The organism is Stenotrophomonas sp. YJH_SMC_79 (assembly GCF_059367995.1).
Window position 1 is genome coordinate 1 of the sequence record NZ_JCAFRK010000003.1, and the last position, 57,671, is coordinate 57,671.

Here is a 57,671-nt window from a genome sequence, read left to right on the forward strand (position 1 = left end):
GGAACCACCCGATCCCATCCCGAACTCGGAAGTGAAACGCAGCTGCGCCGATGGTAGTGTGGCTCAAGCCATGCGAGAGTAGGTCATCGCCAGGGTTTACACCCAAAACCCCGCTGCTCACGCAGCGGGGTTTTTCTTTGTACGCAGGAAACGGCGGGTAGTGCCGGCCGTCGGCCGGCAACCCGATGGTGTTACATCGCCCGGTAGATCCACGCCATCCGTGAATACCCCCTGCGAGGAACAGCGGCGCCAACCAAGGTTGGCCGCTACCAACAGCAGGCGCACACAGCGATCGTTTGCCGGCCAGCGGCCGGCACTACCAGGTAGATCCACGCCATGCGTGGATGCACTCTGCGAGGCGCTACAGCGGTAACCAAGAGGTCGGCAGCTGTATCGCGTGACCCATCACGCAGAACACGCAAAAAAAGACGGCGCCCTGCGGGCGCCGTCTTCACATGGATCGTGTTGAAGGCCGAGATCAGGCGACCAGCGCCACGTCCTGCGACTCCTGCCGACGGAACACCGAAACTGCATCGTCCAGCGTTCCCGCCTGCGACTGCAGCTCGCGTGCTGCGGCAGTCGCTTCCTCCACCAGCGCAGCATTCTGCTGCGTGGCCTGGTCCATCTGCACCACGGTCTGGTTGATCTGCTCGATACCGATCGACTGTTCCTGCGACGCCGCGGATATCTCGCGCATCAGATGGCTGACGTTCTCCACCCCGCCGACGATCCCCTGCATGCGTTGGCCGGCATCCGCCACCAGCTGGGCACCTTCGCCCACCTGCCGGCCGGCCTCGTCGATCAGCTTCTTGATCTCCTGGGCTGCCGCCGCCGAACGCTGTGCCAGCACTCGCACTTCACTGGCCACCACGGCGAAGCCACGGCCCTGCTCGCCGGCGCGCGCCGCTTCCACTGCTGCGTTGAGCGCAAGGATGTTGGTCTGGAAGGCGATGCCGTCGATGACGCCGGTGATGTCGCCGATCCGCTTCGACGCGCCCTCGATGGCCTGCATGGTGTCGACGACCCGCTGCATGGCCGTATTGCCATCACCGGCGGCATTCTGCGTGGAGGCCGCCAGCGCGCTGGCCTCACGCGCATGGGCGGCGTTCTGGCGCACGGTGGCGGTCAGCTCCTCCATTGATGCCGCGGTTTCCTGGAGGTGCGCGGCCTGGCGTTCGCTACGCTCGGACAGGGCACCGTTGCCAGCAGCAATTTCGTTGGCCGCCGTACTGATCGAAGAAGCGCACTGCTGGATGCGGCCCACCATGCGCGCCAACTGGCCTGCCGTGGCGTTTGCATCGCGCTGGATGGCCGCGAAGGCGCCGTGATACTCGCCGCGCATGCGCCGGTCCAGATCGCCGTTGGCCAGCGCCGAGAGCATCTGCCGCACTTCATCGACGGTGCTGCCCAGCGTATCGAGCAGCTGGTTGATGCCTCCCGTGAGGCCGTCGAGGAAGCTGGCGCCTTCGGTCGCCTGCAGGCGCTGCTCGAGATCACCGGCGGCGGCCGCAGCGACGATGCCGGCCACGGCGTTCTCCAGGGTGAGTTCGTGGGTCCGGTCATGCCACTCCACGGCAAAGCCCAGGCGCACGCCCTGGGCGTCGAACACCGGCGTGACCACCTGCGCGAAGTGCACCGGGCCGATCTGTACCTTGCCGTTGTGCGTGACCTGCAGGCCATTGAGGATGGCGCGGATGCGGTCCGGATTGGCGTGGAAGCGATGGATGCTGCTGCCGACCAGGCGCTCGGCGTCGAAATCGGGGAAAGCCTGTCGCAACGTTGCCTGCTGATTGCGCAGCAGGGCCACCACCGAGCGGTTTACATAGCGGATCACATGGTCGTTGTCGGCGATCATCATCGCGGTGCGCGAGGCATCCAGCGCCTGGCGGATCTGTGCGTTCTCGGCATGCGCCGCCGCCTCGCGTCCACGCTGGGCCTGCACGTGGCGTGCAGTGTCGGCCAGGGCGTGGGCCAGTGAACCCGGTGCATAGGCGCTGGTGTCGGCATGTGCACCAAGATCGGCACCGGTGGCGATATCGCGTGCCAGCGCGGCAAGGCGACGCGGGCCATGGCCAAGTGTCTCCGTCTGCTGGCGAAGCCGCAGTGCGACCTGGCCGAGGGACAGGGTCAGGCCCGCGAACATGCCGGCCTGCAGCAGTGTCGGCCACACTGTGGCACCGCTCAGCAACGGGGCCAGCAGTGCGAGTGTGCCGACCCCTCCGGCCAGCCACACCGGAAGACGATCGCGGTGACCCAGCAGCACGCCCAGCAGCAGGGCGATCGGCAACGCCGGTGACAGGCCGACGATCGCGCACAGCAGGGCCAGCTGCAGCGACAACAGGATCGCCAGACCGCCGCTGGCGATACCGCGGCCCGCCAGCGGACCTGCCAGCCACAACGCGGGCGGCACCGCCGCAGCGACCAACGCAGCGGCCACGACCTGCGGGCCACGCAGGGCCAGCACCAGGCCGGCCAGGCCCAGTGCTGCGCTGCAGATCAGCAGGCGGCGATCAGCGCGGCGGGCGAGCTGCTGCAGGTGCGGCAGGCGAGCGGTATCGGGGGGGCGGGAGAATGCAACGGACATCGGCGACTCCTGGATCAGCAGACGACAACGGCCACGCGGAGACGCACGCAGGAGTGCGTGGCCAGGGCATGGACCGGGAATTCGGGGAATGCGACGCAATCAACGTCGCGCAGACGGGGCGCCGTGACCACATCCTGTGGGTGACGGTGCAATGGAGCGGGCATGCGGACTTCCTTGCAGAACCAGACACACGCCGCAGGCCCGACCGGGCCTGCGTGCTGCAGGCGCAGAGGCCCGCAACTGATGTATCGGCCGCAACTGCGCAGAGTGAAGTGCGCGGACGCCGCGACTCAGCCGGCGTTGTCGTTGTTGAAGAAGTTCAGGATCACTTCTGCGATCTGTTCCGGATCTTCCATGTGCAGGTGATGGTTGCCGGCAAACACTGCCAATCGCCCATCGCGCAGGTGCTGCAGGCGATCGCTGCGCATCGGCTCGGGATAGTAGGACTGTGCCGGCGTGGCATAGATCACCTGCGTCGGGCAGGCGATGGCCTGCAGCAGGTTGTCGATCTGCCCTTCGCTCAGGCGGATCGCGGTGGGAAGCATCAGGCGCGGATCGCTGCACCAGCGGTAGCCACCCTCGACCGGTTCCACGCCGCGCTCGACCAGCAGCCGTGCACAGCGTTCGCTGAGCTGGTTGGTCATCATCCGCGCGCGGATCGGCGCGGAGAGGTCGGGGAACACGCGCAGCTGCTTGCGTGACAGCCCACGCGTGGCATTTACATGCTCGCGCAGGCGATGCGCGGTTTCTTCCTCCGGACCGCGCAGGCCGCCGAGCGCTTCGATCGCCACCAGCCGCTCCACGCGATCACTGACCGAGGCGGTAAGGCTGGCGATGCCGGCGCCCATCGAATGGCCGAGCAGGTTGAAGCGGTCCCAGCCCAGTGCATCAGCAACATCGAGCACGTGGCAGATCGCGGCTGCGGTCGTGTAGCTGGCACCGGCCGGCAGATGCGCACTGTGGCCATGGCCGGGCAGGTCGATGGCAACCAGCTGCAACGACGACAGATGCGACGCCAGCGGCACGAAGCTGGCCGCGTTGTCGAGCCAGCCGTGCAGGGCCAGTACGCGCGGGCCGTCGCCGTGGTTGCGCAGGCCGGCGACGCGCGCGCCACCGACCTCCAGTTCAAACGGTTGCAGACTCATGCCAGCGAGGCCACGGCCAGCCGCGCAAGCGCACGTGCGTGCTCCGGTTCGGCGTTGAGGCAGGGGATGTAGCGCATCGTCGCGCCGCGCTCGGCCAGCGTTTCGGTGAAGCCCATCGCGACCTCTTCCAGCGTCTCCAGGCAATCGGTGGCGAAGCCGGGGCAGACCACATCGATCTGCTTCACACCGGATTCGGCCAGCGCCCACAGGCTGGGCTCGGCATAGGGCTGCAGCCAGCGCTCGCGGCCGAAACGCGACTGGTAACCCATCTGCCACTCGTCCCTGCCCAGGCCCAGAGCCTTGGCGATGGCCTGCGCACTGGCCTCGCAGCGCTGCGGATACGGATCGCCTGCATCGGCCAGGCGCTGCGGGATGCCGTGGAAGGAGAACATCAGTTTCTGGCCGCGACCGTGCTGTTCCCAGTAGCGGCGGATCGAGCCGGCAACGGCGTCGACCCAGCCCGGATCGACCGAATAGTCGCGCACCAGGCTCACGGTCATGCCCGGATTGCGGCGCTGCCAGGCATCGACGCGGTCTTCGACCGAGGCGGTGGTGGTGGTGGAGTACTGCGGGTACAGCGGCAGCACCACGATGCGGCGCGCACCGTCGGCCGCCAGGCGGTCGAGCTCGCTGGCCAGCGCCGGTTCGCCATAGCGCATTGCATGGCGAACCTTCAGGGTCGGCAACAGCGCTTGCATGGCCTGCGCCAGCTGGCGCGTATGCACCATCAGTGGAGAGCCCTCCGGCAGCCAGACCTGGGCGTACTTGGCCGCTGAACGGCTGCTGCGCAGCGGCAGGATCAGTCCACGCAGCAGCGGCTGCCAGAGCAATGCCGGGATCGAGACCACGCGGGGGTCGGACAGGAATTCAGCCAGGTAACGGCGTACGGCGGGGGCCGTCGGCGTCTCGGGCGTGCCTAGGTTGACCGCCAGCACGGCGGTATCGGGTGCGTCGAGCATGAGCGGTATTGTCGCCGATCCGGTGCCGCGCCGGGATGCAGGGTTCGGATTGCAGGCATAGCGCGCATCAATGTGAGCAGGGAACGCTCATTGGGGATTCATGACAACACTACTAATTTCAGTCACTTGCTATATCTTCCTATGGACTGACTTCTGGAGCCTGCCATGCGTCGCCCGATCCAAGCCCTGCTGATCGCCGCCAGCCTGCTGTCCAGCCAGGCCATGGCCGGACCGCAGGAAGACCAGCGTGCCCGCAATGCCGTGCGCGTGCTGGCTGAAATCCAGGAAATCCCTGAACAGGGCATTCCGGACAAATTGCTCGACGAAGGCCGCGCGGTCATCGTCATTCCCGACACGATCAAGGCCGGTCTGGTCATTGGCGGTCGTCGTGGCCATGGCCTGATGTCGGTACGCATGCCCAATGGTGCCTGGTCCAATCCGGTGTTCGTGAAGCTCACTGGCGGCAGCATCGGCTTCCAGGCCGGCGTGCAGTCCTCCGATGTGGTGCTGGTGTTCCGCAACGACCGCAGCCTGGACAACCTGGTCAACGGCAAGTTCACGCTGGGCGCCGATGCCGGTGTCGCCGCCGGCCCGGTCGGCCGCAATGCCGCCGCTGCCACCGACGGCCAGCTGAAGGCCGAGATCTGGTCCTGGTCGCGCGCCCGCGGTCTGTTTGCTGGCGTTGCCCTGGATGGTGCGGTGCTGCAGATCGATGATGCCGCCAATCTGGACGCCTACGGCAGCAACACCACGCCGCGCATGATCTTCGAAGGCCGCGCCGCCGGTTCGCCGTCGATGGATGTGGTCACGTTCCGCGACCGTCTGGAAGAGGCCACCTACGCCGCGCGCAACAACCGCAGCGGTAACGGCGGCAGCGCCCCGCGCCCGGCAGCGGCCCCGGCGGTTGCTCCGGCGCCTGTTCAGGCAGCGCCGGCCGCCCCAGCCGAAGCCACCACCGCGCCGCTGCAGAACGTGCCGCAGACCCCGCCGCCGCAGCAGCAGGGCTTCCAGCCGGTCAACGACGGCGAAATCCGCACGGAAACGCTGGGCGGAAACTGACTTTCGTCACGCGCGCCGGCTAACACCCGGTGCGCTATGCTCGACAGCCTGATCACTAACGTAACGAGCGTCTTTATGGGCAGTTTCAGCATCTGGCATTGGTTGGTCGTGCTGGCCATCGTCCTGCTGGTGTTCGGCACCAAGCGCCTGACCAGCGGCGCCAAGGATCTCGGTTCGGCGGTCAAGGAATTCAAGAAGGGCATGCGCGACGAGGACAAGCCGAACGCGCAGCTGGGCGATGAGTCGCGCAGCCAGGACGCCTCGCGCACCGCGCAGGACGAGCACGACCGTAACGCTCGCTGATCCGGAGCGGTTGCGGTGTTCGATATCGGCTTCAGCGAACTGCTGGTGATTGCAGTGGTCGCCCTGGTGGTGCTCGGTCCCGAGCGCCTGCCCAAGGCGGCCCGCTTCGCCGGCCTGTGGGTGCGTCGTGCCCGCAATCAGTGGGATTCGGTGAAACAGGAACTGGAGCGCGAACTGCAGGCCGAGGACATCAAGCGGCAGATGCAGGACGTGCGCCAGGGCATGCAGGACACCGAGAACCAGCTGCGCGCCAGCGGCGAAGCGATCCGTCGCGAAGCCCAGCAGGCGCAGCAGCAGGGTGATGATCTGGTGCAGGAAGTCCGTGCACCGGCACCAGCGGATCTACCGCCGCACATGAGTGCCGCGCCCGATGCCGTTGAACCGACGCAAGAGAGCGTTGCTCCCGAGCCGACGCCGGCGACACCCCCTGAAGCCGGTGCGCCGCCGGCGCAGAGCACGGAGCGCCAGCCATGAGTGAACAGGATTTCGGCGAGAGCTCGCTGGTCGAACACCTGGTGGAACTGCGCGGCCGTCTGGTGCGCGCACTGTTGGGCCTGGGCGTGGTGCTGCTGGCGCTGCTGCCGTTCACCCAGAAGCTGTACAACGCACTGGCCGAACCACTGGTCTCGCAGCTGCCGAACGGGCAGACGATGATCGCCACCAATCCGGCAGGTGCCTTCTTCGCGCCGCTGAAGCTGACCTTCTTCGTCGCGTTGTTCGTGGCGGTGCCGTGGCTGCTGTACCAGCTGTGGGCGTTCGTCGCGCCGGGCCTGTATGCGCGTGAGAAGCGCCTGGCGGTGCCGCTGCTGGTGTCGTCGGTGCTGCTGTTCTACGCCGGCTGTGCCTTCGCCTACTTCCTGGTGCTGCCGGCGGTATTCCACTTCCTCACCACCTTCAGCCCGGACGTGATCGCGATCACCCCGGATGCGAACGCCTACCTGGACTTCGTGCTGGCGATCTTCTTCGCCTTCGGCGGCAGCTTCGAACTGCCGGTGGCGATGGTGATCCTGGTGCTGCTGGGCTGGGTGACGCCGCAGCAGTTCAAGGAAGGTCGTGGTTACGCGATCGTCGGCATCTTCGTGGTCGCGGCGGTGCTGACCCCGCCGGACGTGGTCTCGCAGCTGATGCTGGCGATCCCGATGTGCCTGCTGTACGAGCTGGGCATCCACGCCGCACGCTGGCTGGTGCCATCGTCGGTAGTGAAGAAGCCCGCTGCCTGAAAAAAGGGGACGGAGGGGATTAAGTCGTTTGTGCCACTGTGCGGCTAACGACTTAATCCCCTCCGTCCCCTTTTCTATCCACGCATGGCGTGGATCTACCTGAGTTCCGTCAGGCGTGGAACACGTCGCTCGAGGTCGGCGTGGTCGGAATCGGCGGCGCCGCGCGGCTGCCGCGGTGCACGAACATCTGCTTCCATGCGGCGTAGACCGCGCCGACATACAGCGGCATCAGCACCGTGGTCAGCACCAGCTGGGCGATGAAGGCGGCGGCCAGCGGGCCACCGATCAGCATCGCGATCTGGATCACGATCACGAACAGGATGTACATGCAGAACGCGGCGATCAGGCCGAGTGCGGCGAACACGATCATCGCGCCGATGTTCTCGATGCAGCCCTGCAGGCTCAGGCGCAGCGCGTGCATGCCGCTCTGCTTGTCGAACACCACCAGCGCGGGCTGGGTGAACATCGCCAGCGACAGCGCGACCGCACTCAGGAACACCAGCAGCATCCACAGCGCGATGCGCTTGGCCGGCAGGTTGGCGACCAGCGCGGCGGCATCGTCCGGCTTGATCTGCTGGCCACTGCGGCTGATCTCTTCCATCTTGGTCATGACCTCGCTGAAGGCGGTGAAGCCCTCGCGGCCGATCATCAGGAACAGCAGCGCGCCCAGCAGCAGCACCGCCAGCACCTGGATCGCCAGCGGCACCAGCAGGTGGCTGACGCGGTGGTCGCGGATCGGCTGCAGCAGGTGCGAGGCCAGGCCCGGGCGGCCTTCATCGATTTCGCCCACGGCATACAGCATGCCGCCGAACATGATCGGTGAGATGGCCAGCGTCATCAGCTGCACGGCCATGCCGGCGGCGCCGGGAATCAGCGTCGACAACAGCGTGACCACCCAGCTCACCAGCAGCCAGGTCAGGCCGATCCGGGCCAGCTGCAGCGGCGCACGCCGGTACAGCGAGAACGTATCCAGCAACCACTGGGCGCCCGCCGAAGCCGGCAGCTTGCGAATCTCTTTCATGGACATCCGGGAAGGACAGGAGGGGGCCGGGCGGCTGCCCGTGCCGCCGATTATCCCTGTTTTGCCGCCGGCTGGGCTGAAGACAGCCGTGCCTGGCGGACGAAGCGCCGCAACAGCTGGCGGGCCAGCGGCGCGGCACTGACCGCGCGCTCGATGCTGCGGGCGCAGCCGCCATGGCGGCCGATGCAGTCGGCGCGGGCACGCACGTAGCCACGCATATGGTGGGTGGCGAACTCCGGATGGAACTGCACGCCCCAGGCCTGGCGCCCCCAGCGGAAGGCGTGGCAGCCGTCCAGCGGCGACCGGGCCAGCACCTCGGCGCCGTCGGGCGCGCGCAGCACGGTCTGCAGGTGGGTGGCGTGGGCGGCAAAGTGCTGCGGCAGGCCCTGGAACAGCGGGTCCTGCGCGGCCTGCGGCTGCAGTTCCAGTTCGATGGTGCCGGACTCGCGGCCGGCCGGGTTGTACGCCACCTCACCCCCCAGCGCATGCGCCAGCAGCTGATGGCCGTAGCAGATGCCGAACACTGGCAGGTCGTCGTGGGCGGTCTGGCGCAGCCACGCGGCGCTGCGCTCGCTCCAGTCGGCATGGTCGGTGACGAAGGCGGCCGAGCCGGTCACCAGCACGCCGGCGAAGGCGTGCGGATCGGGCAGAGCGCCACCGTGCTCGACATCGACCACCACGGTCTCGTGTTCTTCCAGCCCGGCGGCGACGCGGATCCAGTGCGGAAAGCGCCCGTAGCGGCGCAGCGACGGTACCGGGCGGCCGGTTTCAAGGATCAGGAACGGGGCTGGGTTCATCCGGGGGCGGCAGGACTGACAGGACTTCCTCGATTGTAGTCAGCCCCTGCGCCACCTTTTCAAGCCCGGCCTGGCGCAGGGTTCGCAGCCCTTCAGCCCGTGCGGCACGGCTGAAACCGGCCAGATCCATGTCGGCGCGGATCTGCCCGCGCAGCCGCGAGCCCAATGGCAGCAACTCATACAGCCCGATGCGGCCGAGGAATCCGGTGCGCCGGCACTCCAGGCAACCGACCGGCCGACAGGGCGTGGCGGCATCTGGATATGCGGCATGGCTATCAGCCAGCACCGCCCAGTCGGCAGCACCGAGGCTGTGCGGCTGCTTGCAGTGCGGGCACAGCGTGCGGACCAGGCGCTGGGCGAGGATGCCATTGAGGGTGCTGGCCAGCAGGTAGTGCGGCACGCCCAGGTCGAGCAGTCGGGTGACCGCCGAGGGAGCGTCGTTGGTATGCAGGGTGGACAGCACCAGATGGCCGGTCAGCGAGGCCTGTACCGCCATCTGCGCGGTTTCCAGGTCGCGGATCTCGCCGATCATGATGATGTCCGGGTCCTGCCGCAGCAGGGTGCGCACGCCGCTGGCAAAGTCCAGGTCGATATTGGTCTGCACCTGCATCTGGTTGAACTCGGGCGCGATCATTTCGATCGGGTCCTCCACCGTGCACACGTTCACGTCCGGCGTGGCCAGCCGCTTCAGCGTGGAATACAGGGTGGTGGTCTTGCCCGAGCCGGTCGGGCCGGTGACCAGCACGATGCCGTGCGGGCGCTCGACCAGCGCATTCCAGCCAGCGGCCTCCTGTGGGCTGAAACCGAGCTGGTCGATGCTCTTGAACGCGGCATCCGGGTCGAAGATGCGCATCACGCACTTCTCGCCGAAGGCGGTGGGCATGGTCGACAGGCGCATTTCGACCTCGCGGCCACCCGGCGAGCGGGTCTTGATGCGGCCATCCTGCGGGCGCCGACGTTCGGCCAGGTCCATGCGGCCGAGCACCTTGATGCGGCTGACCACGGCGGTCATCACTGCCGGCGGTACCTCGAACACCTTGTGCAGCACGCCGTCGATGCGGAAGCGCATGCGCCCCATCTCGCGGCGCGGCTCCAGGTGGATGTCCGAGGCGCGCTGCTCGTAGGCGTACTGCAGCAGCCAGTCGACGATGTGCACGATGTGCTGGTCGTCGGCATTGACGTCGCCGGTGCGGCCCAGCTCCACCAGCTGCTCGAAGCTGGGCAGGGTGGTGCTGGCCTCGCCGCGCACGTCGCCACGGGCGCCGCGCACCGAACGGGTCACCCCGTAGAACTCCATGGTGTAGCGGTGCAGGTCCAGCGGATTGACCACCGCCAGCTCGATGCGGCGGCGGGTCAGGTGCTGCAGGTCACGACGCCATTCCTGCACCAGCGGCTCGCTGGTGGCTACCAGCACGCGCTCGGCATCCACCGCCAATGGCAGGAAGCGGTGGCGGCGGGCGTAGGCATGCGACACCAGCGCGGTGACCGCAGCGACGTCCACCCGGGTCGGGTCGATGCGCAGGTAGCGGCTGCCGGTACGCTGGGCCAGCCACTCGGTGAGGCGTTCCAGGGTCAGCTCGCCACCGCCGGTGGCGGCCAGCTTGAGGTTGGACAGCAGCACCAGCGGGTGCACTTCACTGGCATTGCGCGCGCCCTGTGCGGAAAACCGCATGCGCTCGCGGTCCTGCTCGGCCACCAGGTCATCGGCGACCAAGGCTGCGGCAATCTGCTCGAACTGCAGGCGGCCCCACGGCAGCGTGGTGCCGCCTCGCTCGCCGGGCGTGCCCACCGGCAGCCGATGTTCCATCTGCCTGCTCCTCCCGGGTACGGAATGCCCCGCAGGTCGGCCGTTATACTAACGCACCCCCTTGCCGGCCAAGACTCGTACGCATGTCCGCGACCCCGACCGTTCCGATCACCTTCCAGGGCCTGATCCAGACCCTGAACCAGTTCTGGGCCCAGCAGGGCTGCGTGCTCATCCAGCCGCTCGACCTGGAGGTGGGCGCCGGTACCTTCCACCCGGCCACCTTCCTGCGCGCGATCGGTCCGGAAAGCTGGAACGCGGCCTACGTGCAGCCCTCGCGCCGCCCGACCGACGGCCGCTACGGCGAGAACCCGAACCGCCTGCAGCGCTACTACCAGTACCAGGTGGCGATGAAGCCGGCGCCGGACAACATCCAGCAGCTGTACCTGGATTCGCTGAAGGCGCTGGGCATCGATCCGCTGGTGCACGACCTGCGCTTCGTCGAGGACAACTGGGAATCGCCGACCCTGGGCGCCTGGGGCCTGGGCTGGGAAGTCTGGCTCAACGGCATGGAGGTGACCCAGTTCACCTACTTCCAGCAGGCCGGTGGCCTGGAGTGCCGCCCGGTGCTGGGCGAGATCACCTATGGTCTCGAGCGCCTGTGCATGTACCTGCAGAACTGCGACAACGTCTACGACCTGGTCTGGACCTATGGCCCGGACGGCCAGCCGGTGACCTACGGTGACGTCTACCACCAGAACGAGGTGGAGCAGAGCACCTACAACTTCGAATACGCCGACGTGGAAGAAATGTTCCACCGTTTCGACGCCTGCGAGCGTGAAGCGCAGAAGCTGGTGGAAGTGAACCTGCCGCTGCCGGCCTACGAGCAGGTGATGAAGGCCAGTCACACCTTCAACCTGCTCGATGCGCGCCGCGCGATCAGCGTGACCGAGCGCCAGCGCTACATCCTGCGCGTGCGCGCGCTGGCCCAGGCGGTGGCCAAGGCCTACTACGAGCAGCGCGAGAAGCTGGGCTTCCCGGGTGCGAAGAAGGCCTGACGGCCCTCCCGCACCGACCCGCTTTTCATCAACTACCCGGGGCGCCGGACGCGTTGCGCGCTGCGCCCCCACCACAGGATCGAACCGATGAGCCAACTGTCCCCCCTGCTGATCGAACTGGGCACCGAGGAGCTGCCGGTCAAGGCGCTGCCGGGCCTGGCCCAGGCGTTCTTCGACGGTGTTGTCGAAGGCCTGCGCAAGCGCGGTGTCGCGCTGGAACTGGGCGATGCGCGCCCGTTGTCGACCCCGCGCCGGCTGGCCGTGCTGCTGCCGGGCGTCGGCCTGGAACAGCCGGAACAGCACAGCGAAGTGCTGGGCCCGTACCTGAACATCGCGCTGGACGCCGAAGGCCAGCCGACCAAGGCCCTGCAGGGCTTCGCCGCCAAGGCCGGGATCGACTGGACCGCGCTGGAGAAGACCACCGACAACAAGGGTGAGCGCTTCGTGCACCGTGCGGTGACCCCGGGCGCGAGCACCGCCAGCCTGCTGCCGGAGATCCTGCGCGAGGCGATCGCGGCGATGCCGATTCCCAAGCCGATGCGCTGGGGCGACCACGCCTGGGGCTTTGCGCGCCCGGCGCACTGGCTGGTGCTGCTGCACGGTGCCAACGTGGTCGAAGCCGAGCTGTTTGGCCTGCAGGCCGGCCGCGTCAGCCGTGGCCATCGCTTCCACCACGACCAGGCCGTGTCGGTGGCACAGCCGCAGGACTACGTTGAAGCCCTGCGCGCCGCGTTCGTGCTGGTCGACCCGAGCGAGCGCCGCGCGCGCATCGTCGCCGAGGTCGAGGCCGCTGCGGCCAAGGTCGGCGGCAGCGCCCGCATCACCGAGGACAACCTGGAGCAGGTGGTCAACCTGGTCGAGTGGCCGTCGGCGGTGCTGTGCAGCTTCGAGCGTGCGTTCCTGGCCGTGCCGCAGGAAGCGCTGATCGAGACGATGGAGATCAACCAGAAATTCTTCCCGGTGCTGGATGACAGCGGCAAGCTGACCGAGCAGTTCATCGGCATCGCCAACATCGAATCGAAGGACGTGGCCGAAGTGGCCAAGGGCTACGAGCGCGTGATCCGCCCGCGCTTCGCCGATGCCAAGTTCTTCTTCGACGAGGACCTGAAGCAGGGCCTGGTATCGATGGGCGAGGGCCTGAAGACGGTGACCTACCAGGCCAAGCTGGGCAGCGTGGCCGACAAGGTGGCACGCTTGGCCGCCCTGGCCGAAGTGATCGCACCCCAGGTCGGCGCCGACGCCGCGCAGGCCAAGCGGGCCGCGCAGCTGGCCAAGAACGACCTGCAGTCGCGCATGGTCAACGAATTCCCGGAACTGCAGGGCATCGCCGGCCGCCACTACGCCGTGACCGGTGGTGAATCGCAGGATGTGGCGCTGGCCATCGACGAGGCCTACCAGCCGCGCTTCGGCGGTGACGACATCGCGCTGTCGCCGCTGGGCAAGGTGCTGGCCATCGCCGAGCGCGTGGACACGCTGGCCGGTGGATTTGCCGCAGGCCTGAAGCCGACCGGCAACAAGGACCCGTTCGCCCTGCGGCGCAACGCGCTGGGCCTGGCCCGCACGATCATCGAAAGCGGTTTCGAGCTGGACCTGCGCGCGCTGCTGGCCAGTGCCAACGCCGGCCTGGCCGCGCGCAACGTGCAGGCCGATGTCGGTGAACTGTACGACTTCATCCTCGACCGCCTGAAGGGCTACTACGCTGACAAGGGCGTGCCGGCCACGCACTTCAACGCGGTGGCCGAGCTGAAGCCGGCTTCGCTGTACGACTTCGACCGCCGCCTGGATGCGATCGGCACCTTCGCCGCGCTGCCGGAAGCCGAGGCACTGGCAGCGGCCAACAAGCGCATCCGCAATATCCTGCGCAAGGCCGAGGGCGACATTCCGGCCCAGATCGACCCGGCACTGCTGCAGGAAGATGCCGAGCGCGCGCTGGCTGAGGCGGTCACTGCGGCCATCGACGACACCGGCGCCAGCCTGCACCAGAAGGATTACGTGGCCGTGCTGGCACGCCTGGCCCGCCTGCGCCCGCAGGTGGACGCCTTCTTCGATGGCGTGATGGTCAATGCCGAGGATCCGGCGCTGCGTGGCAACCGCCTGGCGCTGCTGACGATGCTGGGCGAGCGCCTGGGCAAGGTGGCAGCGATCGAGCATCTGTCGAGCTGACGCCGGTATCGGTAGTGTCGGGCGCTGGCCGGCATTGCCACCGCGCATCGCATCGACCTGTGGATTGCCGGCCAGCGGCCGGCACTACCGGATCACCGTCGGCGGATGTCCATCGGGGTCATCGCCGGTATCGCGCACGATGCCGGCATCCTCGGCTGCGATCACGACGATCGCCACAAAGGCGCGTATTTTGACCGCCACTTAACAACCGATCCCCAATGGCGTGATGCATTTCGCATCGTCACCTCCGGTCGGTATGCTGTGCCGCATGCAGCCAAAGAAATACGCCCTGCCGCTGATGGTCCTGTCGCTGGCCGCCACCTCCGTGGCCCACGCGCGCGGCACCATCGACAAGGTGGACATCAAGGGACTGGACAAGGGCGACGACGCCGCAATCATCGAGAACATCCAGGAATCGCTGTCGTTGTACGACACGATCGGCAAGGAACAGGGCGAATCGCGCCTGGAGTACCTGCTGTCACAGGCCGAGCGGCAGACCCGCCAGGCACTGGAACCGTTCGGGTACTACAACCCGGTGATCAAGGTCGAGGCGCCGCGCGAGGACGAGCACGTGCGCGTGCTGATCCATGTCGACAAGGGCACCCCGGTCACCGTCCGCCGCGAGCACATCGACATCACCGGGCCGGCGATGTACGACCAGTACCTGCAGGACGACCTGGCCGCGTTCAAGCCGCGCAAGGGCCAGCGTTTCGAGCACACGCAGTACGAAGCCAGCAAGATCACCGTCACCCGTCGCCTGGCCGAACGTGGCTATTTCGATGCCGACTACACCCAGCGCCAGGTGCAGATCACCCGTGCCGACAACGCGGCCGACATCGACCTGACCTGGGACAGCGGCCGCCGCTACAACATGGGGCCGGTGCGTTTCGAGCAGGATTACTTCGTCGACAAGCTGTTCGACCCGCTGGTGTACTGGGAACAGGGCAGCTACTTCCACGAGGGCAAGCTGGACCGGCTGCGCGAGTCGCTGACCAAGCTGGACTACTTCAGCGTGATCGACATCCAGCCACGGCCCGACCAGGCCGATGCGAACGGCGAAGTGCCGGTGGATGTGAAGCTGACCCGTGCCAAGCGCACCATCTATACCGCGGGTCTGAGCTACGGCAGCGAGAGTGGCCCGGGTGTGCGCGGTGGCATCGAACGGCGGTGGCTGAACAACCGCGGCCACAAGATGAACACGCAGCTGGACTATGCGCAGAAGCGCAAGAGCCTGGTCACCAGCTACCGCATTCCGGCCTTCAACTGGCTTGATGGCTGGTACACCTTCGCTGCCAGCGCCTACGACGAGCAGACCGACTACATCGACCTGCGCAACTTCAAGCTGATCGCCAGCCGCAGCGGCGAGATCAACGAACACTGGACCGCGATCGCCTCGATCAACGCGCTGCGCGAGCGCTGGCGCTATGCCTCCGGCACCGAATTCACCGACGCGGTCTACAACACCTCGACACTGGTCTACCCGCAGCTGGTGGCCGACTACGTCAACGTCGATGACGAACTGTTCCCGCGCAAGGGCATCAGCGGTACCGCGACGATGCGTGCCGGCGTCGAAGGTGCCGGCTCGGACACCAGCTTCGTGCAGGCCAACGCCGTGCTGCGCTGGTACATCCCGGTGGGCGAAAGCAACCGCCTGATCCTGCGCGGCGAAGGTGGCACCACCTGGACCAGCGACCTGGTGGCGATGCCACCGAGCCTGCGCTACTTCGCCGGTGGTGACCGCAGCATCCGCGGCTATGCCTATCGCGAGGTGGGCCCGCGGACCCCGGCACCGGACAAGTACGCGCTGGGCGCCAAGAACCTGGTGATCGGCTCGGCCGAGTACGAGCACTACTTCAATGGCGGCCCCTGGGGTGCGGCGGTGTTCGTCGATACCGGCAGCGCCTTCGACAACACCATTGATCTGCACACCGGCGTCGGCTTCGGCGTGCGTTGGAAATCGCCGGTGGGCCCGGTGCGCGTGGATATCGCGCATGGCCTGAACAACCCGGATTCGCAGTTCCAGCTGTACCTCAACATCGGAGCGGACCTGTGAGTACGCCCGCACCCGCTCCGAACCCGACCACGCCGCCGCGCGTGCGCTTCTACCGCCGCCGCCGCTTCTGGGCCTGGTCCGGTGTGGGCGTGCTGGGCCTGGTGCTGCTGGCCCTGCTGGCGGTGTACTGGCTGCTGCAGACCGTGGCCGGCCGTGACGTGCTGCTGGCACAGGTGGTGGCACGGCTGCCGGTGGGCGCCAGCTTCACCTGGGACAAGGTGGAAGGCCCTGTGGCCGGCCCGCTGACCCTGTACAACGTCGACTTCCGCTACGACGACATCCATTTCCATGCAGAACGCGCGCACCTGGAGCCGGACCTGCGCCCGCTGCTGGGCCGCAAGCTGCTGCTGGACAAGCTGGAGCTGACCAACGCGACGCTGAACCTGGCCAAGAGTGACGAGCCTTTCAAGCTGCCGTCGTGGCCGGATTCGCTGCCGCAGATCGAAATGCCGTTGGCGATCCAGGCCGATGCCATCGCCATCGATGGCTTCCGCATCAGCCAGGCCAACGAGCCAGTGATCGACATCAGCCGTGTGCGCGGTGGCATCGAGATCGCCAACGGCGAGTTCCAGGCGCACAAACTGGTGGTGGACAGCGACATGGGCAATTTCACCGCCCAGGGCCGCTACATCCCGGCCAAGGACTACGACACCGACGTGACCGTCACTGCCGTGCTGCCGGCGCCGCGTGGCCGCACGGCCGCCACCGTCGGTCTGGTCGCCCGTGGTGACCTGTCGCACATGGAAGTGGCCGTAGCCGGGCGCGCGCCGAAGCCGCTGCACGCGATGCTGGTGTTCGATGGCCGCACGGATCCGAGCTGGAGCGCCAGCATCCGCAGTGACGAGCTGGATCTGGCGCTGCTGTCGCCGGCACTGGCCAGCTCGGCGATCGCGCCGCTGGCACTGGACTTCACCGCCGCCGGCAAGGGCGGCAACGCCAACCTGCGTGGCAAGGTGAAGCAGGGCGATCAGGAACTGGAACTGGCACCGTCGGTGGTGTCGCTGAAGGACCAGGTGCTGAACGTCTCACCGCTGCTGGTGAAGGGCCTTGGCGGTGAGGCGCGACTGGAAGGTACCGCCGATTTCAGCCAGGAAGACCAGCAGAAGCTCAACTTCTCGGTGGTCGCACATGATCTGACCTACGTGCCAGCGGCGGACCCGAACACCGCCGGCAGTGCACCGGTGCCGGTCACCTTGAAGGAAGCGCGCTTCGGCCTGGCCGGTACCCTGAAGGCCTGGGCCGCGATCGGCCGTGCCGAGGTCGAGCGCGATGCGCAGAAGGCGCAGCTGCACTTCGACGTGCGCGGCAACGATCAGGCCGCGTCGATCCACCAGCTGCAGGCGCAGACGCCGGGTGGTCAGCTGCAGGTGGAAGGCCAGGTGGCGTGGGCACCGCAGCTGGACTGGGATGCCAAGGCCACGCTGAAGGACTTCGACCCCGGCTATTTCGTGCCGGGCTGGAATGGCCGCCTGTCCGGCAACCTGGCCTCCAAGGGCCGCCAGCTGCCGCCGCCGGCAAACGCGCCGCCGGGCACCGCCGGCACGCTGGAAGCCACCGTCGATCTGCCGTCGCTGAAGGGCGTGCTGCGCCAGCGCAATCTCGATGCGCAGGGCAAGTTCGCGCTGCAGGGCGCGCAGGGCCAGGGTGACCTGAAGCTGTCGCTGGGCAGCAGCCGGGTGACCGCTTCGGGCAAGGTCGGTGATCGCCTCGATATCGATGCGCGCTTCGAGCCACTGCAGCTGAGCGATCTGCTGCCGGGCGCCGATGGCGGCCTGCGTGGGCAGGTACAGGTGAAGGGCCCGCGCGATGCGCCGGACATCACCGCCGACCTGGTCGGCAACAACCTCAACTGGGACGGCTACGGCGCCGAGAGCGTGAGCATCAAGGGCCACCTGCCGTGGCGCGGCGACAGCGGCACGCTGGCGATCCAGGGCCAGCAGGTCAATGCCGGCATGCTGCTGGAACGCTTGAACGTGGATGCGCAGGGCAGTGTCTCCAACCTGCGCCTGGCCGCGCAGACCCGCAACGAGATGGGCGCGATCGAGCTGCAGGGCAGCGTCCGCCAGCAGGGCGCGCAGTGGCGCGGCGAGCTGGCCGCGCTGCGCATCGCACCTGTGAAGGGCGATGCCTGGTCGTTGCGTGCACCGGCGGCGTTCGCGATCAACGGCAGCAACTACACGCTGGGCGAAGCCTGCCTGGCTGCCGCCAGCAGCGGCACACTGTGCGCACAGGCCAACTGGCCGCGCGAGGGCCTGGTGGTGCGCAGTGATGCACTGCCGCTTGCGCTGGTGCAGCCGTGGTTGCCGCCGCAGTCCGGCCGCCGCATCTACCTGCGTGGTGATGTCAGCCTGGACGCGCAGATCCGCCCGCGCGGCAATGCCTGGGAAGGCCATGTGGAAGTACGCTCGAAGGAAGGCGGCGTACGCCTGGGTGAGAACCGCAACACCGTGGGGGACACCACCCGCGGCGAGCTGGTGCGCTATGACCAGTTCTCGCTCAAGCTCGACATGACCCCGGCCAGCATCAAGGGCTATCTGGGCATGGGCTTCCAGGGCAACGGCTTCGTCGATGCCAGGATGCAGACCGGCTGGGAAGCCAGCGCGCCATTGAACGGCGAGCTCTATCTCAACATGTCGCGGCTGTACTGGCTGGAGCTTTTCTCGCCGGACATCGTGCGCCCGACCGGCCTGATCGAAGGCCACGTCAGCCTGCGCGGCACGCGCGGCCAGCCGTCGCTGGGCGGCGACGCGCAGTTGAGCAACTTCAAGGGCGAATTCCCCGCGCTGGGCCTGACCTTCGACCAGGGCAAGGGCAGCTTCGTGGCCCAGCCCGACGGTTCGGCCAAGATCACCGCGCAGGCCAACTCGGGCCAGGGCACGCTGTATGTCGATGGCGGCCTGTCGTGGTTCGGTGATGCACAGCCGCTGCAGTTGAAGATCCACGGCGACAACGTGCTGCTGTCCAACACCAGTGAGCTGCGCATCGTCGCCAACCCCAACCTCGACTTCACCCTGGCCAAGGCGGCGATGGAACTGCGCGGTACCGTGCACGTGCCCGAGGCCGACATCGATCTGGAGCGCCTGGACCGTGGCACCTCGGTGTCCGAAGACGTGGTGGTGCTGGACCCGGCTGATCCGGAAGAGTCGCGTACCTCGCCGTTGGACATGGAGCTGGTTGTCAGCCTTGGTGACAAGGTGAAGATGACCGGCTTCGGCCTGAAGGGCGCGCTGACCGGCAAGATGCAGGTCTGGGCCAAGCCCGGCCGCGAGATGACCGCCAATGGCGGCCTGGAAGTGAGTGGCCGCTACAAGGCGTATGGGCAGGACCTGACCATCACCCGCGGCAACCTCACCTGGAACTACAACGCGGTGTCCGACCCGCGCATCAACATCCGTGCCGAGCGCCGGATCGGTGATGTCACCGCCGGCATCGACGTGACCGGGCGTGCGCAGCAGCCGCGTGCGGACGTGTGGTCCGATCCGGCGATGTCGCAGTCCGAAGCACTGGCCTACCTGGTGCTGGGCCGCAGCCTGACCGGGGCCAGCAGCGACCAGACCCAGCAGGTCAACGCGGCCTCGGCGGCACTGTCGGCCGGCAGCGGCCTGCTGGCCTCGCAGCTGGGTGCCAAGCTGGGCCTGGACGACGCCGGCGTGAGCCAGTCGCGCGCGCTGGGTGGTTCGGTGATCGGCGTCGGCAAGTACATCTCGCCCAAGCTGTACGTCGGCTACGGCGTGTCGCTGGTCGGTGCCGGTTCGGTGATCACGCTGAAGTACCTGCTGCGTCGTGGCTTCGACGTGGAAGTGGAGTCGAGCACGGTGGAAAACCGTGGGTCGATCAACTGGCGGCGGGAGAAGTAACCCGCCGCCACTCAACCGCCCTCTGTGCCGGGGTCCATCTGGCTGACGACGGCGAAGGAGGGGGCTGGCCTGCGCGGACGAGGCCCGTGCGTGAGCATGCCGAGTGCATCGGACGGCGACGATGGTTCGACGGGGGCTGGCGCGGACGCCGTTCGCGATGGAGTCCATCCCACGAAGGTCGCCAGCATGACGACGCCGGCCACGATGACCACCGAGGCATGGATCGCCACGCGTTTCATGCCGGACGTGCTGAGCGCAAGCGGTCGCGCGGCATCACCCAGCAGTGCCAGAACTGCCAGAACCGCCAGCACGATCATTGCACCCAGCAGGCAGCGAACAATCGCCACCTGCATCTTCAGGAGACTGAAGTGCCTGGGCTGCGATATCGCCATCCAGAAGGCGATCTGATCTGCGTCCAGTGGCGCCAGCGTGTCGCGGACGGTGTGCACCCCCAGATGCTGCATCGTGCGCCGCATGGTGCCTGCGCGCCCGGGCACGCAGGCCGACAGCGTCGATTGCAGCCAGTGCCACGGTCGGGTCAAGCGTTCCATGCGGGCATGGGCTTCCTGTGCGGACACGCGGTCCTGCGGTCGATCCAGTGCTTCGGTGAGGGCCGCGTGGTTGCGCGGCTGCAGCAGCCAGTGGCGATGCAGCTGGCTGCGTCGTGCACGCACCCGGTAGGGATCGATATCACCCCGGATCTCATCCCAGCAGAAATACCGGCTGAGCAGATCGAAGTTGGACTCGCACAGGGGCCCGCCCTGGTGCAGCAGCTGCTGCAGTACCACGTCGCCGATGCGTGGCCTGTCAGCCAATGACCACAGCTCCGGACGATGGGCCAGCCAGCGCTCGAAGCTGGCCGGGTCGGCGTCGGCCGCGGTATTGATCAGCAGGCGCGCAAACCGGGGCAGGTTCAATGACTGCTCCACCACATCGTCCGGCATGTCGGTGTCGAGCGTGCATGGATGATGCAGCACCGGCATGTGGTCCATCGGCGAATGGTTGTCATACGGCGGCGATGAGACGGGTGGGCTGTTGTCTGCAGGTGGGATCGACAGGGCTTCTGCACTGCTTTCCTCCTGCCATTGCGCGCGGTTACGTGCCCACTGCAGCGCTTCCTGGTAAGCCTCGTGCAGCGCCTGGAATGCCACCGGGTCTTCGTCCGGGCGTGCCCCACGCAGTCTCTGCGCGTAGACGCGCTTGATCGCCCGTTCGTCGGCGCTGGCGTCGAGCCCGAGAGCGTCCAGCGCCTGTTTCACGCAGTGTTTCCAGAGGCCGGCGGGAGCCGGTCAATCGGCACGTGACGACGCGCGCGATGCAGGAACTCGGCGCCCCACTGCAGCAGGGTGAGAACGATGCCTGCTTCGGCGATCAGCATGGCAAGCACCATGAACACGGCGTGGCGGATTCCGAACCGCATCCGGGCCCCGACGCGTCGCCACAGGCGCGCAGTCGCCAAGGGCAGTGCCATGAAGATCAGCAGCGTACCTTCCATGCGGTGGCCCAGGCCATGGACAAGAACCAGGCTGCCGATCGCCATCAACGGCGCCGGTAGGGCCAGCAGCAGCCCTGCACGCTGATGAGTGAGGTCAAGCGTAAGTTGGCGCAGCGCCCAGCGAACAGGCACCCACAGTACTCCCATCACCGCCAGCAGCAGGCCCAAGAGCGCCCCCAGCTGGACGAACATCGCGGCTTCGCCCGCCTTTCCCTGGACCAACGAGACACCTGCGATTCCACCAAAGAACAACAGGCTGCAGACGCCCAGCAGCACGCCACGCAGCGCGTTCACCTGCCAGCGCCACCGGTTGGGCCGGGAGACGTCGGCAAGACTTCGCCAGAACAGGATCTGCTGCGGATGCCATGCCTCGGGTACCTGTTCCCTTCCCCCCGACTCGATGGCATCCAGCAGTGCGTTGACTTCATTGATGTGCTCGGGCAGCTGCGCCTGCCAGAGGGATCGCCGCAGGTTCCATGGCTGCGACAGGTAGCTCAGGCAACGGCTGACCGTGATCTTTCCCAGCCGCAGGCTGCCCTCTCGTTCAAGCAGTGCCGACAGCTCCGCCGCATTCCCGGTCTCGGCGGCCCAGCGTCGATGACCGCGCGACTGGATCGATGCCAGCCTGTCCGGATCCACGCCATCGTGTACATCATCCCAGCCAAAGCAGCGTGCGAGCAGACCCATGTTGGCTGCGCTGATGCCGTTGTGACTTCGTGCCAGTTCATCCAGTAGCGCATCACCCACCAATGGCTTGTAGCGCAGCGACCACAGCACCGGCGTGGCCTCCAGCCAGGGGCCGAAGTCGTAGACCGGCAACAGATAGGCCTGGCGCAGGATCAACTGCGCGTGGCCTGGTACATCGACCACCCCCTCCAGCTCCACCACCGGTGCCGTGCGCAGCAGCACAGGCGTGCCGCGGGGTGGCAACGGAGGTGAGTACGAACGCGTTTCCGGCGGCGCCCATGCCACGTCGACGTCGTACGGCCAGGGGACGATATCGGCTGCATGCTCCGCCGGTTCGGCCTCGTCCGCGGTATCGGCCAGCGGTTCCTGGCGGACCCAGTCCAATGCCGCCTGATAGGCCTCATGCAGGTGCTGGAAGGCGACGGGATCCTCGTCGGGACGCGTCACCCGCAGGCACTTTGCGTAGGCGCGCTTGATCGCGCGCTCGTCAGCGGTTTCGTCCAGCTCCAGGACGTGAAAGGCCCAGCTCATGCGTCGCGCTCGAGAGTGTCGAGTGCCTCGTCCAGCTGATGGCGATGGCGCTCGACGGCAACGGCATCCTGGCTTTCCAGCACATGGCGGAAGCTGCTCAGCCACGACTGCAACAGTTCGCGGTGATGGATGCGTTCCTCGTACAGGCGCTCGGTGCGGGCGATCACCGCGAGGTTGGGCTGGGCGTCACGCGGGTGAATCTTCAGCGCTTCCAGTGCGCGCAGGCGCTGCTGGATCTCTTCGGGTGACAGCAACCCGGGATTCTGTTCCAGGATGAGCTCGTGGCGCTTGCCGGTGGTGTCCTCGGTGACTTCGACCTGCAGCAGCCCGTTCACGTCGTAGGTAAAGCGGGCGGTGACGCTGCGCTCCTGCATCGGGACAGAATGGGTCAGCGGGACGGTCAGCTCACCGAGCTTGATGTTGCGATCCACCGTCGGGCTCTCGCCTTGGAACACGTCGATACGGATGGCACTTTGCCGCTCGTGCAGCGGGTAGAAGCGATCCTCGCGGCTGACCGGCACGACGCTGTTGCGCTGGATGATCGGGTGGAAATAGCCGCTGCGCTCGCCACCGGAAACATCCTGGCGGGACACCTGCGTGCCCAGTGTGTAGGGGCAGACATCGGTCAGCACGACCTCGCGCAGCGATTCGTCGCGCGCCTTCAGTCCTGCGGCAACGGCGGCACCCAATGCGATCGCCTGGTCCGGATGGACGTGGCGCAGCGGTAGCCGGCCGAACATGCGGGTCGCCAGCTTGCTGACCATCGGCATGCGTACCGCACCGCCGACCAGGATGATGTCGTCCAGCGCCTCGGGCTTGAGCCGGGCGTCGCGGATCGCGCGCTCGATGGGCGTGCGCATGCGCAGCAGCAGTGGCTCGCAGAGCTGGGTGTAGCGTGCTTCATCCAGCTGCCAATGGCGTTCACTGCCGGCCAGGGGCAACTGCAGACTGGCAGTGCTGTTCTGGCTGAGTTCGCGCTTGAACAGTTCCAGCCGACGCAGCAGCTGCGCCTGCTCGGCAGCGGACAGGTCGCTGGCGGACGTGCGCTGGTCGGCATGGAAGGCCTGCACGAGCACCTGCAGGAAGTCCTCGCCGCCCAGGAAATTGTCGCCAGCGCTTGCATGCACTTCGACCACGCCGTCGAACAGTTCCAGGATGGAGACGTCGAAGGTGCCACCGCCCAGGTCCAGCACCAGCACGCGGCCTTCGCCGTCACGCTCCTGCAGGCCGTAGGCCAGCGCGGCGGCCGTGGGTTCATTGATCAGGCGCTCGACGCGGATGCCGGCAAGCTCGCCGGCGGCGCGGGTGGCCTTGCGCTGGGCGTCGGAGAAATAGGCCGGCACGCTGATCACCGCCTCCTCCACCTTGCGGCCCAGGGCGGCTTCGGCGTCGGCCAGCAGCGAGCGCAGGACCATGGCCGAGAGCTCCTCGGGACGGAAGCTGCGCTCACCCAGCCGGGTCTCACGGTCGCTGCCCATCCAGCGCTTGAAATGGGCCACGGTCTGCTGAGGATGGCTGACCAGGCGGTCACGGGCCGGCTGGCCGACCAGTACGGCACCATCGACGAGGCTGACCACCGAAGGGGTCAACAGCTCGCCATGGGCATTGGGGAACAGCTGCGGCCCCGCTGCCGTGTGCATGCCGATGAGGGAATGGGTGGTACCAAGATCGATGCCGACGATCATCTGCGAACGTCCGATGTGCAGAAAACGGCAATTCTAGGAGCGCGGCGCAAGCCTGACTATCGGGCGTTGCCCGACAGCGCCCCACGGGCTATGGTCCCGGGCTGTTCTGTCGTACCGGATTGCCTCATGTCACCACGCAAAGCCCTTCCCACCGCCCTGGCCCTGGGCCTGACCCTCGCCGCCGGCGCCCACGCCGATGAAGGCATGTGGATGCCGACCCAGCTGCCGGAACTGGCCAAGCCGCTGCAGGCCGCAGGTTTCAAGGGCAATCCGGCCGACCTGGCCAATGTCACTGCGCCGCCGCTGAGCGCCGTGGTGCGTGCCGGCGGCGGCACCGGCTCGTTCGTGTCCGCCGATGGCCTGCTGCTGACCAACCACCACGTGGCGATGGGCGTGATCCAGTACAACAGCTCGCCCGAGCACGACCTGATCAACGGTGGCTTCATCGCCAAGGACCGTGCCGACGAGCGCCCGGCCAACCCGGACTTCCGCGTGCTGGTCACCGTCGGCTTCGACAAGGTGACCGACCAGGTGCTGGCGCAGGCGCGTGGCAAGACCGGCCGCGCCTACTTCGATGCCGTCGATGCGGCCAGCAAGCAGATCGTGGCCGAGTGCGAGAAGGACGGCAGCGTGCGCTGCTCGGTGGCCAACATGTACTACGGCACCGACTTCTACCGCATCGCCCAGCTGGAACTGAGCGACGTGCGCCTGGTGTACGCGCCGCCGCGTGCGATCGGCAACTACGGCGACGAGATCGACAACTTCATGTGGCCGCGCCACACCGGCGACTTCACCCTGCTGCGCGCCTACGTGGGCAAGGACGGCAAGCCGGCCGCCTACAGCAAGGACAACGTGCCCTACCAGGCGCCGGCGCACCTGCAGATGTCGGTGGAAGGCCCGAAGGAAGGCGACTACGCGATGCTGGCCGGTTACCCGGGCATCACCTACCGCCACCGCACCGCGGCCGAATTCGCCGGCCAGATCGATGCTGTGCTGCCGCGCCGCGTGTCGGTGTTCCAGCAGATGATCGACACCATCGAGGCCGCCAGCGCCAAGGATGCGCAGGCGCGCACCCGCTATGCCTCGCAGCTGCAGTCGCTGAAGAACAACCGCAAGCGCGCTGCCGGTGAACTGGAAGGCCTGCTGCGCAGCGATGCCAAGGCCCAGCGTGCCGCCGACGAGACGGCGATGCTGGCCGCGACCGACCGCAAATATCAGGCCGACATCAAGGCGCTGCTGGCCAACCTGTCGCAGGGCGCGGCGGTGGGCGAGCGTGACCTGCTGCTGGACCAGATGGCCGCGCAGAGCCAGCTGCTGCGCTCTGCGCTGCTGCTGGAGCGCCTGCGCATCGAATCGGCCAAGCCGGACGCGCAGCGCGAGAGCGGTTTCCAGCAGCGCGACCAGGCGATGATCGAAGGCGTGCTCAAGCAGGTCCAGCGCCGTTACGCACCGGAGGTCGAGAAGGCGCTGCTGACGACTTTGCTGACCCGCTACCAGAAGCTGCCGGACGCGCAGCGCGTGGCCGAGTTCGACGCGGCCTTCGGCCGTACCCCGGAGCAGCTGGCCAAGGCGCTGGACACCCTGTACGCCGCCACCCAGCTGGGCGACGAGGCGCAGCGCCTGTCGCGCTTCGCTGCTGCGCGCGAAGGCAAGGCGCTGGCCGCCGATCCGCTGATCGCCGTGGCCGGCCCGCTGGTGGCCGCGCAGCTGCGCATCGAGAACGAGAGCAAGACCCGCGAAGGCGAGCAGCTGCGCCTGCGCCCGGCCTACATGCAGGCGCTGTTCGCCTGGCGTGCCAAGCAGGGCCGCGCCGTATACCCGGATGCCAACCGCACCCTGCGCATCAGCTACGGCAAGGTCGAGGCGCTGCACCCGCGCGATGGCGTGACCTACTCGCCGGTGACCACCGTGGCCGGCATCGTCGAGAAGAACACCAACGCCTATCCGTTCGATGCACCCAAGCCGCTGCTGGCCGCGATCGCCAAGGGTGACTTCGGCAGCACCGCCGACCCGGCACTGAAGACCCAGACGGTCAATTTCCTGACCAACCTGGATACCACCGGCGGCAACTCCGGCTCGCCGGTGCTCAACGCCAAGGGCGAACTGATCGGCCTGAACTTCGACAGCAACTGGGAGTCGGTCAGTGCCAGCTGGTGGTTCGACCCGCGCTACAAGCGTGCCGTGCACGTGGACATGCGCTACCTGCGCTGGCTGCTGGCCAAGGTCTACCCGGCGCCGGAGCTGCTGAAGGAAATGGGCGTGCCGGCCCAGTAAGAAGCCGGCCACGACCAACGGTCGTGGCCCGCACCGCGTAGGCCCCCACCTTGGTGGGGGTGGTTGCCCCCAACGAGCCCGCACCCCCGGCCACGCCTGGCCTACACTGCGGGTTCTCCCGACGGAAACGCGCGCGTGGTCTCCAGCTGGATCCTGCTGCTGGTCTCGGTTGCCTATGCTGCGCTGCTGTTCGGCGTGGCGTGGTGGGGCGACCGTCGGCCGATGTACCCCGACCGGCCGTGGCTGCGGCCGGTGGTCTACAGCCTGGCGCTGGCCGTGTACTGCTCGTCGTGGACCTTCTACGGCGCGGTCGGCACCGCCGTGCGCAACGGCGTGGGCTATCTGCCGATCTACATCGGCCCGCTGCTGCTGCTGCTGTTCGGCTGGCGCATCATCGAGCGCCTGGCGCTGATCGCACGCAGCCAGAACGTGGTCTCCATCGCCGATTTCATCTCCTCGCGCTTCGGCCGCTCGCGGCGGTTGGCGGCACTGGTGGCGATCATCGCGCTGATCGGCATCATTCCGTACCTGGCCCTGCAGTACAAAGCGGTGGCGATGAGCCTGCAGGTGCTGACCGGCAACACCGGCCCGACCGGATTCTTCACCGATCCGGCGCTGTACGTGGCGCTGCTGATGGCGTTGTTCGCCACCCTGTTCGGCACCCGCCAGGTCGATGCCACCGAGCATCACCACGGCATGATGCTGGCGATCGCCTTCGAATCGGTGATCAAGCTGCTGGCGATGGTGGCGGTGGGCGTGTTCGCCTACCTGTGGCTGAGCAACCGCACCGACGCGGTGGTCGAGTCGGTGCATACGCTGTTCACCGGCCTGCCGCCGGTGGGATTCATCTCGCAGACACTGCTCAGTTTTCTCGCCATCATCTGCCTGCCGCGCCAGTTCCACGTGGCCGTGGTCGAGTGCGGTGACGTGCGCGACGTGCGCCGCGCGCGCTGGATGTTCGGCGGCTATCTGGTGGTGATCTCGGGCATGGTGCTGCCGATCGCCACCGCTGGCGTCACCCTGTTCGGCACCGGTGGCAGCGTCGCCGACGATTCGATGGTGCTGGCGCTGCCGCTGGCCGAGGGCCGCAACGCGCTGGCGCTGATCGCCTATGTCGGCGGTTTCTCGGCGGCGACCGGCATGGTCATCGTCTCGTCCATCGCGCTGGCCACCATGGTCAGCAACGACCTGGTGATGCCGGTGCTGCTGCGCCGCAGTGGCGACCACCAGGAAGCGGCCGACGTTGCTTCGCGCGTGCTGTGGATCCGTCGCCTGGCGATCCTGTTGCTGGCGCTGATGGCCTACAGCTACTACCGCACCAGCAGCAACGACAGCACGCTGGCCTCGTACGGCCTGATGGCGTTCGCTGCGGTGGCGCAGTTCGCGCCGGGCCTGATCGGCGGCCTGTACTGGCGCGGCGCCAGCCGCCGTGGCGTCGAGACGGGCATGCTGCTCGGCTTCGCGACGTGGCTGTACACCCTGCTGCTGCCGGCGATGACCATGGCCGGCTGGGTCGATGCCGCCTGGGTGCAGCACGGACCGTTCGGCATCGAGTGGCTGCGCCCGCAGCAGCTGTTCGGCATGACCGGCTGGGATCCGCTCACCCACGGCACCTTCTGGTCGCTGCTGGTCAACGCGGCGACGATGATGCTGGTGTCTGCGCGCTGGCGCCCCGGTGTGGACGAACGGCTGCGTGCGGCGCCGTTCCTCGACCCCTATGCCGAGCGCCCGTCGGTGGCCGGTGGCTGGCCCGGCCATGTGCATGTGGGCGACCTGCTGGCACTGGCCTCGCGCGTGGTCGGTGAACGTCACGCAAGGCGCTCGTTCTTCGAGCAGGCGCAGTCGCTGGGCCGTGAGTTGCAATCCTCGGCGCCTGCGGACCGGCCGTGGGTGCAGTTCACCGAACGCCTGCTGGCCGCGTCGATTGGTGCGGCGTCGGCACGCCTGCTGCTGACCAGCCTGCTGCGTGGTTCGGGCATGGACCTGGGCGAAGTGGTAGCAGTGCTGGACGAAGCCGGGCAGGAGCTGCGCTTCAACCGGGAAATCCTGTCGACGACTCTGGAGAACATCAGCGCCGGGGTCAGCGTGGTCGATCCGGACATGCGCCTGACTGCATGGAACCGCCGCTACCAGGACATGTTCGGCTACCCCGACGGCATGCTCTACGTGGGCCGCCCGGTGGCCGACCTGATCCGCTACAACGCCGAGCGCGGCGAGTTGGGCGAAGGTGATATCGAGGTGCAGATCAACCGTCGCATCGGCTACATGCGAGCCGGTTCGCCGCATGTGTTCGAACGCACCCGCAGCGATGGCAAGGTGATCGAGATGCGTGGCCAGGCACTGCCCGGTGGTGGCTACGTGACCAGCTACAACGACATCACTGACTACAAGCACGCGGAAAAGGCGTTGCTGGAGGCCAACGAGACGCTGGAGCAGCGCGTGGCCGAGCGCTCGCACGAGGCCGAGGTCGCGCAGCAGTCGAAGACCCGTTTCCTGGCGGCGATCAGTCACGACGTGCTGCAGCCATTGAACGCTGCACGATTGTTCGCATCGGCGTTGCGTGACAGCGACCATGTGAGCGATGAGCAGAAGCACCTGGCCGAGCGTGTGGATGCCTCGCTGCGTGCGGCCGAGGAACTGCTCGATGGCCTGCTGGACGTGTCGCGCCTGGATGCAGGTGGCCTGCACCCGGTCATCGGGGAGTTCGACGTGAGCGCGCTGATGCGCGAACTGGCCGCGCAGTACACCCCGGTTGCTGCGGGTCGTGGCCTGCGCCTGGACCTGTTCGCGCGGCCGGCCTGGGTACGCAGCGATCGCCGCCTGCTGCGCCGCGTGCTGCAGAACTTCCTGGCCAACGCGCTGCGCTACACACGGCAGGGGCGCATCGTGCTGGCGGTACGCCATCGCGGCGATGAAGTGGAACTGCAGGTGTGGGATACCGGCCCCGGCATTCCCGAACACCACATGCGGCAGATCTTCGACGAGTTCCATCGTTACCAGCAGCCGTTCGACTGGGGCGAGCAGGGATTGGGCCTGGGCCTGTCGATCTGCCAGCGCATCTCGCGACTGCTGGACCATCGCCTCAATGCCCGCAGCCGCGTCGGCAGCGGGTCGATGTTCTCGATCATCCTGCCGCGGGTGGCGCCGCTGCCGGGCTACACCGAGCTGGCCACGCCGGTACAGGCCGTGACTGCGCCGGTGCGCAGCGATTCGCTGGCCGGCCTGCGCGTGCTGTGCGTGGACAATGACGAGGAGATCCTCGACGGCATGCGCGCGCTGCTCGGCCGCTGGCAGGTGCAGGTGATCACCGCTGCCACCGTCGACCAGGCGCTGGAGAAGATTGCCGAGCGCCCGCAGGTGATGCTGGTGGATTACCACCTGCATGACCGCATGGATGGCCTGGACGCGCTGGTGGCGTTGCGCGAAGCAGCCGGCTACGTGCTGCCAGGCGCATTGCTGACCGCCGACGGCCGCGACGAGCTGAAGCGGATGGCACGCGAACGTGGCTATCGCGTGCTGACCAAGCCGATCAAGCCGGCCTCGCTGCGCGCCTTCCTGGGCGCGCTGCGCGACGCGCAGTAGTGCCGGCCGCTGGCCGGCAACCACGCAATCGCTCGCTCTCGACGCGTTACCCCACGCCGTGCAGGTGTTCGTACAGGATCGTCGCACCGATGATCACCAGGATCACGCCGCCGATGATCTCGGCACGCTTGCCGACCATGCTGCCCAGCACGCGGCCGAGCATGATGCCGGCGGTGACCATGGTCAGCGTGCACAGGCCGATGACCGCGGCCATCACGCCGATATGCACGTCCATGAAGGCCAGGCCGATACCCACCGCCATCGCGTCGATGCTGGTGGCGAAGCCGGTCAGCGCCAGCTTCCAGAAGCCGTGATGCTGCGAAGGGTCTTCGTCTTCCTCGGCACTGTCCGGGCGCAGGCCGTTGTAGATCATGTGGATGCCCAGCGCGCCGAGCAGGCCGAAGGCGATCCAGTGGTCGAAGGCTTCGACATACTGCAGGGCGGCACGGCCGAGCAGCCAGCCGATGATGGGCGTGATCGCCTCGATGACGCCGAAGATGATGCCGGCACGCAGTGCATCGCGGAACACCGGCTTGCGCATGGCCGCACCCTTGCCGATCGCCGCGGCGAAGGCATCGGTGGACATGGCAAAGCCGATCAGGAGGATCGAAATGGGGGACATGGGCGGCTGCTGAGGTCGGGCTAGGACGGACGCACGGCCTGCGCTCGCGCCCAACCTGACGTTGCGCGCGCGGGCCGCTGGTCTCGCCAACCATCATGGTTGTCCACGCCACGGCGCACTGGCCGAGTATGTTGACGTGGACGATTCCTGCGTAGGAATCCGGCTACTCCCCAAGGGGACGCGAAGCTTAGCATCGCGATTCGCGCGTGGCGCATTTCCAGCGAAACGCGCAGGCAGGGCTGGTTTGTATAGCGATGGCTATAACATCGGCGGAGCAAAGGCGTGCCAAGCAAGCTTGGCACCCACCGGGGATGCGGTAGTGCCGGCCGCTGGCCGGCAGGGCAGCGTGCCAAGCAAGCGTGGCACCTACCAGTGTGGTTTCAGATGATGTCGCACGTTTCAGGGGGATTGCCGGCCAGCGGCCGGCACTACCCTCAGTCTTCTTCCGGCGGCAGCACGATGGCGTCGTCGTCGATGGCCAGCTTGCCGGCCATCAGCACGGCCTGGGTGCGGTTGGTGACGCCCAGCTTGCGCAGGATGGCGGTGACGTGGGCCTTGATCGTCGCTTCGGAAACGTTGAGGTCGTAGGCGATCTGCTTGTTCAAGCGGCCTGCGCCCAGCATCTGCAGCACGCGGAACTGCTGCGGGGTCAGCTCACGCAGGCGCTGGCCGACTTCGCGTTCTTCGCTGCCGGTGGGCGGCACGTTGTGCGCTTCCGGCGGTGCCCAGGTCTCGCCATCGAGGATGGTGCCCAGTGCATGGCCGATGGTGTCCGAATCCGCAGACTTCGGAATGAAGCCCAGCGCACCGTGGTCGAGCGCGCGGCGCATCACCGTGGCTTCTTCGCGCGCGGACACCACCACCACCGGCAGGTGCGGGTGCAGCGAGCGCATGTGCACCAGCGCGTTGAAACCCTGTGCGCCAGGCATGTTGAGGTCCATCAGGACCAGGTCGGCGTCGTTGTGCTGATCGGCCAGCGCGTACAGCGCTTCCACGCTGTCGGCCTCGAACAGCTGCACGCCGGGGATGACCCGCTGCACGGCGCCGCGCAGGGCTTCGCGGAACAGCGGGTGGTCATCGGCAATCAGGAGGGTGGTCATGGTCGGGGGGAACCGTGGGGGAAAGCAGATGGGGTCGGAGCCCTTTCCTTGCGGAAAGGGATCCGACCCCGGGTCGTACGTCAGCGCACCTTGCGCTCGTCCACCAGCGACGCCACCACCGACGGATCGGCCAGGGTCGAGGTGTCGCCGAGCTGGTCCGGCGCGTTCTCGGCGATCTTGCGCAGGATGCGGCGCATGATCTTGCCCGAGCGGGTCTTCGGCAGGCCCGGCGCCCACTGCAGGTGATCCGGCGTGGCGATCGGGCCGATCTCCTTGCGCACCCAGGCAACCAGCTCCTTCTGCAACTCGTCGCTCGGTGCCTCTTCGGCCACCAGGGTGACGTAGGCGTAGATGCCCTGGCCCTTCACGTCGTGCGGGAAGCCGACCACGGCCGCTTCGGCCACCTTCGGGTGCGAGACCAGCGCGCTTTCCACTTCGGCGGTGCCGATGCGGTGGCCGGACACATTGATCACGTCATCGACGCGGCCGGTGATCCAGTAGTAGCCGTCTTCGTCGCGGCGGCAACCGTCGCCGGTGAAGTAGCTGCCCGGGTAGGTGCGGAAATACGTATCGATGAAACGCTGGTGGTCGCCGTACACCGTGCGCATCTGGCCCGGCCAGGAATCACGGATGATCAGGTTGCCCTCGGTCGGGCCGTCCTGGATCTCGCCATCGGCATTGACCAGCGCCGGCTGCACGCCGAAGAAGGGCAGGGTGGCCGAACCCGGCTTCAGATCCATCGCACCGGCCAGTGGCGAGATCAGGATGCCGCCGGTTTCGGTCTGCCACCAGGTATCGACGATCGGGCAGCGGCTATCGCCGACCACTTCGTAGTACCAGCGCCAGGCTTCCGGATTGATCGGCTCGCCGACACTGCCGAGCAGGCGCAGCGACGCGCGCGAGGTCTTCTTCACCGGTTCCTCGCCTTCGCGCATCAGTGCACGGATGGCGGTCGGGGCGGTGTAGAAGATGCTCACCTTGTGCTTGTCGATGACGTTCCAGAAGCGCGAGGTGTCCGGGTAGTTCGGCACGCCTTCGAACATCAGCGAGGTCGCGCCGTTGGCCAGCGGCCCGTACACGATGTAGCTGTGGCCGGTGACCCAGCCGACGTCGGCGGTGCACCAGTAGATGTCGTCCTCGCGCAGGTCGAACACCGCTTCATGGGTGTAGGCCGCGTACAGCAGGTAACCGCCGGTGGTGTGCAGCACGCCCTTCGGCTTGCCGGTGGAACCGGAGGTGTAGAGGATGAACAGCGGGTCTTCCGCATTCATGCGTTCCGGCTCGCAGCTGGCCGGCTGGCTGTCCACCACGTCGTGGAACCAGCGGTCGCGCGGGGCCTGCATGTCCACCGCGCCGCCGGTGTGGCGCACCACCAGCACGGTTTCAACCGTGTTGGTGCCCGGCAGCTTCAGCGCGGCATCGACGTTGGCCTTCAGCGGAATCCTGCGGCCACCGCGCAGGCCCTCGTCGGCGGTGATGATCAGCTTGCTCTGGCAGTCGCTGACGCGGTCGGCGATCGAGTTCGGTGCGAAGCCACCGAACACCACCGAGTGGATTGCACCGATGCGCGCACAGGCCAGCATGGCCACGGCGGCGTCGACGATCATCGGCAGGTAGATGGTGACGCGGTCGCCCTTCTTGACCCCGAGGTTGCGCAGTGCGTTGCCGAGGCGGCAGGTGCGCTCGTACAGCTCGCGATAGGTCACGTGCTGGGCCGGCGCATCCGGGCTGTCCGGCTCGAACAGCAGCGCGGTCTTGTCGCCGCGCTTCTCGAGCTGGCGATCCAGGCAGTTCACGCTGGCATTGAGCTCGCCATCTTCGAACCACTTGATGTGGAAATCGGACAGGTCGTAGCTGACGTTCCTGATCTTCGTCGGCTTGCGCATCCATTCCAGGCGCTCGGCGGCCTTGCCCCAGAAACCATCCGGGTCGGTCAGCGAAGCCTGGTACTGCTGTTCGTAGGACGTCTTGTCGATGCGTGCCTTGGCGGCGAACTGCGGATCGACGGGGTAGATATCAGCCATGGCACCCTCACTTGCACGTTGACTTTGTGTGTGCGGTCGCAGCATTGCGGCGACCGATCCCCCTCAGTTTGCCCCATCCACCCCCGGTCGCGTCACCACCTTGGTTAGACCATGGTCGAAAGTGAGCGCCCTGCAGGGCCGGGTTCGACCAATGGCGAATAGCCGCTATACATAATCGCCCCGCAGTCTCGGCTCGACCGTGCCCCACGCGCGGCATCACCTTGCCACTTGGGAGAGAGGGCAACATGAGCCACCGTACGTTGAAAGCCGTGCGCACACCTTTGGCGGCCTGCCTGTTGGTCGCCCTGGTCGCACCGGGCATGGCGTTCGCAGAGACCGCCAAAGAGAAGGCGCTGGAAGCACGCGTTGCCGAACTGGAACGCCAGGTCCAGCTGCTGCTGACTTCGCAGCAACAACAACAGACCCAGATCAGCCAGACCCAGCAGGCAGTGACCGAAGTCCGCACCGTGCAGGCCGAGCAGAAGCCGGTCGCCTCGGTGCCGGCCGGCAAGCAGCCGATCCAGGTCACCACCATCACCCCGGGCGCGGCGCCGGGCACCACAGTCAAGATCGGCGGCTTCATCAAGGCCGACTTCCTCGCCACCCAGACCAGTGACGGCCAGCTGGCCGACGACGCCACCGGCCGCTCGCTGTACCTGCCGGGCCAGACCCCGGTGGAAGGCGCCGGCGGCAGCGGCAAGCGTTCGGGCACCGACTTCAATGCCCACGCCAAGTTCTCGCGCTTCAACCTGGGCATCGACAACGTGAGCGAATCGGGCAACAAGGCCGGTGCGTTCTTCGAGATGGACTTCTTCGGCAACTCGCTGGGCAACCAGACCGCCACCAATACCTACGGTGTGACCCTGCGCCACGCCTACATGTACTGGAACAACTGGATGGCCGGCCAGACCTGGTCCAACTTCATGGACGCGGCCGCACTGCCCGAAGCGGTCGACTTCGTCGGCCCCACCGACGGCGTGATCTTCGTGCGCCAGGCCCAGGTGCGCTACACCCAGGGCGGCTTCAGCGTCGCGCTGGAAAACCCGGAAACCACCACCCTCACCGGTACCCGCAATCCGGTCACCGGCGCCTGGACCAATGCCAGCGCCAACTCCGACCGCGGCAGCCTGCCCGATCTGACCATGCGCTATGGCTGGAAGGGCGATTGGGGCACCTTCGGTGTCGGCGGCATCGTCCGTCAGCTGAAGGTCGACAACCAGGCCACCGGCGCCAAGGCCGACAAGGTGGCCGGCGGCCTGACCCTGGGCGGCAAGTGGGTGATGGGTGACAGCGATTCGCTGCACTACCAGCTGACCGGTGGCGAAGGCATCGCCCGCTACATCGGCCTGGGCATCACCGCCGACAGTGCCTACGACGTGGCCCGCGACGAGCTCAACCCGACCGGCGTGCTTGCCGGCTACGTGGGCTGGCGGCATGCGTTCTCGTCGAAGCTGCGCACCAACCTGATCTACGCGCGCAGCGACTACGACAACGACAGCATCCTCGGCCCGCTGGTGACCAAGAGCGTGCAGAGCATCCGCGGCAACATCTTCTACTCGCCGTTGCCCAAGGTCGATATCGGCGCCGAGCTGATGTACGGCCGTCGCGAAGTGGAGAACGGAAACAAGGGTGACATCACCCGGTTGCAGTTCACCACCAAGTACAGCTTCTAAGAGCGTGCCGGCCAGCGGCCGGCACCTACCGAATTGAGTACCGACCAACGGTCGGTGTCTACCGGATTGAGTGCCGACCCAGGTCGGCACCTACAGAGGGAAAACGTCCCATGTCCAGCACACCCAGCACCGCACACAAAGCGGGCACCCTGACCCAGGGCCACAAGAAAGTCATTTTCGCCTCGAGCCTCGGCACGGTGTTCGAGTGGTATGACTTCTTCCTGTACGGCTCGCTCGCCGCCATCATCGCCAAGCAGTTCTTCAGTGGCGTCAACGAAACCACGGGCATGATCTTCGCCCTGCTGGCGTTTGCCGCCGGCTTCTTCGTGCGTCCGTTCGGCGCGGCCTTCTTCGGCAGCCTCGGCGACCGCATCGGCCGCAAGTACACCTTCCTGGTCACCATCCTGATCATGGGCATCTCGACCTTCCTGGTCGGCGTGCTGCCCAACTATGCATCGATCGGTTTCGCCGCACCGGTGATCCTGATCATCCTGCGCCTGGCCCAGGGCCTGGCGATGGGCGGAGAGTACGGCGGTGCCGCCACCTACGTGGCCGAGCACGCGCCGGACGACAAGCGTGGCCTGTACACCAGTTTCATCCAGTGCACCGCCACGCTCGGCCTGTTCATGTCGCTGCTGATCATCCTGGCCTGCCGCTACTTCCTGGGCAATGAAGCCTTTGAAGCCTGGGGCTGGCGCATCCCGTTCCTGGTCTCGATCCTGCTGCTGGGCATCTCGGTGTGGATCCGCCTGCAGCTGAGCGAATCGCCGCTGTTCCAGCAGATGAAGTCGGAAGGCAAGGGTTCCAAGACCCCGTTCCGCGACAGCCTGAAGGGCGGCAACCTGAAGCTGATGCTGCTGGTCCTACTCGGCGCTGCAGCCGGCCAGGCCGTGGTCTGGTACGGCGGCCAGTTCTATGCGCTGTTCTTCCTCAGCAGCATGCTGAAGGTCGATGCCACCACCTCCTACCTGCTGATCGCCGCCGCGCTGGCGCTGGGCGTGCCGTTCTTCATCTTCTTCGGCTGGCTGTCCGACCGTATCGGCCGCAAGAAGATCATCCTGGCCGGCTGCCTGCTGGCTGCCGTCACCTACATCCCGATCTTCAAGGGCCTGACCCACTTCGCCAACCCGGCCATTGAAGAAGCCCGCAGCAGCTCGCCGGCCCTGGTTGTGGCCGATCCGAACACCTGCTCGTTCCAGTTCGATCCGGTCGGCCTGCGCAAGTTCACCAGCTCCTGCGACGTGGCCACCGCCGCGCTGACCAAGGCCGGTGTGCCGTACGACGTGCAGCCCGCCGCCGCCGGTTCGCTGGCGATGGTGAACGTGGGCAGCGCCAGCGTCACCTCGTATGAAGCCGCTGGCCTGACCAAGGAAGACGGCAAGGCCAAGGCCGATGCGTTCGGTGCGGAACTGAAGACCGCCCTGACCACCGCCGGTTATCCGGCCAAGGCCGATGGCGCCCGCATCAACATCGCCGGCACCATCTTCATGCTGTGGCTGCTGGTGCTGTACGTGACCATGGTCTACGGCCCGATCGCCGCCTACCTGGTCGAACTGTTCCCGACCCGCATCCGCTACACCTCGATGTCGCTGCCGTACCACATCGGCAACGGCTGGTTCGGTGGCTTCCTGCCGGCAATCTCGTTCGCGCTGGTGGCCGGTACCGGCAACCTGTACTACGGCCTGTGGTACCCCATCATCATCGCGCTGATGTCGGTGGTGATCGGCGGCCTGTTCCTGCGCGAGACCAAGGACGTGGATATCACCAAATAGCCGGCGTGCCGACCAACGGTCGGCACCCACCGGGTTTCATGGGCCGCGGTGCAGACCGCGGCCTTTTTTGTTTCCCTGTTTTTGGGGTCAGATCCCTTTCGCTTGCGAAAGGGATCTGACCCCATCGAGACGACCATCGTGTTGCGCAGCACGCCGTATAGTCGGCCCATGACCATCACCACGCCGGCAGACCTCCCCGCCATCCTGCACACCCTGCGCAGCGCCTGGCTGGCCCAGCGGCCCACGCTCGACCAGCGCGAAGCCGACCTGCGCCGCCTCCGCGAAGCGCTGAAGCCACGCCTGGACGAAATGGCCCAGGCCATCGCCGAGGACTTCGGGCATCGCGCCCACGTTGAATCGAAACTGGCCGATGGCATGAGTGTGCTGTCGGCCATCGACCACCTGCGCCGCCACCTGCGGCGCTGGTCGAAGCCGCAGCGGGTAGGTGCCGGCTGGCGACTGTGGCCGGCGCGCGCGCAGCTGCGGCCGACGCCGCTGGGCGTGGTCGGGGTGATCTCACCGTGGAATTACCCGGTCACCCTTGCCCTGGTGCCGCTGGCCACCGCGATTGCTGCCGGCAACCACGTGCTGCTGAAGCCGTCTGAGCACACGCCGCGCACCAGCGCGTTCCTGGCCGACCTGCTGGCCGGTGTGTTCCCGCCCGATCGGGTGGCGGTGGTGCAGGGCGGGGCGGACGTGGCTGCAGCGGTATCCTCGCTGCCACTGGACCATCTGCTGTTCACCGGCTCGACGGCGGTGGGCCGCAAGGTGATGGCGGCCGCCGCCGAGCATCTGGTGCCGGTCACGCTGGAACTGGGTGGCAAGTCGCCGGCGATTGTCTGTCGCGACTTCCCGCTGGACACCGCCGCTGCGCGGCTGGCCACCGGCAAATGGTTCAACGCCGGTCAGACCTGCATCGCGCCGGATTACGTGCTGATCGACACCGCGCGCCAGCGCGAGTTCGTGCAGGCGCTGCAGCAGCAGGTGCGCGAGCGCTACGGCGATTTCAGTGATGCCGCGGATTACACCCGCATCATCAACGAAGGCCAGTACCAGCGCCTGCAGGGCTATCTGGCGCAGGCGCGCGAACGCGGTGTGCCGGTGATTCCGCTGGCGGAGGTGGATGACGCGCGTGCCGACCGTGAACGCCTGCTGGTGCCGACCGTGGTGCTGGACCCGCCGGATGACCTGGAGCTGATGCGCGAGGAGATCTTCGGGCCGATCCTGCCGGTGCGGGCCTACCCGGACCTGGAAGCGGCGCTGGCCGACGTGCTGTCCCGCGATCGGCCGCTGGCGCTGTATCCCTTCAGCCATGATACGGCAACGGTGGAGCGGATCCTCGGCCAGGTGGTGGCCGGCGGGGTGACAGTGAATGACACGCTGCTGCACTTCGCCGCCGATGGCCTGCCGTTTGGCGGGGTAGGGGCCAGCGGCATGGGCGCGTACCACGGCCGGGCCGGGTTCGATGCGATGAGCAAGCGGCTGCCGGTGCTGTGGCAGTCGCGCTGGGCGGCCAGCGACCGGTTGCGGCCGCCGTATTCGAAGATTGCGGGGTTGTTGAAGCTGCTGCTGCGGTGATCGGGTTCCGGTAGGTGCCAACCCTGGTTGGCACAGGGTGATTGCCGGCGCCAACCAAGGTTGGCGTCTACCGGGGTATATGGGCGCCCATCAAGGCCCACCCGGGTAGAATGCCCCCATGAAGATCGCCTCGTGGAACGTCAATTCGCTCAATGTCCGCCTGCCGCACCTGGAGCAGTGGCTCAAGGAGTTCGGCCCGGACATCGTCGGTATCCAGGAAACCAAGCTGGAGGACCACAAGTTCCCCGATTCTGCACTGATCGCCGCGGGCTACCGCAGCGTGTTCGCCGGCCAGAAGACCTACAACGGCGTGGCGCTGCTGTCGCGTGAGCCGGCGCAGGACGTGCAGATCGGCATTCCCGGCTTCGAGGACGAGCAGAAGCGTGTCATCGCCGGTACCTTCGGCGACCTGCGGGTGATCAACCTGTACGTGGTCAACGGCCAGGACATCGGCACCGACAAGTACGACTACAAGCTGCGCTGGCTCGAGGCGGTGCACGCCTGGATCGCCGAAGAGCTGCAGCGCCACCCGAAGCTGATCGTGATGGGCGACTTCAACATCGCCCCGGACGCGCGCGATGTGCACGACCCGGAGGTGTGGAACGAAAACCACATCCTGACCTCCACCGCCGAGCGCGGCGCGTTGAACAAGCTGCTGCAGCTGGGCCTGCACGATGGCTTCCGCCTGCACAACGACGAGGCCGGTGTGTTCAGCTGGTGGGATTACCGTGCCGCTGGCTTCCGCCGCAACCTGGGCCTGCGCATCGACCTGACCCTGGTCTCCGAGGCGCTGAAGGGCAGTGCGGTGGCCTCGGGCATCGACCGCGAGCCGCGTACCTGGGAACGCCCGAGCGACCATGCGCCGGCGTGGGTGCAGATCGCTTGAACGAACGGGGCCCGACGATTGCCGGGCCCGTTGTGATGCGTCTGTCGGCCAGCGGCCGGCACTACCCTCAGATCACCGTATGCTCTTGCGGGTGAACAGGTTGACGATCGCCAGCAGGATCACCGCACCGATCAGCGAGAACAGGAAGGTGCGGATGGTGATCGCTTCGTTGATGCCGCCGCCGAACAGCCAGCCGGAAATCAGCGCGCCGACGATGCCGACCACGATGTTGAGGATGATGCCCTGCTGGGCATCGCGCTTCATGATGATGCTGGCCAGCCAGCCTACGATGCCGCCGACGATCAGCCAGATGATGATGCCCATGATCGAACCTCCGGTGGGGAACTGTGACCAGTTGACGCGCATGGCCGTGAACCCGTCGTGGAATTGCGTGATGGGCGCGTGCGGATGAGCCTGCCAGCCACCCTCGACGGCCCGTGGCGTTTCGGTCCGGTGACGGTCTGGCGCCGCCCGCACGTGCCGGGCCACCGGGGTGAACCGCAGGCGCGGCAGGTGCTGGCGCAGGCATTGGGTGCCGACCCGGAGACGCTGCCGCTGGTCCGTGATGACAAGGGCCGGCCGGAACTGAGCGGCGCTCTGGCCCACTACGGCACCGGCTGGAGCCACAGTGGCGAGGTGCTGCTGGTGGCGCTGGGCGAAGGCGTGCGGCTGGGTGTCGACCTGGAACTGCTGCGGCCGCGGCCGCGTCTTCTGGAAATCGTACGGCGCTTCTTCCACCCCGAGGAGGTGATCTGGCTGGAAAGCCTGGACGAGGCCGGGCGCGAGCACTGGTTCTTCCGCGTGTGGTGCGTCAAGGAAGCCATCCTGAAGGCGCACGGGCAGGGCATCTCGTTCGGCCTGCACCGGCTGCAGCTGGCGCCGGGGGCCGATGGTGCCCTGCACCTGCGCTGGTGCGACCCGGAACTCGGCGAGGCCGCGCGCTGGCACCTGCACGAATGGCAGGCCACCGGCCAGTTCCGTGCGGCATTGGCCTGGTATCCACACTGAAGCGGGGAATCAGCGTGCAAAACCGGCGATAATGTCGGCATGAGCGAACACCCACTTCCCGCCAGCGTGGCTGCCACGCTGGAACAGGGCCTGGCCAGCATGGGCCTGGACGCCGCGCTGGCGCCGCCGCTGCTGCGCTACCTGGCCCTGCTGCACCGCTGGAACGGCACCTACAACCTCACCGCCATCCGCGATCCGCAGGAGATGGTCACCCGCCACCTGCTCGATTCGCTGGCAATGCAGCCGTTCGTGGCCGATGGCAGCCTGGCCGACCTCGGCACCGGCCCCGGGTTGCCCGGCATCCCGTTGGCGATCGCCTGCCCGGGCCTGCAGGTCACCCTGGTCGAGAGCAACGGCAAGAAGGCGCGCTTCATGCGCGAGGCCGTGCGCCAGCTCGGCCTGGACAATGCCCGCGTGGCCGAATCGCGCGCCGAGGCGCTGGACGAGGCCGGCCGCTACGACCAGCTGACCGCGCGCGCGATGGACACCCTGGCCGGCATCGTCCGCGTCGGCGGCCACCTGCTGCGCCCTGGCGGCGTGCTGCTGGCCATGAAGGGCGTCTACCCGCATGAGGAGATCGCGGACCTGCCGGCTGGCTGGCAGGTGCGTGAGGTGACCCCGTTGAGCGTGCCCGGCCTGGCCGGCGAACGCCATCTGGTCACCGTTACAGGCCCCTGATTCCCGCCGCCAGCCCTTTGTGGAACAACGGGTTGGCGATCCACGATTTCCGCAAGGGGCCGGTTGTACGCATAATGACCGGTCCCAGCACACGTCGACGAGGCACACCCGCATGGCCCGCATCATCGCCATCGCCAACCAGAAGGGTGGCGTCGGCAAGACCACGACCGCCGTCAACCTGGCCGCTTCCCTGGCCAACGCACCCAAGCGCGTGCTGTTGGTCGACCTGGATTCGCAGGGCAACGCGACCATGGGCAGTGGCGTGGACAAGCGTGAGCTGGTCTCCTCCACCTACGATCTGCTGCTGGGCGAGTCCAGCGCCGCCGATGTGCGCGTGCAGACCGCCGAAGGCTACGACCTGCTGCCCGGCAACATCGACCTGACCGCCGCCGAGATCCAGCTGATGGCGCAGAGCGAGCGCGAGCAGCGCCTGAAGCGCGCGCTGGCACCGATCCGCGACGAGTACGACTACATCCTGATCGACTGCCCGCCGGCGCTGTCGCTGCTGACGCTCAACGCGCTGGCCGCTGCCGATTCGGTGATCGTGCCGATGCAGTGCGAGTACTACGCGCTGGAAGGCCTGAGCGCGCTGGTGGAAACCATCGAAGCGCTGCGTGCCAACCTCAACCCGGCGCTGGAGATCGAAGGCGTGCTGCGCACCATGTTCGATGTGCGCAACAACCTGGCCAACGCGGTCTCGGCCGAGCTCACCGAGCACTTCGGCGACCGCGTGTTCCGCACCATCGTGCCGCGCAACGTGCGCCTGGCCGAGGCGCCGAGCCATGGCCAGAGCATCGTCGGCTACGACCGCGCTTCGCGCGGTGGCGTGGCCTACCTGGGCCTGGCCGGCGAGATCATCCGCCGCAACAACGAACGCAACAAGGCCGCCAAGGCCGTGGAGACCGTCTGATGACCAGCAGCAAGCCGGCAGCCAAGAAGCGAGGCCTCGGCCGTGGCCTGGATGCGCTGCTGGGTCCCAAGGGGGCGGTCAGCCAGGTGCAGGCCACCACCGCGGTGATCGAGCCGCTGCCGGGTGAAGTGCTGCGCAAGCTGGCCGTGGGCCAGCTGCAGCCGGGCAAGTACCAGCCGCGCCGCGAGATGGACGAGGGCAAGCTGTCCGAGCTGGCCGACTCGATCAAGTCGCAGGGCGTGATCCAGCCGATCCTGGTGCGCCAGCTGCCGGCGGGCAACTACGAAATCGTCGCCGGTGAGCGCCGCTGGCGCGCATCGCAGCTGGCCGGCCTGGACGAAGTGCCGGTGGTGGTGCGCGAGCTGGAAGACCGCACCGTCATCGCGATGGCGCTGATCGAGAACATCCAGCGCGAAGACCTCAACCCGCTGGAAGAAGCCGAGGCGCTGCAGCGCCTGATCAGCGAATTCACCCTGACCCATGCCGAGGCCGCCGAGGCCGTCGGCCGCTCGCGCGCGGCGGTGTCCAACCTGCTGCGCCTGCTGGAGCTGCCGGTGGCCATCCGCCTGCTGCTGGAAACCCGCCGCCTGGAAATGGGCCACGCCCGTGCGCTGCTGACCCTGGCCCCCGAGCTGGCCGGCAAGCTGGCGCAGGAAGCGGCCGATGAAGGCTGGTCGGTGCGCGAGGTCGAGCGCCGAGCGCAGGCCTTCGCCGCCGGCAAGGTACCCAGCAACCGCCCGGTGGCCACGCCGAAGGTGCAGCAGGCCGACATCGCCTCGCTGGAAACCGAGCTGTCCGAAGCGCTGGGTGCCAAGGTGGCGATCAACCATGGCCGCGGCGGCAAGGGCAAGCTGATCATCCACTACACCGACCTGGATACCCTGGACGGCGTGCTGGAAAAACTGCGTACGCGCCAGGGCTGAGCCCGGCGCAGCGCCAGGGGATTCGGCCTGTTCCTGCCGCGTCCTGCAGATGACAGGGAACGCACCGCCGCGCGCGCCGGGGGATGCACTGCTCTCCGGTCCGTGGCCTCATCCAGGGAGCAGGACATGAGCAACACATTCGACGACGTCAGCCCGGGCGGCAGCCCGATCATGGTGCACAGCCGCCAGAAGGACTTCACCCCGCCGCAGGGCGAAGAACACATCGAGGCGATCGGCGCGCACATAGAGCGCCATCTGGGTCCGGTGTCCGGTGTCTTCCACGAGATCATCTCCGACCTGGTGCACATCGACGTGCACGTGGTGCCGGCCAATGACCAGTTCCCGTACCTGCGCCTGGTCACCTCCGGCATGAGCGACCTGCCGATGACCGTGCCCGCCGAGGTGGACGCGGACGTGCCGCGCTACATGGAGCTGATGGTGACCCTGCCGGCCGACTGGCCGATGTCCCAGGATGCCTTCGAGGACGAACGCAACTACTGGCCGGTGCGCCTGCTGAAGGGCATGGCGCGGCTGCCGCACGAGTACGACACCTGGCTGGGTTTCGGCCACACCATTCCCAACGGCCATCCCAGCGAGCCCTACGCGCCGGGCGTGGGCTTCGACGGTGCCATCGTGCTGCCGCCGGTGACTACCCCGGAGGACTTCGCCACGCTGGAACTGGACGACGGCAAGCTCATCAGCTTCATGAGCCTGGTTCCGCTGTATCCGGAAGAGATGGACCTGAAGCTGAAGAAGGGTGCCGAGGCGCTGCTCGACCGCTTCGATGCGAAGAAGATCCAGGACGTGATCGAACCCGGCCGCACCAATGTGGCCAAGAAGCGTTTCGGGCTGTTCTGAGCCCGCAGCGTATCCTCTGCACCTGTACTCATTGATTTCCAGGCAACTGCAATGACCATCCTGCTCACCGGCGCTGCCGGCTTCATTGGTGCCTACACCGCCCGCGCGCTGCTGGAGGCGGGCCAGCCGGTGGTCGGCCTGGACAACTTCAACGACTACTACGACCCGCAGATCAAGCGCGACCGCGTGGCCGCACTGTGCCCGACCCTGGACCTGCGCACCCTGGACCTGACCGACCAGCAGGGCCTGGCCGCGCTGTTCGACGAAGTGCAGCCGACCGCGGTGATCCACCTGGCCGCGCAGGCCGGCGTGCGCTATTCGCTGGAGAACCCGCAGGCCTACGTCGACAGCAACCTGGTCGGCTTCGTCAACATGCTGGAGCTGTGTCGCCATCGTGGCGTGCAGCACCTGGTGTATGCCTCCAGCAGCTCGGTCTACGGTGATTCGGCCACGCCGCCGTTCTCCGAGGACCAGCGTGTGGACCAGCCGCGCTCGCTGTACGCGGCGACCAAGGCGGCCAACGAGCTGATGGCCTACACCTACGCGCAGCTGTACGGCCTGCATGCCACCGGCCTGCGCTTCTTCACCGTGTATGGCCCGTGGGGCCGGCCGGACATGGCACCGCTGCTGTTCTCGCGCGCGGTGCTGGCCGGGCGGCCGATCGACGTGTTCAACGAAGGCCGCATGCAGCGCGATTTCACACATGTCTCCGACATCGTGTCGGGTATTCTCGGCGCGCTCGCGCATCCGGCCGATGGTCCGGTACCGCACCGGGTGTTCAACCTCGGCAACCATACGCCGGTCGAGCTGGAGCGCTTCATCAGCGTGATCGAGCAGGCCGCCGGCCGCCCGGCGCAGAAGGTCTACAAGCCGATGCAGCCGGGCGACATGGTGCGCACGATGGCCGATACCCGGCGCGCCCATGACGCATTCGGCTTCGACGCGGTGACCCCGATCGAAGAAGGGTTGCCCCCTGTCGTGCAGTGGTGCCGCGAGTATTTTGGCGACCGCGCCTGAGGACGGACCCTCACACAGCCGGATTCATCTTCGGATAACCTCGGCTTCGGAGAATGCGCGGTCTTTGTCCCCCTTTGGCCGAGTGCCTTATGAGCCAACCCGAGCTTTCCGTTGTCGTCCCGGTGTTCAACGAGCGCGACAATGTTGCCCCGCTGGTCGCCGAAATCACCGCTGCACTGCGCGGCCGGCTGCCGTTCGAGATCGTCTACATCGACGACCACTCGCGCGATGACACCCTGGCGGTGCTGCAGGGCCTGAAGGCGACCACGCCGGAACTGCGGGTGCTGCACCACGTGAACCAGAGCGGGCAGAGCACCGCGGTGCGCACCGGCGTCAAGCACGCACGTGCGCCGTGGATCGCGACCCTGGATGGCGACGGGCAGAACGATCCGGCCGACATTCCAAAGCTGCTGGCCGCGCGCGATGCGGCCGAGGCGCAGGTGAAGCTGTTCGCCGGCTGGCGGGTCAACCGCCAGGACAGCGGCAGCAAGCGCTGGGCCAGCAAGTGGGCCAATGCCATCCGTGCACGCATGCTGCGCGATGACACGCCCGATACCGGCTGCGGCATCAAGCTGTTCGAGCGCAGCGCGTTCCTCGACCTGCCGTACTTCGACCACATGCACCGCTACCTGCCGGCGCTGATGCAGCGTGCCGGCTGGAAGACCACCAGTGTGCCGGTCAACCACCGCCACCGCACCGCCGGCGTATCCAAGTACAACAACCTGGGCCGGGCACTGGTCGGCATCCGTGACCTGCGCGGCGTGGCCTGGCTGATCACCCGCAGCAAGCGCACCACGGTGGAAGAACGGTGATGGGCCTGGAACTGCACTGGCTGGACCAGCCGCTGACCTGGCTGTACTGGACCGGCCTGCATGTGACCGGCTGGAAGTTGATCGGCTACACCGGCGCGCTGATGTTCGGTGGCCGCTGGCTGGTCCAGTTCGTCGCCTCCAAGCGTGCCGGCAAGCCGGTCATCCCGCGCCTGTTCTGGTACATGAGCGTGGTCGGCAGCCTGATGACGCTGAGCTACTTCCTGTTCTCGGCCAAGCAGGACTCGGTGGGCGTGCTGCAGAACCTGTTCCCGGCGTTCACCGCCCTGTACAGCCTGCAGCTGGACATCAAGCACCGCGGCTGGAAGCGCGACAGGGCCAGCCACTGAGGCCTGCGGGGCCCATCCTGTAGGTGCCGACCTTGGTCGGCACAGGTGTATCCGGGCCCGGCGCATCCACGCATGGCGTGGATCTACTGCGTGCCTGGCTACCGTGCCTGGTAGCTGCCAACCTTGGTTGGCACACGGGGAAATCCAGCGCCAACCAAGGTTGGCCGCTACCGGGGCCCCGGTCTGCTGCGCAGGCAGGACCTTCGTCCCATGCCACGGGCCGTGGGCGGTGCCATCATCGGGGCCTGCCTTCCCGGGAACCTGTGCTCGTGAAAACCCGTCTCGCCGTTGCCCTGCTGATCGCCCTGTCTGCCCCTGCCGTGGCCTTGGCCGCGCCGCCCGCCACCGCCGCACCGGCCAGCGTGGCCACCGAATCGCCCGCCGATGCCGCCTTCCGCGCGCTGTACGAGAAGGAGTGGAAGTGGCGCCAGCAAGGCGGCGGTGAGGCCAGTGAGGACGAGGACGCCCCGGCCAATGCCACCCGCATGCCCGACGTCGGCCCGGCCGCGCAGCAGGCGCGCCTGAAGGTCTGGGACGAGACCCTGGCTGCACTGAAGAAGATCGACCCGAAGACGCTCTCGCCCGACAACCAGGTCAACTATGCGATCTACCGCGACCAGGTGTTCAACCTGGCTGAAGAGACGCGTCTGCGCGGTTACGAGATGCCGTTCAACGCCGACTCCTCGTTCTGGTCCAACCTGTCCTTCATGGCCCGGCGCGAGATGAAGACCGTGCAGGACTACCAGAACTACATCGCACGGCTGAACGATGTGCCGCGATACTTCGGCCAGCAGACCGAGAACATGCGCGCCGGCCTGAAGCGTGGCTTCAGCGTGCCGCGTGCCGTGCTCGATGGCCGCGAGGTCTCCATCGCTACCGTCGCCGAGCTGATGGATCCCACCGAGTCGCCGCTGTACGCGCCGTTCAAGAAACTGCCCAACAGCATTCCGGCCGCCGAACAGGCCAAGCTGCAGGCACAGGCGCGTGAAGCGATCAGCGGCAAGGTGGTGCCGGCGTTCCAGCAGCTGCGCACCTTCTTCGTCAACGAGTACGTGCCGCAGGCGCGTACCACCCTGGCCGCCGAAGCGATGCCAAATGGCAAGGCGTACTACAAGCAGCAGATCCACGAATACACCACGCTGGACCTGTCGCCGGACGAGATCCACCGCACCGGCCTGGATGAAGTCGCACGCATCCAGAAGGAAATGAACGACATCATCAAGCAGGTGAAGTTCAAGGGCAGCTTCGCCGAGTTCCTGACCTTCCTGCGTACCGATCCGCAGTTCTACGCCAAGACGCCGGAAGAGCTGCTGTCGCGTGCCGCGTGGATCTCCAAGCGCGCCGATGGCCAGCTTGGCAAGTACATGACGCTGCCGCGCGCGCGCTTCACCATCGTGCCGGTGCCGCCGGATATCGCGCCGTTCTGGACCGCCGGCCGTGGCGGCATGGGCACCTACTGGCTCAACACCTACAACCTGCCGTCGCGCCCGCTGTACAACCTGCCGGCGCTGACCCTGCATGAATCCGATCCGGGCCACGCGCTGCAGGGCGCCATTGCCGCCGAGCAGAAGAACCTGCCCGAGTTCCGCCGCAACGCCTACATCTCCGCCTATGGCGAAGGCTGGGCGCTGTACTGCGAGAAGCTGGGCGTGGAGATGGGCATCTACGAAACCCCCTACGAGGATTTCGGCCGCCTGACCTACGAGATGTGGCGCGCCACGCGCCTGGTGATCGACACCGGCGTGCACAGCAAGGGCTGGACCCGTGAGCAGGCGCTGGCCTACCTGCGAGACCACACCGCGCTGAGCGAGCATGAAGTGACCACCGAAGTGGACCGCTACATTTCCTGGCCGGGCCAGGCGCTGAGCTACAAGCTGGGCGAGATCGCCATCGTGCGCCTGCGTGCGCAGGCCGAGAAGGAGCTGGGCGACAAGTTCGACATCAAGGGCTTCCACGACACCCTGCTCAAGCAGGGCTCGGTGCCGCTGCCGGTGCTGGAACAGCAGATCCAGGCCTACATCGCCGAACGCAAGAAGGCCTGACCGCTACCGGGTAGTGCCGGCCGCTGGCCGGCCACCTGCACGCACCGCGATCGTTCGACATTGCCGGCCAGCGGCCGGCACTACCTCGGACCGGGAAACGGGGTCGGATCACAGGATCCGACCCCGTGGTCTTTCAGCCCACCGCCCGCGGCTTGGCCACTCGCGCGGCAAACGTCGGCAGCACCAGCAGGGTCAGCACGGTCGCGGTGATCAAGCCACCGATCACCACCGTCGCCAACGGCTTCTGCACTTCCGCACCGGAACCGCTGGCGATCGCCATCGGAATGAAGCCGACGATCGCCACCAGCGCCGTGGTCAGCACCGCGCGGATGCGGCTGGAGGCACCGTTGATCGCTGCCTGCAGCGGCAGGTCACCGGCATCCAGGCGTTCGCGGATCGCCTGCATCAGCACCAGGCCGTTCAAGGTGGCCACGCCGGAGACGGCGATGAAGCCGACCGCCGCTGACACCGAGAACGGCATGCCACGCAGCAGCAGCGCGAGGATGCCGCCGACCAGCGCCAGCGGCACGCAGCTGAACACCAGAATGGCTTCCTTGCCGCTGCGCAGGGCCATGAACAGCAGGCTGCCGATCAGCAGGAACACCACCGGCACCACCGTCGCCAGCCGCTTCTCCGCGCGCTGCAGGTTCTCGAACTGGCCACCCCAGGTCAGGTAGGCACCCGGCGGTAGCGCCACGTCGGCCACCGCTGCCTGTGCCTCGCCGACGAAGCCACCCAGGTCACGCCCACGCACGTTGGCCTGCACCACCACGCGGCGGCTGCCGTTGTTGCGGCTGATCTGGTTCGGCCCTTCGCTCACGGTAATGCGCGCCACCGACGACAGCGGAATCACCAGCCCCGACGGCGTGGCGATCGGCAGTGAGGCCAGCTGGTCCGGATCGTTTCGCGAGGCATCGTCCAGCCGCACCACCACGTTGAAGCGTCGATCACCTTCGAAGATCTTGCCCGCTGCGGTACCGCCGATGCCGGTGGACAGTGCATCACTCACGTCCGCGGCGGTCAGCCCGTACTGCGCCGCCGCCACGTGGTCGATCGCCACGTTCAGCGTGGGCAGGCCGGAGATCTGTTCCACCCGCACGTCGGCCGCGCCGTTCACCGCACGCAGCTTCAGCGCCACCTGGTCGGCCACCTTCTGCAGCTGGCTGAAGTCATCGCCGAAGATCATCACCGCCAGGTCGGTACGCACGCCGGAAATCAGTTCGTTGAAGCGCAGTTCGATCGGCTGGCTGAACTCGAAGCTGTTGCCCAGCTGCTGCCCGGCCAGTTTTTCGAAGCGCGCCACCAGCGCCTCCTTGTCCAGCTTCGGATCAGGCCAGTCCTTGCGCGGCTTCAGCACGATCACGCTGTCGGAGATGTTGGTCGGCATCGGATCGATCGCCGCCTCGGCGGTACCGGTACGCGAGAACACTGTCTCTACTTCAGGCTGTTTGGCGATCGCTTTTTCCAGCGCCAGCTGCATCGCCAATGACTGCTCCAGCGAGGTCGACGGCACGCGCAGGGCCTGCATCGCCACGTTGCCTTCGTCCAGGGTCGGCATGAACTCGCGGCCCAGCAGCGAGAACGAGCCGATGCCCACCACCACCATCATCACCGCACCGGCCAGCACCGTGCGCGGATGTGCCACGGCCTTGCGCACCACCGGCTCGATGCGCGCGCGCAGCACGCGGATCAACTTCGTTTCGTGCTCGCCATCATCCGCATGGGCATCGCCGTCCTTCACCTTGGGCTCGCGCACCAGCAGCGCGGCCATCGCCGGCACGAAGGTGAAGGAGAAGATGAAGGCACCGACCAGGGCCAGCATGAAGGTGGCCGCCATCGGGTGGAACGTCTTGCCCTCCACGCCTTCCAGGGTGAGGATCGGCGCGAACACCAGCAGGATGATCAGTTGGCCGAACGCCGCCGGCCTCGCCATCTTCAGCGCCGAATCGGCGGCTACACGCAGGCGTTCCATCGCGGTCAGCGCACGGCCCAGTTCGGCGCGGCGCTGGCCCAGCATCAGCAGCGTCGACTCAACCACGATCACCGCACCGTCCACCAGGATGCCGAAGTCCAGCGCACCCAGGCTCATCAGGTTGCCGCTGATGCCGAAGCGGTTCATGCCGATTACTGCGAACAGGAACGACAGCGGAATCACCAGCGCGGTGATCGTCGCTGCGCGCAGGTTGCCCAGCAGCAGGAACAGCACCACCACCACCAGCAGCGCGCCCTCGGTGAGGTTCTTGGCCACGGTCTTGATGGTGGAATTGACCAGTACGCTGCGGTCCAGCACCGGTGCCGCCACGATGTCGGCCGGCAGCGACTTGTTCACCTGTTCAAGGCGCGCCGCGGCAGCCTGCGCCACGGTGCGGCTGTTGCCACCGGCAATCATCAGCGCGGTGCCGAGCACGGCTTCGTGACCGTTGCGGCTGGCCGCGCCCAGGCGCGGCGCGCGGCTCAGTTCCACCGTGGCCACATCGGCCACGCGCACCACCACGCCATTGCGGGTGGCCACCGGAGCCTGTGCCAGGTCATCGGTGGTCAGCGCCAGGCCGTCTGCACGTACCACCAGGCCTTCGCCGGCACGCTGCACGAAACCGGCACCGGCCTGTACGTTGGAACGCTGCAGGGCAGTGACCAGGTCGGCCAGGCCGAGGCCATGCGCGGCCAGCCTGGCGCTGTCCGGATGCACGCCGTATTCCTTGACGTAGCCGCCGACCGTATCGACGCCGGCCAGCCCCGGGCTGGAACGCATCTGCGGCGCGATGATCCAGTCCTGCACGGTGCGCAGGTAGGTCGCACGTTCTTCGGGTGTCCGCAGCAGGTTGCCTTCCGGCGTGCGGTAGACCTCGCCGGCCTGCCAGCCGGCTTCACCGGGCTTGGCCAGCTTGGCTGGATCGAACGCGGTGAAGTCCACCGTCCACATCAGCACTTCGCCGAGACCGGTGGTGACCGGCGACAGCATCGGCGATGCGCCATCGGGCAGGTCTTCCGATGCCTCGCGCATGCGTTCGGCCACCTGCTGGCGGGCGAAGTAGATGTCGGTGGCATCGGTGAAGATCGCGGTCACCTGCGAGAAGCCATTGCGCGACAGCGAACGCGTGGTGGTCAGGCCGGGAATGCCGGCCAGCGCGGTTTCCAGCGGGTAGGTCACCTGCCGCTCGATCTGCTCCGGTGTCAGCGCCGGTGCCACCGTGTTGATCTGCACCTGGCGGTTGGTGATGTCCGGCACCGCGTCGATCGGCAGCTTGCCCAGCTGGAACAGGCCCACGGCGGCGATCAACGCGGCCATGAACACCACCAGCCAGCGGTGGCGCACCGCTGTTTCAATGATCAGCTTGAACATGGTCGCCTCCTCAGTGGCCGTGCTCGGCTTCGCCCTTGGCCAGTTCGGCCTTGAGCAGGAAGGCGTTGCTGCCAACGATGCGCTCGCTGCCGCTCAGGCCACCGAGGATCTCGATGCGGTCACCGGCACGACGGCCAGCCAGCACCGGCTGCACCTTGAAGCCGCCTTCGACGGCCACGAACACCGCACTGCTGCCATCGACGTTCTGCACCGCATCGGCGGGCACGCTGAGCGAGCCGTCCTGGCCTTCGGTGACCACCACGGCCGATACCGGCGAACCTGCCGGTGGCAACGAGGCGTCCACCGGCGTGGCGCGGATCACCGCGACGCCGCCCTGCTGGCGGACATCGGCGGCCGAACCGGTGACGGTGGCGGTGAAGCTGCCACCCGGTACGCTCACTTCCAGCTTCATGCCCGGCGTGACCTGCGCGGCCAGCGCCGGCGGTGCGGTGAACACCAGCTCATTCATCGTCGGGTCGGCGACGTCGGCCACCGCGCTGCCGGCGGCGACCACGCCACCCGGGGTGACCTGCACGTTGCCGACGATGCCGGCTACCGGGCTGGTGATGCGCACGCGACCGCTGCTGTCCGGCGAACCGTTGGCAGCGGCCTGGGCCTGCGCGGCGGCGGCCTGGGCCTGTGCCGCCAGCGAACGTGCGCGCGAGGCCTCCATTTCCTGGCGGGCGACCACGCCCTGGTCGACCAGGGCCTTGTCGCGGCCATAGGCCAGGCGCGCGGCTTCGGCCTCGGCCGATGCGGCCAGCGCGTTGGCACGGAACACCGCGGCTTCGCCGCTGACCACGATGGCCAGTGCCTGGTTCTGCTTCACCGCCGTGCCCGGCGCGACCAGCACGCGTTCAACGCGGCCGGTCACCGTGGAGGCCACCGATGCGCGGGCACCGACCGAGGGTTCGACCCGGCCGGCGAGGCGGGTTGAACCGCCACCGCCGCGACCGATCGCGACCACCTCGATACCGGAGGCCTTGATCTGCTCTGGCGTCAGCTGCACCACGCCTTCGTCGGCGTCAGCCGGCGACTTCGCGGTTTCTGCCTTGGCTTCCTTGCTGTCGGCGGCGTGGCCATGGCCATCGTCGGCGCCCGCCTTGGCCGCGGCGGGGTCGTCATTTGCAGGTGTCTGCGCGTTGCCAGCGCAGCCGGCCAGGAACACGGTCAGCAGGAGGCCGCCGATCAGGGGGAAGGAACGGGAGAGAGTCATGGGGCCTCCACAAAAGGTGCGCGCCCTTCCAGGCGGGCAAGATCGATTTCCGCGCCGACGCGCGACAGGCGCGCATCCACGGCGGTGCCGCGGGCGGCGATGAGGGCGCTGCGCGTGCTGCGCAGTTCCAGCTGCGAGATGCGTCCGGCGTCGAAGCCAACGCGTGCGAGGCGATAGGCCTCTTCGGCGGCGACCACACTTTCATCGGCGGCACGGGTACGGCTGCCGGCCGCCTTCAGCCCGGCCACGGCTGACAGGCGTGCGGCCTCACTGTCGCGGCGCTGCTGGTCCAGGCGTGCCTCGGCCGCGCGCTGGTCGGCATTGGCGGCGCGGATGCCGCCACGGTTGCGGTCGAACAGCGGGATGCTGAGGCTGACCCCGAGGTTGTAGGCACGCTCGCCGCCTTCGCGGAAGCGGGTCTGCGCGGCGGTGACACTGAGGTCAGGCAGGGCGCGCTTGCGCTCCACGTCGACCAGCTTGCCCGCCGCATCGGCCTCGGCTTCGGCGATGCGCACCGCCAGTGCGGTATCGGTGGCACCGCGCGGCAGCGGTGGCGCGCGGTCGAGCAGGCTGTCGTTGATCGATTGCACCGGCGCATCCAGCAGCGCGGCACCGGCCAGGCGGGCCAGCGCGGCATCACGGAAGGCCTGCGCCTCATCCAGTGAAGCACTGGCGTTGGCCACCTCGCTCTGTGCCTGCACCGCGCGCAGCTGCGGTTCGCGGCCCTGCTTGACCATGGCGTTGACGGCGTTGGCGTCATCGCGGGTCAGTGACAGTGCTTCTTCGGCCAGCGTGTAACGGCGCAGTGCACTTTCCGCCTGTGCATAGACCACCGCCAGCTGGCTGGCCACATCGCTGCGACTCTGCGCGCCACGCAGGTTGGCCGCCTGTGCCTCGGCGCGGGCGGCACGGACACGCGCGCCGCGCTGGCCCCAGACCTCCAGCGGCTGGGACAGGGTGAGCACGGTATCGGCCTTGCCCATGCCGCCATAGGAGCCGGTGCCCCAGGCGTTTTCGGCGGAGTAGGAAAGGGAAGGGTTGGGCAACGCACGGGCCTGGTCGGCGCGCGCATCGGCGGCCTCGGCCAGCGCCGTACCCACACGGGTGCCGGGCAGCTGGTCCAGGCGTTCAAGCAGGGTGTCGTAGGAGGGGGCGGCTTGTGCCGACGCCTGCATTGCCGGGGCCAGGCCCAGCAACACGGCGACGACCAGCCCGGCCGCGCGCGGCGACCGAGGTGTCAGGATCGACATAGGGGGATTCCGGTTGTGAGTGAAACGGGAGCCCGCGATTGCGGGACGCGCTCAACTCACGCCCGGGGGGGACGCGTCAATTCATCCTGGGCGACCGCATAGGTCGCCACGTCGCCGGCATTCATCCAGCGCGCCGGCAGCGGCGTACCGAAGGCGGCGAAATCATTCGCTGGCAGGCTCAGCGTGGAGTGATGGCAGTGGTTATGCGTGCAGGCACCCGTGTGCTTGCTGTCGCTGTCGCCGCCTGCATCGTCCGCAAGGGACTCGACATGGGCGCTGCTGGCATGCGGTTCCACCGCACACACCAGTGCGTCGGCCACCGGCACGACCACGAATGCCGCCATCAGCAGCATCATCAGGTACGTACGCAGTTGGCGGGTGATCCGGCGCATGGAAGGGAGGCTAGCAAGCGGTTTTCGCCGGATACAATATCAATGGTCACCTCGGGAATTCGTCGGAACCTCCCGTTCAGGTGGGTGGCCTGGGGGCCTCCTGTCCCGGTAGGGGCCGACCTCCTGCCCTGGTGGGTGCCGACCTTGGTCGGCACGCCTTTCGGCCCGTGGGGTGGGACACCGGGATGCGCTTCTGTAGCCCACGCTCGGCTGCTTTCGCGCGACCAGCCGTCCCGGTAGGTGTCGACCTTGGTCGACACGCTTTTCGACCCCACCACGCTGCCGGCCAGCGGCCGGCACTACCCGTGTCACGGCAGCTTCGCGATCACCTTGATCTCGAACTGGAACCCGTACAGCCAGGTCACGCCGATACCGGTCAGGGTCGGGTGCGGCGCCTCGCCCCAGTACTCGGGCACGATCGCCCAGGCCTTCTCGAAGTTCGTTTCCGGGTCGACCAGGAACACGGTCACGTCGACCACGTCATCGAACGTGCAGCCGGCGGCGGCAAGCACCGCATTGAGATTCTCGAAGGCGCGGCGCACCTGCGCCTCGAAGTCCGGCTCGGGCGAGCCGTCCTCGCGGCTGCCGACCTGGCCGGAGACGAACAGGAAGCCATTGGATCGGATCGCCGGCGAGTAGCGGTTGCGCTCGTACAGGGCCTGTCGGCCGGCGGGGAAAACGACATCACGCTGTGACATGGGGAAGATCCCGTGGGAGAGAACACCATCCTCCCTGCCAGCGCTGTCTGGATAAACCGCGATGATCGGCCTAGATTGGTTGCTAATCCCAAACAATCACGGCCGGCCATGGACCGTTTCGAGGCGATGCGGGCGTTTGCCCGGGTGGTGGAAACGGGCAGCTTCACCCGCGCCGCGCACACCCTGCAGGTCAGCCGCACCACGGTTACGCAGCTGGTGCAGCAGCTGGAGGCGCACCTGCGGTTGCGCCTGCTCAACCGCACCACCCGGCGGGTCAGCGTCACCGCCGATGGCGCGGCCTATTACCCGCGCATCGCCCGCCTGCTGGCCGAGCTGGACGAGGTAGAGGGCGGGCTGGGCGATGCGGCCGCCCAGCCGCGCGGACGCCTGCGCGTGGATGTGCCCGGGCCGTATGCGCGGTTGCGGCTGGTACCGGCGCTGCCGGATTTCCAGGCGCGTTACCCGGAGATCCAGCTGGATATCGGCGTCAGCGACCGCGAGGTCGATGTCATCGCCGACAACGTCGATTGCGTGATCCGCGGTGGCACCCCGGCCGACCCGGCGCTGGCTGCGCTGCAGATTGGTTTCCACGCCAGCCCGGCGTACGTGCAACGTTTCGGCGTGCCGTCCGACCCGCGCGCGCTGGAAGGGCCGGACCACCACATGGTCGGCTTCCTCAGCCCGCGTAGCGGCCGTGCCCGAGTGTTCAATGCGAAGCGCGGCGATGAGCGCATCGAGGTGCAGGGCCGCTATACAGTCGGCTTCGACGACGGCAACGCGTATCTGGCGGCTGCGCTGGCGGGGCTCGGCGTGGTCGCGCTGCCCAGCTATATGGCCGAGCCGCACGTGGCGCGCGGCGAGCTGATGCCGGTGTTGCAGGACTGGCAGCTGCCGCCAATGCCGATGCACGTGATGTTTCCGCCGAACCGGCACATGAGCCAGCGGCTGCGGGTGTTCATCGATTGGGTGGTGGAGGTGTTGGGGTGACACGCACCGGGCGTGCGAAAATCACCACAACACGCAACAGGAAACAGCCTCACGCATGAGTCGCATCGTCGCACTGGATACCGAAACCACCGGCATCTCCCACCGCCTGGGCCATCGCGTGATCGAAATCGGTGCCGTCGAACTGGTCGATGGTCAGCTCACCGGCCGCCAGTTCCACACCTACCTGCAGCCGCAGCGCAAGGTCGATTGGGGCGCGCAGCGGGTACATGGCATCAGCGACGCGATGCTGGTGGGCAAGCCACTGTTTTCCAGCAAAGCCGTCGAACTGCTCGACTTCCTGCGCGGCAGCGAGATGATCGCGCACAACGCCACCTTCGATGTGGGTTTCCTCGACAATGAGCTGCGCCTGGCTGGCATCCCCGTCACGCTGGCCCAGCATTGCCGCATCACCTGCAGCCTGAAGCTGGCGCGCGGGCGCTGGCCGGGCCAGGGCAACAAGCTGGATGATGTGCTGCAGCGCCTGCGCATTCCCGGCACCCGGGGACTGCACGGTGCGCTGAAGGATGCCCATCTGCTGGCCCAGGTGATCCCGCACCTGCGCTGAGCGGGATCGGTTCCACGGGGAGCGGCCGTCGCGTTCAGCCCCAGCCTGTGGGTAACTTGCGCAAGTGCTTGAACACGTGCATAATGCGCGGCTCGCTGTGTCCGGTTTTCTACCGGGCGGCGCCCCCGGGAGCACGTCCCCGGCCGCCCAACGCCAGCGTAACCCTTTGATTCTCTTGACGTGTGGTGGGCAACCATCGAGGCCGCCGTCTCCCGGGCTACGGGCTGACAACTACTACTATCGAGGTGCGCAATGTCCCGCGTATGCCAGGTTTCCGGCAAGCGAGTGCAGACGGGTAACAACGTCTCGCACGCCAACAACAAGACCCGTCGTCGTTTCCTGCCGAATCTGCACGAGCGCCGTTTCTGGGTGGCCAGCGAAAACCGCTGGGTCAAGCTTCGTGTTTCCGCGCATGCACTGCGCACCATCGACAAGAACGGCATTGATTCCGTTCTGGCTGAGCTGCGTGCGCGCGGCGAAAAGGTCTGAGGAGTAAAGCATCATGGCAGGCAAGCGCGATAAGGTCCGTATGATTTCCTCGGCCGGTACCGGCCACTTCTACACGACCGACAAGAACAAGAAGAACACCCCGGGGAAGATGGAATTCCTGAAGTACGATCCGGTCGTGCGCAAGCACGTCCTGTACAAGGAAGGCAAGATCAAGTAATCCGCAAGGATTGCTGGTCCCCGCGAAGAAACCCGCCCTTGTGGCGGGTTTTTTCATGCCCGGCATTCCAGGGCGGCTGCCGGCTG

At 67.3% G+C, this 57,671-nt stretch carries 45 protein-coding genes, 1 rRNA gene and 1 riboswitch; of the genes, 28 read left to right on the forward strand and 18 right to left on the reverse strand.

Features of this window, described 5'->3' with window-relative positions:
- Nucleotides 1–95: ribosomal RNA gene (gene rrf, locus AC5P57_RS11140) — 5S ribosomal RNA — on the forward strand; the annotation flags it as partial.
- 383 nt (nt 96–478) lie between these two features.
- On the opposite strand, the gene AC5P57_RS11145 is transcribed toward rrf, so the two are convergent.
- The 3 genes from AC5P57_RS11145 to hemH all read right to left on the reverse strand — a co-directional run bounded on the left by AC5P57_RS11145 (nt 479) and on the right by hemH (nt 4,688).
- On the reverse strand, nt 479–2,584 hold the full coding sequence (locus tag AC5P57_RS11145; RefSeq protein WP_262235560.1) for a methyl-accepting chemotaxis protein: 2,106 nt from the start codon (nt 2,582–2,584) through the stop codon (nt 479–481).
- A gap of 290 nt (nt 2,585–2,874) precedes the next feature.
- Nucleotides 2,875–3,729, reverse strand: a complete 855-nt coding sequence (locus tag AC5P57_RS11150) for an alpha/beta fold hydrolase (RefSeq protein ID WP_262235559.1) — start codon at nt 3,727–3,729, stop codon at nt 2,875–2,877.
- Nucleotides 3,726–4,688, reverse strand: a complete 963-nt coding sequence (hemH, locus tag AC5P57_RS11155; protein ID WP_099554330.1) for a ferrochelatase — start codon at nt 4,686–4,688, stop codon at nt 3,726–3,728. The genes AC5P57_RS11150 and hemH overlap by 4 nt, the downstream gene beginning before the upstream one ends.
- Nucleotides 4,689–4,853: 165 nt before the next feature.
- Here hemH and AC5P57_RS11160 point away from each other — a divergent pair, with 165 nt between their 5' ends.
- The 4 genes from AC5P57_RS11160 to tatC all read left to right on the forward strand — a co-directional run bounded on the left by AC5P57_RS11160 (nt 4,854) and on the right by tatC (nt 7,270).
- On the forward strand, nt 4,854–5,747 hold the full coding sequence (locus AC5P57_RS11160) for a lipid-binding SYLF domain-containing protein (protein ID WP_126928203.1): 894 nt from the start codon (nt 4,854–4,856) through the stop codon (nt 5,745–5,747).
- Between the two features lie 75 nt (nt 5,748–5,822).
- Nucleotides 5,823–6,050: a Sec-independent protein translocase subunit TatA gene (gene tatA / locus AC5P57_RS11165; RefSeq protein WP_005420453.1), complete on the forward strand. Its 228-nt coding sequence runs from the start codon at nt 5,823–5,825 to the stop codon at nt 6,048–6,050.
- A 15-nt stretch (nt 6,051–6,065) separates the two neighbouring features.
- On the forward strand, nt 6,066–6,524 hold the full coding sequence (gene tatB / locus AC5P57_RS11170) for a Sec-independent protein translocase protein TatB (protein WP_142807083.1): 459 nt from the start codon (nt 6,066–6,068) through the stop codon (nt 6,522–6,524).
- A complete protein-coding gene (gene tatC / locus AC5P57_RS11175) occupies nt 6,521–7,270 on the forward strand; it encodes a twin-arginine translocase subunit TatC (protein WP_032128455.1) in 750 nt (249 codons plus the stop codon). The genes tatB and tatC overlap by 4 nt, the downstream gene beginning before the upstream one ends.
- Nucleotides 7,271–7,379: 109 nt before the next feature.
- Here tatC and AC5P57_RS11180 read toward each other — a convergent pair whose 3' ends face one another.
- From AC5P57_RS11180 to AC5P57_RS11190, 3 genes are read right to left on the reverse strand one after another with little or no spacing between them, the layout of a single operon-like run.
- Nucleotides 7,380–8,291, reverse strand: coding sequence for a BPSS1780 family membrane protein (locus tag AC5P57_RS11180; RefSeq protein WP_005411674.1), 912 nt, complete (start codon nt 8,289–8,291; stop codon nt 7,380–7,382).
- Between the two features lie 50 nt (nt 8,292–8,341).
- Nucleotides 8,342–9,088, reverse strand: coding sequence for a glutamine amidotransferase (locus AC5P57_RS11185; protein WP_033835362.1), 747 nt, complete (start codon nt 9,086–9,088; stop codon nt 8,342–8,344).
- On the reverse strand, nt 9,060–10,895 hold the full coding sequence (locus AC5P57_RS11190; protein ID WP_099554336.1) for a GspE/PulE family protein: 1,836 nt from the start codon (nt 10,893–10,895) through the stop codon (nt 9,060–9,062). The genes AC5P57_RS11185 and AC5P57_RS11190 overlap by 29 nt, the downstream gene beginning before the upstream one ends.
- A gap of 83 nt (nt 10,896–10,978) precedes the next feature.
- Between AC5P57_RS11190 and glyQ the strand changes: the two genes are divergently transcribed.
- The 4 genes from glyQ to AC5P57_RS11210 all read left to right on the forward strand — a co-directional run bounded on the left by glyQ (nt 10,979) and on the right by AC5P57_RS11210 (nt 19,963).
- A complete protein-coding gene (gene glyQ, locus AC5P57_RS11195) occupies nt 10,979–11,890 on the forward strand; it encodes a glycine--tRNA ligase subunit alpha (protein ID WP_006403404.1) in 912 nt (303 codons plus the stop codon).
- 87 nt (nt 11,891–11,977) lie between these two features.
- Nucleotides 11,978–14,053 carry a glycine--tRNA ligase subunit beta gene (glyS, locus tag AC5P57_RS11200; RefSeq protein ID WP_495219579.1) on the forward strand — a complete coding sequence of 692 codons (2,076 nt, stop codon included), beginning with the start codon at nt 11,978–11,980 and terminating at the stop codon, nt 14,051–14,053.
- Nucleotides 14,054–14,309: 256 nt separating this feature from the next.
- Nucleotides 14,310–16,106, forward strand: a complete 1,797-nt coding sequence (locus AC5P57_RS11205; RefSeq protein WP_099554341.1) for an autotransporter assembly complex protein TamA — start codon at nt 14,310–14,312, stop codon at nt 16,104–16,106.
- The gene (locus AC5P57_RS11210; protein WP_142807080.1) at nt 16,103–19,963 is read left to right on the forward strand and encodes a translocation/assembly module TamB domain-containing protein; all 3,861 of its coding nucleotides are present in this window, start codon (nt 16,103–16,105) and stop codon (nt 19,961–19,963) included. The genes AC5P57_RS11205 and AC5P57_RS11210 overlap by 4 nt, the downstream gene beginning before the upstream one ends.
- Before the next feature lie 11 nt (nt 19,964–19,974).
- Here AC5P57_RS11210 and AC5P57_RS11215 read toward each other — a convergent pair whose 3' ends face one another.
- Genes AC5P57_RS11215 through AC5P57_RS11225 form a run of 3 tightly spaced genes read right to left on the reverse strand, consistent with a single transcriptional unit; the run spans nt 19,975 to nt 24,361 of the window.
- Nucleotides 19,975–21,222 carry a J domain-containing protein gene (locus tag AC5P57_RS11215; protein ID WP_262235557.1) on the reverse strand — a complete coding sequence of 416 codons (1,248 nt, stop codon included), beginning with the start codon at nt 21,220–21,222 and terminating at the stop codon, nt 19,975–19,977.
- The gene (locus AC5P57_RS11220; RefSeq protein ID WP_262235556.1) at nt 21,219–22,676 is read right to left on the reverse strand and encodes a J domain-containing protein; all 1,458 of its coding nucleotides are present in this window, start codon (nt 22,674–22,676) and stop codon (nt 21,219–21,221) included. Before AC5P57_RS11220 ends, AC5P57_RS11215 begins: the two co-directional genes overlap by 4 nt.
- Entirely contained in the window at nt 22,673–24,361 is a 1,689-nt protein-coding gene (locus AC5P57_RS11225) for a molecular chaperone HscC (RefSeq protein WP_099554348.1), read from the reverse strand. The genes AC5P57_RS11220 and AC5P57_RS11225 overlap by 4 nt, the downstream gene beginning before the upstream one ends.
- Before the next feature lie 126 nt (nt 24,362–24,487).
- On the opposite strand from AC5P57_RS11225, the gene AC5P57_RS11230 reads away from it, so the two are divergent.
- Together AC5P57_RS11230 and AC5P57_RS11235 are read left to right on the forward strand one after the other, a co-directional pair.
- Nucleotides 24,488–26,635 carry a S46 family peptidase gene (locus AC5P57_RS11230; RefSeq protein WP_099554350.1) on the forward strand — a complete coding sequence of 716 codons (2,148 nt, stop codon included), beginning with the start codon at nt 24,488–24,490 and terminating at the stop codon, nt 26,633–26,635.
- A 135-nt stretch (nt 26,636–26,770) separates the two neighbouring features.
- Nucleotides 26,771–30,217, forward strand: a complete 3,447-nt coding sequence (locus AC5P57_RS11235) for a hybrid sensor histidine kinase/response regulator (protein ID WP_099554352.1) — start codon at nt 26,771–26,773, stop codon at nt 30,215–30,217.
- Nucleotides 30,218–30,263: 46 nt separating this feature from the next.
- On the opposite strand, the gene AC5P57_RS11240 is transcribed toward AC5P57_RS11235, so the two are convergent.
- The 3 genes from AC5P57_RS11240 to acs all read right to left on the reverse strand — a co-directional run bounded on the left by AC5P57_RS11240 (nt 30,264) and on the right by acs (nt 33,963).
- Entirely contained in the window at nt 30,264–30,839 is a 576-nt protein-coding gene (locus AC5P57_RS11240) for a manganese efflux pump MntP (protein WP_005414918.1), read from the reverse strand.
- An 88-nt stretch (nt 30,840–30,927) separates the two neighbouring features.
- A riboswitch (yybP-ykoY riboswitch) is annotated at nt 30,928–31,017 on the reverse strand.
- A 256-nt stretch (nt 31,018–31,273) separates the two neighbouring features.
- The gene (locus AC5P57_RS11245) at nt 31,274–31,939 is read right to left on the reverse strand and encodes a response regulator transcription factor (protein WP_006477308.1); all 666 of its coding nucleotides are present in this window, start codon (nt 31,937–31,939) and stop codon (nt 31,274–31,276) included.
- Between the two features lie 80 nt (nt 31,940–32,019).
- Nucleotides 32,020–33,963 (reverse strand): acetate--CoA ligase, encoded by a 1,944-nt coding sequence (gene acs, locus AC5P57_RS11250; protein ID WP_262235555.1) that lies wholly within the window; start codon nt 33,961–33,963, stop codon nt 32,020–32,022.
- Between the two features lie 245 nt (nt 33,964–34,208).
- On the opposite strand from acs, the gene AC5P57_RS11255 reads away from it, so the two are divergent.
- The 4 genes from AC5P57_RS11255 to xth all read left to right on the forward strand — a co-directional run bounded on the left by AC5P57_RS11255 (nt 34,209) and on the right by xth (nt 39,872).
- Nucleotides 34,209–35,636: a DcaP family trimeric outer membrane transporter gene (locus AC5P57_RS11255; protein WP_262235554.1), complete on the forward strand. Its 1,428-nt coding sequence runs from the start codon at nt 34,209–34,211 to the stop codon at nt 35,634–35,636.
- Between the two features lie 110 nt (nt 35,637–35,746).
- Nucleotides 35,747–37,408 (forward strand): MFS transporter, encoded by a 1,662-nt coding sequence (locus AC5P57_RS11260; protein WP_099551802.1) that lies wholly within the window; start codon nt 35,747–35,749, stop codon nt 37,406–37,408.
- Between the two features lie 168 nt (nt 37,409–37,576).
- On the forward strand, nt 37,577–38,986 hold the full coding sequence (locus tag AC5P57_RS11265; RefSeq protein ID WP_262235553.1) for a coniferyl aldehyde dehydrogenase: 1,410 nt from the start codon (nt 37,577–37,579) through the stop codon (nt 38,984–38,986).
- 118 nt (nt 38,987–39,104) lie between these two features.
- On the forward strand, nt 39,105–39,872 hold the full coding sequence (gene xth, locus AC5P57_RS11270) for an exodeoxyribonuclease III (RefSeq protein WP_142807072.1): 768 nt from the start codon (nt 39,105–39,107) through the stop codon (nt 39,870–39,872).
- 72 nt (nt 39,873–39,944) lie between these two features.
- On the opposite strand, the gene AC5P57_RS11275 is transcribed toward xth, so the two are convergent.
- Nucleotides 39,945–40,196: a GlsB/YeaQ/YmgE family stress response membrane protein gene (locus tag AC5P57_RS11275; RefSeq protein ID WP_005411656.1), complete on the reverse strand. Its 252-nt coding sequence runs from the start codon at nt 40,194–40,196 to the stop codon at nt 39,945–39,947.
- A gap of 84 nt (nt 40,197–40,280) precedes the next feature.
- Here AC5P57_RS11275 and AC5P57_RS11280 point away from each other — a divergent pair, with 84 nt between their 5' ends.
- The 9 genes from AC5P57_RS11280 (at nt 40,281) to AC5P57_RS11320 (ending at nt 48,467) form a co-directional block, all read left to right on the forward strand.
- On the forward strand, nt 40,281–40,880 hold the full coding sequence (locus AC5P57_RS11280; protein ID WP_142807071.1) for a 4'-phosphopantetheinyl transferase family protein: 600 nt from the start codon (nt 40,281–40,283) through the stop codon (nt 40,878–40,880).
- A gap of 39 nt (nt 40,881–40,919) precedes the next feature.
- Nucleotides 40,920–41,558, forward strand: coding sequence for a 16S rRNA (guanine(527)-N(7))-methyltransferase RsmG (gene rsmG, locus AC5P57_RS11285; RefSeq protein WP_049436024.1), 639 nt, complete (start codon nt 40,920–40,922; stop codon nt 41,556–41,558).
- Nucleotides 41,559–41,670: 112 nt separating this feature from the next.
- A complete protein-coding gene (locus tag AC5P57_RS11290) occupies nt 41,671–42,468 on the forward strand; it encodes a ParA family protein (protein WP_032128472.1) in 798 nt (265 codons plus the stop codon).
- The gene (locus AC5P57_RS11295) at nt 42,468–43,391 is read left to right on the forward strand and encodes a ParB/RepB/Spo0J family partition protein (protein ID WP_008267278.1); all 924 of its coding nucleotides are present in this window, start codon (nt 42,468–42,470) and stop codon (nt 43,389–43,391) included. The genes AC5P57_RS11290 and AC5P57_RS11295 overlap by 1 nt, the downstream gene beginning before the upstream one ends.
- Nucleotides 43,392–43,517: 126 nt before the next feature.
- A complete protein-coding gene (locus tag AC5P57_RS11300) occupies nt 43,518–44,249 on the forward strand; it encodes a suppressor of fused domain protein (protein ID WP_099551798.1) in 732 nt (243 codons plus the stop codon).
- 51 nt (nt 44,250–44,300) lie between these two features.
- On the forward strand, nt 44,301–45,266 hold the full coding sequence (locus AC5P57_RS11305; protein WP_262235552.1) for an NAD-dependent epimerase/dehydratase family protein: 966 nt from the start codon (nt 44,301–44,303) through the stop codon (nt 45,264–45,266).
- An 89-nt stretch (nt 45,267–45,355) separates the two neighbouring features.
- Entirely contained in the window at nt 45,356–46,078 is a 723-nt protein-coding gene (locus tag AC5P57_RS11310; RefSeq protein WP_099551796.1) for a glycosyltransferase family 2 protein, read from the forward strand.
- Complete coding sequence (locus AC5P57_RS11315) at nt 46,078–46,425, forward strand: lipid-A-disaccharide synthase N-terminal domain-containing protein (RefSeq protein WP_010482376.1); 348 nt, start codon at nt 46,078–46,080, stop codon at nt 46,423–46,425. The genes AC5P57_RS11310 and AC5P57_RS11315 overlap by 1 nt, the downstream gene beginning before the upstream one ends.
- Nucleotides 46,426–46,694: 269 nt before the next feature.
- A complete protein-coding gene (locus AC5P57_RS11320) occupies nt 46,695–48,467 on the forward strand; it encodes a DUF885 domain-containing protein (protein ID WP_262235551.1) in 1,773 nt (590 codons plus the stop codon).
- A gap of 133 nt (nt 48,468–48,600) precedes the next feature.
- On the opposite strand, the gene AC5P57_RS11325 is transcribed toward AC5P57_RS11320, so the two are convergent.
- From AC5P57_RS11325 to AC5P57_RS11345, 5 genes are all read right to left on the reverse strand, one after another.
- Nucleotides 48,601–51,810, reverse strand: a complete 3,210-nt coding sequence (locus tag AC5P57_RS11325; protein WP_099551794.1) for an efflux RND transporter permease subunit — start codon at nt 51,808–51,810, stop codon at nt 48,601–48,603.
- Nucleotides 51,811–51,820: 10 nt separating this feature from the next.
- On the reverse strand, nt 51,821–53,026 hold the full coding sequence (locus AC5P57_RS11330; RefSeq protein WP_142807066.1) for an efflux RND transporter periplasmic adaptor subunit: 1,206 nt from the start codon (nt 53,024–53,026) through the stop codon (nt 51,821–51,823).
- A complete protein-coding gene (locus tag AC5P57_RS11335; RefSeq protein ID WP_262235550.1) occupies nt 53,023–54,276 on the reverse strand; it encodes a TolC family protein in 1,254 nt (417 codons plus the stop codon). Before AC5P57_RS11335 ends, AC5P57_RS11330 begins: the two co-directional genes overlap by 4 nt.
- Nucleotides 54,277–54,332: 56 nt before the next feature.
- Nucleotides 54,333–54,668: a hypothetical protein gene (locus AC5P57_RS11340; protein ID WP_006402574.1), complete on the reverse strand. Its 336-nt coding sequence runs from the start codon at nt 54,666–54,668 to the stop codon at nt 54,333–54,335.
- 308 nt (nt 54,669–54,976) lie between these two features.
- Nucleotides 54,977–55,366 carry a RidA family protein gene (locus AC5P57_RS11345; protein WP_057500905.1) on the reverse strand — a complete coding sequence of 130 codons (390 nt, stop codon included), beginning with the start codon at nt 55,364–55,366 and terminating at the stop codon, nt 54,977–54,979.
- Between the two features lie 108 nt (nt 55,367–55,474).
- On the opposite strand from AC5P57_RS11345, the gene AC5P57_RS11350 reads away from it, so the two are divergent.
- From AC5P57_RS11350 to rpmG, 4 genes are all read left to right on the forward strand, one after another.
- Nucleotides 55,475–56,353, forward strand: coding sequence for a LysR family transcriptional regulator (locus AC5P57_RS11350; RefSeq protein ID WP_495219580.1), 879 nt, complete (start codon nt 55,475–55,477; stop codon nt 56,351–56,353).
- Between the two features lie 55 nt (nt 56,354–56,408).
- The gene (dnaQ, locus tag AC5P57_RS11355) at nt 56,409–56,918 is read left to right on the forward strand and encodes a DNA polymerase III subunit epsilon (RefSeq protein ID WP_262235549.1); all 510 of its coding nucleotides are present in this window, start codon (nt 56,409–56,411) and stop codon (nt 56,916–56,918) included.
- Nucleotides 56,919–57,170: 252 nt separating this feature from the next.
- Complete coding sequence (rpmB, locus tag AC5P57_RS11360; protein WP_005411638.1) at nt 57,171–57,407, forward strand: 50S ribosomal protein L28; 237 nt, start codon at nt 57,171–57,173, stop codon at nt 57,405–57,407.
- A 10-nt stretch (nt 57,408–57,417) separates the two neighbouring features.
- Nucleotides 57,418–57,585, forward strand: a complete 168-nt coding sequence (gene rpmG / locus AC5P57_RS11365; RefSeq protein WP_169411268.1) for a 50S ribosomal protein L33 — start codon at nt 57,418–57,420, stop codon at nt 57,583–57,585.
- Nucleotides 57,586–57,671 lie beyond the last annotated feature (86 nt).

Coding starts and splice junctions, on each gene's coding strand:
- AC5P57_RS11145 (WP_262235560.1), bottom strand. CDS start 2,584: ATGTCCGTTGCATTCTCCCGCCCCCCCGATACCGCTCGCCTGCCGCAC.
- AC5P57_RS11150 (WP_262235559.1), bottom strand. CDS start 3,729: ATGAGTCTGCAACCGTTTGAACTGGAGGTCGGTGGCGCGCGCGTCGCC.
- hemH (WP_099554330.1), bottom strand. CDS start 4,688: ATGCTCGACGCACCCGATACCGCCGTGCTGGCGGTCAACCTAGGCACG.
- AC5P57_RS11160 (WP_126928203.1), top strand. CDS start 4,854: ATGCGTCGCCCGATCCAAGCCCTGCTGATCGCCGCCAGCCTGCTGTCC.
- tatA (WP_005420453.1), top strand. CDS start 5,823: ATGGGCAGTTTCAGCATCTGGCATTGGTTGGTCGTGCTGGCCATCGTC.
- tatC (WP_032128455.1), top strand. CDS start 6,521: ATGAGTGAACAGGATTTCGGCGAGAGCTCGCTGGTCGAACACCTGGTG.
- AC5P57_RS11180 (WP_005411674.1), bottom strand. CDS start 8,291: ATGAAAGAGATTCGCAAGCTGCCGGCTTCGGCGGGCGCCCAGTGGTTG.
- AC5P57_RS11185 (WP_033835362.1), bottom strand. CDS start 9,088: ATGAACCCAGCCCCGTTCCTGATCCTTGAAACCGGCCGCCCGGTACCG.
- AC5P57_RS11190 (WP_099554336.1), bottom strand. CDS start 10,895: ATGGAACATCGGCTGCCGGTGGGCACGCCCGGCGAGCGAGGCGGCACC.
- glyQ (WP_006403404.1), top strand. CDS start 10,979: ATGTCCGCGACCCCGACCGTTCCGATCACCTTCCAGGGCCTGATCCAG.
- glyS (WP_495219579.1), top strand. CDS start 11,978: ATGAGCCAACTGTCCCCCCTGCTGATCGAACTGGGCACCGAGGAGCTG.
- AC5P57_RS11205 (WP_099554341.1), top strand. CDS start 14,310: ATGCTGTGCCGCATGCAGCCAAAGAAATACGCCCTGCCGCTGATGGTC.
- AC5P57_RS11220 (WP_262235556.1), bottom strand. CDS start 22,676: ATGAGCTGGGCCTTTCACGTCCTGGAGCTGGACGAAACCGCTGACGAG.
- AC5P57_RS11225 (WP_099554348.1), bottom strand. CDS start 24,361: ATGATCGTCGGCATCGATCTTGGTACCACCCATTCCCTCATCGGCATG.
- AC5P57_RS11230 (WP_099554350.1), top strand. CDS start 24,488: ATGTCACCACGCAAAGCCCTTCCCACCGCCCTGGCCCTGGGCCTGACC.
- AC5P57_RS11240 (WP_005414918.1), bottom strand. CDS start 30,839: ATGTCCCCCATTTCGATCCTCCTGATCGGCTTTGCCATGTCCACCGAT.
- AC5P57_RS11245 (WP_006477308.1), bottom strand. CDS start 31,939: ATGACCACCCTCCTGATTGCCGATGACCACCCGCTGTTCCGCGAAGCC.
- acs (WP_262235555.1), bottom strand. CDS start 33,963: ATGGCTGATATCTACCCCGTCGATCCGCAGTTCGCCGCCAAGGCACGC.
- AC5P57_RS11255 (WP_262235554.1), top strand. CDS start 34,209: ATGAGCCACCGTACGTTGAAAGCCGTGCGCACACCTTTGGCGGCCTGC.
- AC5P57_RS11260 (WP_099551802.1), top strand. CDS start 35,747: ATGTCCAGCACACCCAGCACCGCACACAAAGCGGGCACCCTGACCCAG.
- AC5P57_RS11265 (WP_262235553.1), top strand. CDS start 37,577: ATGACCATCACCACGCCGGCAGACCTCCCCGCCATCCTGCACACCCTG.
- xth (WP_142807072.1), top strand. CDS start 39,105: ATGAAGATCGCCTCGTGGAACGTCAATTCGCTCAATGTCCGCCTGCCG.
- AC5P57_RS11275 (WP_005411656.1), bottom strand. CDS start 40,196: ATGGGCATCATCATCTGGCTGATCGTCGGCGGCATCGTAGGCTGGCTG.
- AC5P57_RS11280 (WP_142807071.1), top strand. CDS start 40,281: ATGAGCCTGCCAGCCACCCTCGACGGCCCGTGGCGTTTCGGTCCGGTG.
- rsmG (WP_049436024.1), top strand. CDS start 40,920: ATGAGCGAACACCCACTTCCCGCCAGCGTGGCTGCCACGCTGGAACAG.
- AC5P57_RS11290 (WP_032128472.1), top strand. CDS start 41,671: ATGGCCCGCATCATCGCCATCGCCAACCAGAAGGGTGGCGTCGGCAAG.
- AC5P57_RS11295 (WP_008267278.1), top strand. CDS start 42,468: ATGACCAGCAGCAAGCCGGCAGCCAAGAAGCGAGGCCTCGGCCGTGGC.
- AC5P57_RS11300 (WP_099551798.1), top strand. CDS start 43,518: ATGAGCAACACATTCGACGACGTCAGCCCGGGCGGCAGCCCGATCATG.
- AC5P57_RS11305 (WP_262235552.1), top strand. CDS start 44,301: ATGACCATCCTGCTCACCGGCGCTGCCGGCTTCATTGGTGCCTACACC.
- AC5P57_RS11310 (WP_099551796.1), top strand. CDS start 45,356: ATGAGCCAACCCGAGCTTTCCGTTGTCGTCCCGGTGTTCAACGAGCGC.
- AC5P57_RS11315 (WP_010482376.1), top strand. CDS start 46,078: ATGGGCCTGGAACTGCACTGGCTGGACCAGCCGCTGACCTGGCTGTAC.
- AC5P57_RS11325 (WP_099551794.1), bottom strand. CDS start 51,810: ATGTTCAAGCTGATCATTGAAACAGCGGTGCGCCACCGCTGGCTGGTG.
- AC5P57_RS11330 (WP_142807066.1), bottom strand. CDS start 53,026: ATGACTCTCTCCCGTTCCTTCCCCCTGATCGGCGGCCTCCTGCTGACC.
- AC5P57_RS11335 (WP_262235550.1), bottom strand. CDS start 54,276: ATGTCGATCCTGACACCTCGGTCGCCGCGCGCGGCCGGGCTGGTCGTC.
- AC5P57_RS11340 (WP_006402574.1), bottom strand. CDS start 54,668: ATGCGCCGGATCACCCGCCAACTGCGTACGTACCTGATGATGCTGCTG.
- AC5P57_RS11345 (WP_057500905.1), bottom strand. CDS start 55,366: ATGTCACAGCGTGATGTCGTTTTCCCCGCCGGCCGACAGGCCCTGTAC.
- AC5P57_RS11350 (WP_495219580.1), top strand. CDS start 55,475: ATGGACCGTTTCGAGGCGATGCGGGCGTTTGCCCGGGTGGTGGAAACG.
- dnaQ (WP_262235549.1), top strand. CDS start 56,409: ATGAGTCGCATCGTCGCACTGGATACCGAAACCACCGGCATCTCCCAC.
- rpmB (WP_005411638.1), top strand. CDS start 57,171: ATGTCCCGCGTATGCCAGGTTTCCGGCAAGCGAGTGCAGACGGGTAAC.